Consider the following 55925-nt stretch of genomic DNA (forward strand, 5'->3'; position numbering starts at 1 on the left):
TTGGTGAATTTCTCCACCGCTGCCTTGTCGCCGCTGACCCAGCGGGCTGAGGTGAACTGGCTCGCCTCGAACCGCACCGGCAGGCCGTATTCCATCTCGATCCGGCTGGCCAGAACTTCGAACTGCAGCTGGCCCACGACGCCGACGATGAAACCGGAGCCGATCGAGGGTTTGAAGACCTTGGCGGCACCTTCCTCGGCAAACTGCATCAGCGCCTTTTCCAGGTGCTTGGCCTTCATCGGGTCGCCCGCTCGCACACCCTGCAGCAGTTCCGGGGCAAAGGATGGGATGCCGGTCACCCGGATCGCCTCGCCCTCGGTCAAGGTGTCGCCGATGCGCAGCTGGCCGTGGTTTGGGATGCCGATGATGTCACCGGCCCAGGCTTCCTCCGCCAGCTCCCGGTCGGACGCCAGAAACAGCACCGGGTTGGATACTGCCATCGGTTTCTTGGTGCGCACGTGCGTCAGCTTCATGCCGCGTTTGAAGTGGCCGGAGGCCATCCGCACAAAGGCCACCCGGTCGCGGTGCTTGGGGTCCATGTTTGCCTGAACCTTGAAAACAAACCCCGAGACTTTCTTTTCCTCCGGGCTGACTTGGCGGGGTTCAGCGGACTGCGGCTGCGGCTCGGGGCCGTATGCGCCAATGCCGTCCATCAGTTCCTTGACGCCGAAGGAGTTGATGGCGGAGCCGAACCAGATCGGGGTCATATGCCCCTCAAGCACCGATTGCGGGTCCAGGGCGGGCAGCAGTTCGCGCGCCATCTCGACCTCTTCCAGCAGCTTGTCCAGCAGATGCGCCGGCACATATTCGGCCAGCTTGGGGTCGTCCAGGCCCTCAATCGCAATGCTTTCCGCCACCTTGTTGCGGTCGGCGCGGTCCATCAGCTCCAGCCGGTCGCGCAGCATGTCATAGCAGCCGATGAAATCGCGGCCCACGCCGATGGGCCAGCTGGCGGGCGTCACGTCGATCGCCAGCATCTCCTGGATCTCGTCGATGATCTCAAAGGTGTCGCGGCTTTCGCGGTCCATCTTGTTACAGAAAGTCAGGATCGGCAGGTCGCGCAGGCGGCAGACCTCAAACAGCTTCTGCGTCTGGCTTTCCACACCCTTGGCGCCGTCGATGACCATCACCGCCGCATCCACCGCCGTCAGCGTGCGGTAGGTGTCCTCGGAGAAGTCCGAGTGGCCGGGCGTGTCCACCAGGTTGAAGCGGAAACCGCTGAAGTCAAAGGACATTGCGGACGCCGAGACAGAGATCCCGCGATCCTTCTCCATCTGCATGAAGTCCGACCGCGTGCGCCGCGCCTCACCCTTGGCCCGCACCTGGCCGGCCATCTGAATAGCACCGCCATAGAGCAGGAACTTTTCAGTCAGCGTGGTCTTGCCGGCGTCCGGGTGCGAGATGATCGCAAAGGTCCGGCGCCGCGCAATTTCGGCGGGCAGTTCGGGGCGGTTTGCAGCGGTGTCCAACATGCGGGTGGCTGTATCCACAAACCGCGTCAGAGGCAAGGAAAACGGAGGCTGGAGGGCGCGCTGGACCAGCATTCCGCAAAGACATCGAATGTTTTGCCTATAATTCGCTAACGCTTTTCCTGTAACACTTGCGCCGCACCTGTGTGTTACAGGATTTCAATGGCCCACCCGTTTCAGGAACGATACGTGCAGCAGGATGAATTCTCAGATCATTTTGGCGTTCTCGACGCAGTCGAAATCGCGGTGATCGTTCTGAAGGTGGGCGACGACGGCCTGCCGCGCTACGTCGCCATGAACACCAGGTCGCGGGAGTTCACCAAGTTCCAGCGCAGTGATTATGCAGGCAAGACTGCGCTTGAACTCTATGGCGGGGCAACCGGCCGCCGTGCCTTGAACCACCATCTGGCGGTCATCAGCAGCGGCAAGGAAGCCACCTACGATATTGTCCTTCCTACCCAGAACAGGGAAAAATACCTCAGCACCACGCTTCGCCCCGTGTTCAATGAAGAGGGGCGGCTGACCTATCTCGTCGGGTCTTCGACTGACGTCACGACGGAACGGGAACGCGATGAGGCGCTGGAACTGACCCGGATGGCGCTGGACAAGGCCGAGGAGGCCAGCCAGGCCAAGGAACGGTTTCTAGCCAACATGAGCCACGAGATCAGGACGCCGATGAACGGCATCATCGGCATGTGCGAGCTGCTCAAGGAGACGGATCTGGACGAACAGCAGCAGCTGTTTGCCGACACGATTTTCAACTCCGCAAACGCCCTGCTGACAGTCATCAACGATGTGCTCGATTTCTCCAAAATCCAGGCCGACAAGATCTCCCTGCACGATGCGCCGTTTTCACTGCGGGACGTGGTTCAGGACGTGGGCACTCTTCTGTGGGCCAGGGCTGCCTACAAGGGGATCGACCTTCGCACCGAATATCCCGAAGATGTGCCGCATGAGTTTGTGGGCGATGCGAGCAAGATCCGCCAGATCCTGATGAACCTGCTGGGAAACGCGATCAAGTTCACCGAAGACGGCCATGTTACCGTTAGCGCCGCCTATGACCCCCGGGCAGCCAAATTGCCCCTGCGCATTCAGGTCTCGGATTCCGGTATCGGGATCGAGCCCTCGCAAATGAAATGGATCTTCTCCGCCTTTGAGCAGGTCGACCGGCAGGCGGTCCGTGTGATCGAGGGCACCGGTCTGGGACTGGCCATCACCCGTGCCCTGGTGGAGCGGATGGGGGGCACGGTCACGGCCTCTTCGGTGCCCGGCGAAGGGTCGGTGTTCACAGTTGGCCTGGATCTGCCGCAGGCGCGAGAAGCTGCGCCGGACGGCCCGGACATGGCACCGTTTCAGGACAGCAGGCGGGCGCTGAACGCTCCGCCCGGGATGGCGGTCCCGGAGCTGCCGCCGGAGGCGCTGAATGGCATGCGCATCCTGGTGGCGGAAGACAACAGGACCAACCAGCTGCTGGTCCGCAAGATGCTGAAATCCACCGGCGCCGATTTGCGGTTTGCGGCTAATGGCTTGATGGCGCAGGAGGTTTTCACCGCCGAAGGCGCCGATCTGATCCTGATGGACCTGTCGATGCCGGTTCTGGGCGGGCTGGACGCCACCCGCCGGATCCGTGCGCATGAACGGGAGGCAGGGCTGCCGGAATGCCCGATCATCGCCCTGACCGCCAATGCCCAGCCCAGCGATGTCGAGGCCTGCCTGGCCGCCGGGATGAATGATTTTCTGGCCAAGCCCTTCCGCAAGAATGAGCTGCTGGCCAGGATCCTGCGGCAGGGAAAGTAAGCCCCAGAAGCCGGGGGTGCCAGGCGTGCACCCCCTGTGCACCCTCTGTGCACCCCCTGGTGCCGGACGGCGGGGCCAGGGGCGTGCCCGGAGGTGTTGCGCGGGCACCGTACGCACCGCTGGCGCGGAATTAACCGGACTGGGGCAGGGTGGTGCAAAGCGCGGGAGTGCCGCCGCGCACCGCAACCGCCGCCGCCAAGGGAGAGAACGATGCCCAGCAAGCGATACTACGACAATGAAATGCAGCTGGAGCTGGACGCGCTGCAGCAGGACCTGCGCCGCGACTGGCTGGATAAGAGCCTGCCCCGCGAATGGGACGGCATGGACAGCTGGGAACGGATCGACAAGCCGAAGACCCGTGTCACAATCCGGCTGGACGCGGACATGGTGAAATGGTTCCGCAAGCTGGGCCCGAACTACAGCCGCCGGATCAACTCTGTGCTGCGAACCTACTGGATGGCGCTCATGGCGGGCTACATCCAGGCTCATGACAAGGACAACACGATCCTGCGCCTGAGCCTGCAAGCACGCTACATCGCCATGGGCCGGAACGCGGACGGGACGGAGAAGAGGTGAGGAGGAAGGGGGGGCTGCGTTTGGCAAACCTCCCATTGTGAATTTTGCCTTCCGGTTGGGAAGCAACGTTCCACACCGATCAAGGCATTCGGCCGCTGAGAGCCCATTCCGGCTAATGCTGCGGAGGCTTTAGGCGGCCGCTTTGGGGACATGTTTGGCGGCTGCGGCTGAACGTGCAGCCCCGAAGAAGTGCCGTGAGCTGGAGCTGAAACCGTGCCTGCCAGAAGCAGACACGCTGCAGTGGCCGCAAGAAATCCGCGTGTTACTCAATCCCGCCGGTCAAATCCTGCGCAAGCATCAGCGCATTGCCGTCGGGGTCGTAGAACGTCGCGGTTTTGACCATGCCCTCGACGACATCCGTCTCGCCGTCAAATCTGACTTTGGCCTGCTCCAGTTTCTGCCGGGCTGAATCCAGATCAGCGATCCCAAAGACTGGCACGCAGTTGCCGGGTGCTGGTTTGGTGTGCTCGCCAAGGCCAATGACGACACCGGGCGTGTTCGTCCGAATCTCGGACCAGCCCGCCTCATCGGCATGATAGAGCAGCTCAAATCCCAGCATGGCTTCGTACCACTTCGCGCTCGCATGGCGATCCCTGACCGACATTGCGATGGTGATGGTTTGATCGACTGCGACAAGTGACATGGGCTTTCCTTATGACTTTAAATATACTAACTATACTTTATGGACATTGAGGCGTTTGTCAATATCACATCAAAGGCTTGGGCGCTGCCCATACTCTCGTGCCTGCATTCGGGCGTCGCCGGACGGCAAGCGCCCCTGTTGGCTGCGACCGGTGCAGGCAGAACCGCCTTCGCCCAAAGCATGGATCACCTGATTGAAATTGGATTGATTGAACGAAATCCTGGGTATGGTCATCCGCTGCGCCCGGAGTTCCGCCTTACACAGTTGGGGATTGCAGCGGCGGCCATTGCCCATAAGATCCGCGATGTTTCGGCAGAGGAAGATCAACCGTTGCTGCGCCGGTCGTGGACATTGCCGATCCTGACATCGCTCCACACACCAAGCCATTTCAGCGAGATCAAGCGAAACCTGCCGGCGATAACAGACCGGGCGTTGTCGCAATCATTGAAATCCATGGAGGCAAGAAGCTGGGTGTGCCGCAGCGTAGATGGCGCCGCCCGCCCGCCGAGGTCTATCTATTATGCGGTGAACACTGGTGGCCTGATCAGCCAGGTCATTGCACCTGAAATTAGCTTCGCTTAGAAAAATCGGCCGTTAGCCGGAAGATGACGAAAGTCTGGAAAGCCCCGCTTTTCCCAAATTGATTTTCCGCAGCCTTTGTCTGGATGGCTGCAAAACCCTTGTCTTGCAGACCACGGGAATGAGGACGGATGCCGCATCGGTTTCGGCTGGTCCGGGCTGGCTGTGCCTGCGAGCGGGGGGGGGGGGCATTGGGGCTGCTGGCGGCGGATTGGGCGTGTTCCGCCGCTTTGCGGCGCTGGAGCGCGCTGTCTGTTCAGGTGCGGTTTCAGGCGCGATGCGGCCCTGCGGCCGCGCCGGGGTCAGGCGCTGGCGCAGAGCGGCGGGGTGCAGACCTCCCACATGTCCTGCAGCGCGCTCAGCACTTTTTTGGTGCCCGCGGAGGAGCTCGGCTTGACGATGTAGCCGCTGACGTTGCGGTGGTAGGCGCGGGCAATGTCCTTGGGGTTGTCCGAGGTGGTGAACATGAAGACGATGTTGCCGGAAATCTCTTCCTTGGCGCGCAACGCATCGAGGAACTCATGCCCGTTCATGCGCGGCATGTTGATGTCCAGCAGAATGAAGAAAGGGCGCGGCAGATCCCGCGCGCGTTCGGTGGTGAGGATGTCAAGCGCTTCCAGGCCGTCGCAGGCCCGCACGATCCTGGCTGCCGGGGAATGCTTTTTCAGCGTGCGCTCCAGAATGAGAGCGTCCACGTCATTGTCCTCAACCAAAAGGATATTCATTCAGTCTTCTCCACGTCAGGCGGCCTTGTCTTGATGCCGGGCGGCGGCGGCCCCCTGGCCGGGCCAGCTAAACCGGAAATCGGCGCCTTGTCCAACCTCTGATTGCAGGGTCACCTTAAATCCGTGGCGTTCCACCGATTTCTTGACGATGGCCAGGCCAATCCCGGTGCTTTCCGGCTGGCCAGCGCGCCGCAGGGTCTGAAAGACGTCGAAGACCCGGCGGTGGTGCTCCGGCGCGATGCCGTTGCCGTTGTCGCGGACTGAGACATCGTAGCGGCCGTCCGCCTCCACCACGCTGACGGTTATTCTCAGGCGCTCCGGCTCGGGATGGTATTTGACCGCATTGCCGGCCAGATTCTCCAGCACCCGGACAAAGTTGAATGTGTCCGCAGCAATATGCGTCACATTCCCGCACAGCTCCAGCTGGCTGGCGGACAGGCCGAGGTCGGAGCGGAGCGTGTCCATCACGTCCGGCAGGCTGATCACCTTGTCCTCGACCGCATGGTTGCCGGTGCGTGCGTATTCCATCACCCCCTGGGTCAGGTCATTCATCCGGCGCACCCGTTCCGCGATCCGCTGCAGGTTGGCGGCCACTTCCGGGTCCGCCTCAGCTGAGTTGAAGTAGCCCTCAAGATCCTCCTGGATCATTTCCGTCAGCGAGCCGATGCCGCGCACCGGCGTCTTGAGGTCATGGGAGGTGATATAGACGAACTGTTCCAGCTCCTCGTTGGCTTTTTCGAGCTTTGCGGTTTCTGCCTTGAGGTCTGCCGTGACCCTGTCTGCGTAGGCGCGGGCGCGCTGATTGGAGCGGGCCATGAAGAACAGAAGCGAAATGACCAGCGCCTCGATCACCAGGCCGCCGATGAGAATGAGTGTCGGCTGCGAGTAGGAATGCGCCTGCCGGAAGCCCAGGCTGGTGCGGAAATCAATGGTCCAGTTGCGCCCGTAGATGTCCAGCTGGACGGTCTCTGCAAACTTGGGGGAGGGGTCGAACTGGGGGTCCGCCGGATCATGCTCGTCATAGATCATTTCGCCGCTGTCGCTGATGCTGAAACGCACATTCCGGAGCTCCTTGGACAGCAGGCCTGCCATCAGCTTGCGGACCACAAACGGCGCGTAGACCATGCCGTCCAGGTGCCGCTTGCCATCGGTCTGTGCACCGTTGCGGCCATCCGAGTAAAAAGGCGCGTAGAACAGGAAACCGGGGGTGCTGTTTTCATCCTGCACCAGCACGATCGGGCCGGTGATCCGGGCCTCGCCGGATGCGCTGCTGGCCAGGGCGGCCTCGCGGCGGTTGGTTTCGTGGGCAACGTCCAGGCCAACGGCGGCAGCGTTCAGCTGTTCGGGTTCGATGAAGGAGATCGGCAGGCGGATGCTGTTATCATGCGCCGGGTAGACCGAAAAATCCGGCCGTTCACCGCGCCGGGCCTGCATGTAGGCGCCGAACTGGCCGGGCTCGACATGGTGGATGATGCCGATGCCGTTGATGCCGGGGTAGCGTTTGTCCAGCCGGAGGGTCTGCGCAAATTCCTTCCACTGCTGGTAGGTCATGTCGCCGCCATGGGACTGGACGGCTGAAACACCGGCCCACAAAGCATCCTCATATTTTGCCATCCGTGCGGAAATCAGGCCGGTGGCCTGATCGCGGGCTTCCTTGAAAGCGTTTTCGATGCGGTTTTCCGTCTGCGCATTGGCATAGTACCAGGCGCCGAAGGTCATCATCAGCGACAGGGCAATCACCAGGGCATGGATCAGGGACAGGTGGCTGTCTTTAATGAAGCGGCGCCAGCTTTCCAGTTTGGACAATGTATTCGGCATGGAAATCACAACCCTTTGCGCGTTCGCTTCATTCTGCTTTTAATGGACTTAACAATACATAAACATTCCCTGTGGTTGTGATTGTTTTTTAGGGAAGCAGAGGCAAATTTGAACTGGCCTGCAGGGGAAATGCGGCAGCTGCCCGCATTTAAGAGCGGCTGGCATGGCCGTGCGCCTGCTGTGCTGGAAGCGCTCCCAAGCAGCGGGTTTGCCGGTCCGGCACCCGAAGCGCTGCTTCAGTTGCTGGCCACCTGCAGGCCGGCCGCGCGGCTGACGGCGCGGGCAAAGGCGTCCCCAGCCTGGGTCGGGGTCAGGTCATCGCGCAGCAGATTGATCTGCGGCGCACGGCCCTGCCAGGGGTAGGGGTTGGCGGCGAACCAGGCGTGGCGCTCGACAAAGGGCAGGCGCTCCATCATCGCAATTGCCTTGCGGGCAAAGGCGGCATTCTGCGCGTGGCTGGCAGCCGCCGGGCGGTTCCAGTCGATATGGGCGAACTCCGTCACCCAGACGGGGCGGCCGTATTCGCGGTGAACGGCACGCAGCCAGCGCTCAAACTCCTTCACGTTGCCATCCGTGGAATAATAGTGGACGGCCATGAAATCGACACGCAGACCCTTGGCTTCGGCCTGATCCATGAAGCGGCGCAGCCAGGAGCCGGGCCCCAGGGTGCCGTGCTGGGTGGTGGCCGGGCTGCCCAGGCGCAGCCCGTGGCGTTCCAGTTTCGGCCAAAGTTTTATGGCTTGCTGCACGCTCATCCCGGCCTGATGGCCGCCGGTGTGCCCGTCCGGCTCGTTAAAGCCCAGAAGCGCGGTGACCCTTTGGTCCGAGCGGATGCGCTTGTTCACGTCGCGGGCACCATGGATCATCGGCACAAATTCGACAGAGCGGCTTTGGCGGCCCTTGTGGTACATCTGATCCGGGCGCCAGTTGTAGTACCAGCCGAGGCCAGGGGTTTCCTCGATCCAGGCCAGGATGTTGTGGCTGGAGTTCTCCCACGCACCGACGCCTGCTTTCTGCGCCGCGGCCGGCCATGCCAATAGCATAAGCCCCAAGGTGAGGAAGATGTGCCTGATCATGCTGCTCTCTTATTATTGGCAGCAAGATAGCAGGATCTGGTGTGGGAGTCAGTCTGAAACCACTAAATACAGGTGCAATTGGCAGCAAATTGCCCGCATCCCTGCAACCGGTTGAGAGCAAAGGAAAACGGTTCGGCCTTCGGCCCGCAGCTTAGCGCAGGGAGGACCGTTTCAGCAGCCGCACCGCGTCGGGCCGGTCCAGCAGGGAGCGGCTCACGTCCAGCCCGTGGGCGCCGCGCTGGTGCGAGTCGGGCAGGGTGCCGGGGTGGGAGGCCCAGAAATCCTCGGGCAGCACCTGCCGGGTGACCGGGTCGAGGAAGGTGCTCTCAGCCGCAATGCCCTCGGCATAGATGATGTGGTGCTGGTCGAACAGGATCTGGAAGTAGTCGGTAAAGCCGCCGTCCAGCACCACCACACTGCTGCCGTTGACCAGATCGCGGGCGCGTACCAGCAGTTCCGGCGCGCCGGCGCCGATCTCGTCGCGGCGCTGGTAGACCATCAGCCGGTGGCCGGGGCTGACGATCAGGTCGTTTGAGTTGTTGAGGGCGCCTTTGCGGATCAGGATCGGGGCCATGTCGCCCACTGCCCGCAGGGTGGACTGGCCGACCCAGCGCACTTCCTGGATGCCGTCGTCGCGGGTCAGCACACGGTCGCCGGCGCGCATGTCCTCAATCGCGCGCTGTTCGCCGGTCGACAGCGTGATGCGGGTGCCGCGGGTAAAGGACACACAGGCCGATTGCGCCAGCTTGCGCCGGGCCGGCTCACGCTCTGCCTTGACCAAGGTATAGGGGGTTTGCACCTGCAGGGGCGCCAGCGGCACCAGGAAGATGGCGGCAATGTAGCCCTCGGCGTCTGCCTCCACCATCACCAGAATCTCGGTGTTGGGGCCGCGGTCGGGCATCAGGGTCAGCAGGCAATCCAGATGCAGCACCGCGCCCGGGGTGCCGATGGCGGTGCCGTCCGCAATGGTGAAGCTGCCGTCATGGTGGGCAGCGATGCCGAGGCGCTGCGGCGGGGCCGGGCTGTCGAGCAGGTAGATGTCATCGAGCACCAGATCCTCGAGCACGCCAAGCGGATCGCCCGCGTTGGCGCCGTATTCAACGCGGAAACGCTCGGCCGGGTAGGCCTGAACGGAGGAAAGGCTGGCGGTCACTGTCTGTCCCATCTGCGGGTCTGTCTTGGTCCATAATGCGGGCGCGCGCGGGGCGCTGTCCAACAGAAATGCCCGTGGAATGTGGCACAAAGGCGGTGGAACGGGGCTGTTTTTCCGGCAGCTTCACGATTGCGTCAGCCGCCGGGCGGGGCTGGTCTTTGCCAGCCACGCGGTGCAAGCTCCGGCAAACGGTGGAGAATCCGGAGGGAGATGAGCAATGGACTTGGGTATTTCGGGCAAGCGCGCGCTGGTCTGCGCCAGCAGCAAGGGGCTGGGCCTTGGCTGCGCCGAGGCGCTGGCGGAGGCGGGTGTGAACCTGGTGATGAACGCCCGCGGGGCTGAGGCGCTGGAGGCCTCGGCGCAGGCCATTCGCGATCAGTACGGGGTCGATGTGGTGACGGTGGCTGCGGATGTGGCGACGCCGGAGGGGCAGAAGCAGGTGCTGGATACGGCGGAGGGCGTCGATATCCTGGTGACCAACGCGGGCGGGCCGCCGCCGGGCATGTGGACCGACTGGGACCGCGAGGATTTCATCAAGGCGCTGGATGCCAACATGCTGGCGCCGATTGCGCTGATGAAGGCGCTGCTGCCCGGCATGATGGAGCGCGGCTGGGGCAGGGTGGTCAACATCACCTCGGTCTCTGTCAAATCGCCGGTGTCGGTGCTGGGGCTGTCAAACTCGGCCCGTGCGGGGCTGACGGGCTATGTCGCGGGCACCTCGCGGCAGGTGGCGGGCCACGGGGTTACCATCAACAACCTGCAGCCGGGCATCCATGCCACCGACCGCGCCGTGGCGCTGGACGGCGGCGCGGCCAAGGCGCAGGGGATCACCCCCGAAGAAGCGCAGAAGCAGCGGTTTGCCACCATTCCCGCAGGCCGTTACGGCACCCGTCAGGAATTCGGGGCCGCCTGTGCCTTCCTGTGTTCGCAGCACGCGGGTTTCATCGTCGGGCAGAACATCCTGCTGGACGGCGGCGCCACCAATACCACGATGTAAGGGGACAGGGCGCATGGATGGCGGGTTTTCCCTGAAAGACCAGTTGTTTAACCGGGAAAAGGTTCGCCATCTGGCGGGCCTGTTCGCGGCTGCGGACGGCGGGTTTGATGCCGAAGGCTTCGAGGCGCGGGTTATGGCCGATCTGCCGGCGCTGGAGCTGAAGCAGCGGATGGCGCTGATTGCAGATGTGCTGGCAGACCATCTGCCGGCGGATCTGCCCGACGCCGCGCCGGTTCTGTTGAAGGCGCTGCCGCCGCCGCTGGATCCGTCCAAGACCGACGATGATTTCGGCGACTTCATCTATGCGCCATTGGGGGAATATGTGGCCGCCAGGGGCATCGAGGCGCACCCGGAGCTGTCGCTGGACCTGCTGGAGGAAATCACCCAGCGATTCTCCATGGAATGGGCGATCCGCCCTTTCCTGAACCGGTGGCCGACGGAGGTGCTGGCGCGGATGGAGGTGTGGGCCAGCCACTCCAGCTATCACGTCCGCCGTCTGGTCAGCGAGGGCACCCGGCCGCGGCTGCCCTGGGGCGAAGCGGTGGGATTGCAGCTGGATGAGCCGCTGCCGCTGCTGGACCGCCTGCATTCCGATCCGACCCGCTATGTCACCCGCTCGATCGCCAACCATCTGAACGACGTCGCCAAGAAAGATCCGGATCTGGTGATGGACCGTTTGGAGGCGTGGCAGGCCGCCGGGGCGCAGTCGGCCAAGGAACTGGGCTGGATGACCTCCCACGCGCTGCGCGGATTGGTCAAGGCGGGCCACCCGAGGGCGATGAAGATGCTGGGCTATGATCCGGATCTGGAGCTGGGCGCCGAAATCGTGCTGAAATCGCAAAATGTAAGGATTGGTGACGCGCTGGAGTTCTCCGCGCAGCTGCAGGGGCAGGCGGGGTCGCCGGTTCTGGTCGATTATATCCTGCATTTCCAGCGGCCTGGCGGGAAGGTGTCCGCCAAGGTGTTCAAATTGAAGCAATCGAAAATTTCAAGTAAATTGTTGCAATTGGACAAGCGTCACAAGCTGAAGGGCAACGCCACGACCTTCAAACTGGTGCCGGGGCCGCACCGGATTGAGCTGATGGTGAACGGCAGAGTGCGGGCCGAGGCGGCGTTTGAGCTGCTGCCGGAGGGGTGAGATTTACACCAGCAACTGAATGTTCGTTCCGCCTGGCCGAAGGCCGGGCAGCGCCCGTCCCGCCCTCACCGGGGCGGGCGCTTTGCTTCCTGCCCCGGCGGGACGGGCGCTGCCCTCAGTGACTTGTCCGCACGTGCCATCACAGTTGCGTCAAGCCTCCCGCCGGCCCGATTGCCGGAGTGCCTGAGGGGCGCTATCCCGATGGTCCGGAACCATAAGGAAAGGCGCTCCCATGAAACATGAAAACGTGCAGGCGTATTACGGCGAGGTGCTGCAGGGCAGCGAGGATCTCCAGACCAACGCCTGCTGCACGCCGGACGACATGCCGGATCATGTGAAGGCGGTGCTTTCAAAGATTCACGATGAGGTGCTGACCCGCTACTACGGCTGCGGCCTGATCGCGCCGGAGGCGCTGGAGGGCGCGCGCATCCTTGATCTCGGCTGCGGTGCGGGCCGTGACGTCTATGCGCTATCGGCACTGGTGGGCGAACACGGCAGGGTCGTCGGCGTCGACATGACGCCTGCCCAGCTGGAGGTGGCGCGCCGCCATCAGGACTACCATGCTGAGGCATTTGGCTATGCCAAGTCCAACGTCGAGTTTCACCACGGGTTTATCGAGACGCTGGAGGAACTGGACCTGGAGCCCGGCTCCTTTGACATCATCGTCTCCAACTGCGTGATCAACCTGGCCACCGACAAGGGCGCGGTGCTGCGCGGGGCGCATCATCTGCTGAAAGAGGGCGGGGAGATGTATTTCTCCGACGTTTACGCCGACCGGCGGGTGCCGGAAGAGATGGCGCAGGATGAGGTGCTTTATGGCGAATGCCTGTCCGGGGCGCTCTATTGGAACGACTTCCTGACAATCGCGAAAGAGTCGGGCTTCAAGGACCCGCGGATGGTGACCTCACGCCTCCTGACCATTGAGAACCCGGTGCTGGAGAAGCGGGTGCAGCCGCTGAAGTTCCTGTCGGCCACTTACCGGCTGTTCAAGCTGTCCGCCTTGGAGCCGGCATGCGAGGATTACGGGCAAGCGGTGATCTACAAGGGCACCATTGATCATGCGCCGCACCGGTTCATGCTGGACGGCCACCATGTGATTGAAGCGGGCAAGGTGTTCCCGGTCTGCGGCAACACCTGGATGATGCTGCAGGACAGCCGCTTTGCCCCGCATTTCGAGTTCATCGGCGATTTTGAGACCCACTACGGGATCTTTGCCGGCTGCGGCGGCAGTTCGCCCTTCAACGGGCTGGAGCAGGACGGTGCGGCGTCGGGGTGCTGTTAACACGGTCAATTTGCCACTGAATCCAACCGCCCGGCGGTGCCGCCGGGCAGCGTCCGTCCGCCCCCACGGGCGGACGCTTCGCTTACCCGCCCTCGGACGGACGTTGCCCTCAGCGCGATTTCATGGCCGACCGCTGCTTTTCTGACCGCTTGCGGCCCTGCCGCTGGGTTGCTATCCCGTCGAGACCCCAAGCGTTTTTATCGGAAACAGCCCGAGGCCTCATGAACACTGCCCCCGCCGGCATCAGCCGAACGATCGCCCCGCCGCGGCTGGAAATCCGCAACCTCCGGCGCTTCTTCGAAGGGCGCGCGGTGGTCGACGATGTCTCGCTGCAGATCCAGGCGGGGCAGGTGACCTGCCTGCTGGGTCCCTCGGGCTGCGGCAAATCCACCACCCTGCGGATGATCGCGGGCGTGGAGATGCAGGACAGCGGCGAGATCTATGTCGATGGCAAGCTGATCTGCGACACCGTGTTCAGGGTGCCCCCCGAACGGCGCGAGATCGGGCTGATGTTCCAGGACTTCGCCCTGTTCCCGCACCTGAGCGTCGCCGACAACGTGGGCTTTGGCCTGAAGGGCAGCAAGGACGAGAAACGCGCACGGGTCGAGGAGCTTTTGAACCGGGTCTCGCTCAAGCGCTTCATCGACGGCTACCCGCACCAGCTGTCGGGCGGCGAGCAGCAGCGGGTGGCGCTGGCCCGGGCGATTGCGCCGCGCCCGCGCATCATGCTGATGGATGAGCCGTTCTCCGGCCTCGACAACCGGCTGCGCGACGGCATCCGCGATGAGACGCTGAGCCTCTTGAAAGAAGAAGACACCGCCGTTCTGCTGGTCACCCATGAGCCGGAAGAGGCGATGCGGATGGCCGATGAGATCGCGCTGATGCGCGGCGGCCGGATCGTGCAGCAGGGCGCGCCCTACAACGTCTATACCCACCCGGCGGACAAGGCCGCGGTCTCCTTCTTCAGTGACGTGAACGTGCTGAAGGCGGAGGTGAACGGCGCGCTGGCCAAGACGGCCTTTGGCGAGTTCCTGGCGCCCGGCGTGGCGGATGGCACCGCGGTGGAAATCGTGTTCCGCCCGCAGCATCTGCGCATCGACTTCGACCGCGGCGGCCAGGGGCCGCTGCCGACCCCCAGCGACGGGGTGCCGGCCCGCGCAACTGTTGAGCGGGCGCGTTTCCTGGGCAGCGAGAGCCTGGTGGAGTTCCGGATGGATTTCGACGGCTCGGTGCTCAAGGCGACGGTGCCCAACGTGTTCCTGCCGGAAGCGGGCCGCGTGATGTGGCTGACAGTGCGCCGCAACCGCTGTTTTGTCTTTCCTGCCTGAGCGTTAGCGGGCATTCTGCAACTGAGGAATCCGGAGGTGCAGATGCAGGGCAGCTATCAGATCCGGGCGTTGACGCTCGCGGAAATCCAGACCGCTGTGGACTGGGCCGCGCGTGAGGGCTGGAACCCGGGCCACCGGGATACGGCCTGCTTTGCGAGCGTTGATCCGAAAGGCTTCTGGGGCGGGTTCCTGGACGGGAAGATGATCGCCTGCATCTCGGTGGTGAACTACGGCGCGGCGTTTGCCTTCCTCGGCTTTTACATCGTGGCGCCGGAATTTCGCGGGCAGGGCTTCGGCTATGCGCTTTGGCAGCGGGCGCTGGAACACGCCGGGAGCCGGGTTGTCGGCCTCGACGGGGTGGTGGACCAGCAGGACAACTACCGCCGCTCGGGATTTGAACTGGCGTACCGCAACATCCGCTTTGGCGGGGTGCCGTCGGCCGGGCTGGAGGTTTCCACCGAGTTCAATCTGCAACAGGTGACTGCCCCAACGGCGGAGCTGGAAGCGATGGATGCCCGCGTCTTTCCGGCGCCGCGCCGGGGGTTCTGGCAGCAGTGGCTGGGGGCAGAGGGCCATCATTCCTTTGCCGCTTACAAGGATGACAAGCTGATTGGCTTCGGCACTCTGCGGCCCTGCGGCAGCGGCTGCAAGATCGGGCCGCTGGTTGCGGTCTCCCGCGTGGCTGCCGAGGCGGTTCTGGCGCGGCTGCTGCAGGACCTGCCTGCGGGACAGGAGGTGTTTGTGGATGTGCCGGAGCCCCATGCTGCGGCGGTTGACGTGGCGCGCTCGCTGGGGCTGGCGCCGGTGTTTGAAACCGCCCGGATGTACCGCGGGCCTGCTCCGCAGTTGGAGACGGACCTGATTTACGGGGTGACCTCGTTTGAACTGGGGTAGGGGGCGCTGACCCCGGCCCGCCGGGCCTCCCCCGGGATACTTTCAGCCAGATGAATGAAGGATCTCAGGAGCTGTAGGGATCATAGTCCTGCAGCCGCTTGCCGGGTTCGTCCACGAACAGCTCGGGCAGGGCGGAGGTGTCCTCGATGAGGTCGACGCGGAACACCCGGAAGTCTCCGCGCGTCTCGCACCAGGCGGTCAGGGTCCAGACCCGGCCCCAGTATTCCATGTGCAGCGGGCGGATCTTCCGCTCTGTCAGGGTGCCGTCGATGCGGCGGTAGGTCAGCTGCAGTTTCTGCCGCGCCTTGATGGCGGCGCGCAGCGTGGGCATATGGGCCAGGGCGCGGGCGGCGTCGGAGAAGGGGTAGACCGCGAATTTCCAGGCGTCGGCCTCGGCGATGGTCTGCTCCGGCAGCACCGCGTCGACCTTGGCGGCCAGCGACAGGGCGGCGGCCTTCAGGTCCGGGTCGGCGGCCTCAGCAACAATGGCCATGCCGAGGTTCAGCGCCTCCAGCTCCTCTGGCGTCAATGTCAGCGGCGGCAGGCTGATCTGCTCGCGCACCATGTAGCCGACGCCGCGCTCCCCCTCCACCGGCACGCCGGAGGCCACCAGCGTGTCCATGTCGCGGTAGATGGTGCGGGTGGAAACCTCCAGCCGTTCGGCGATGTCCTGCGCGCGGTGCAGTTTCCCGTCGCGCAGGATCTGGATGATTTCAAAAAGGCGGTCGGTGCGGCGCATGGGGCTAGCCTTTGCGCGGTGGCGTCAGGAGGTCAAGGGCTGCGCCCGGCCCGCAGGCGCAGCCTGTTGTGCTTAGGGCGCCATCTGCCACAGCACCTCTTCATGGCGCATGCTGGCGCTGTCCGGGGCAATGGCCGCCATCACCTCCGGCGTGAAGTCCTGCTGCATGAATTCCTGCGCCACTTTCTGCGCCGTCGCCATGTCCTTCCAGACCACATAGTCGGTCCAGCTGCCATCCTCGCCCTGGCTCAGCTGGCGGGTGACAAAACCGTCCTGCGCGCGCACGAAGCCCTCGGTGCGCTGCATCAGCGCGGTGAAATCGGCGGGACTCACGCCATCGGCCAGTTTGAAGGTCACGATTTCGGCGACATGTTTGCTCATCACGTTTCTCCTTTGTTCATGTGATGGGCTGGATTTACCGCCCTCCAACTGACATAAACCTGTCAGTTGGATGCGGGCGGCTGGCAAAAACTTCCGATTCCTGCACTTGCAGGCGCTTTCTGCGTGCGGAGTTGCTTTCGCTCAAAGCCGCGCCCGCGCTAAACCCGTAGCGAACAATTCTACCGGCGCCGCCAATCCGCGCCGGATCAAGTAAGGAGAGACTCACATGCTCAACAACATCGGCCTGCCTGGCCTGCTGCTCATCGCTGTCGTGGTGCTGGTCCTGTTCGGCCGCGGCAAGATTTCCTCGCTGATGGGTGAGGTCGGCAAGGGCATCACCTCGTTCAAGAAGGGCATCAACGAAGGCAGCAAGGAACTGGAGCAGGACGCCGCGGACGTGGCCAAAGACGTGACCCCCGAGTCCGAAAAAGACAAGGCCTAAGCGCGGATGTTCGATCTTGGGTGGACCGAACTGCTGGTCATCGGCGTTGTCGCGCTGATCGTCGTCGGCCCCAAGGACCTGCCGGTGCTGTTCCGCAACGTGGGGCGGTTTGTCGGCAAGGCCAAGGGGATGGCGCGCGAGTTCAGCCGGGCGATGCATGACGCGGCGGATGAGGCCGGGGTCAATGAGGTCGCCAAGGGGCTGAAGGCTGCGTCGAACCCGATGAGCACCGCCATGGACGGGGTCAAGCAGGCGGCGCAGGAGATGGCGACGTCGATCGACCCGACCAAATACGACCCCAACAGCGAGACCGGCAAGCTGGCGGCGGAACGCGCCGAGGATGCCAAGAAGATCCAGGCATCAACCGCCCGCGCCGCGGCGGAGCGCAAGGCGCGCGAGGCCGAGGAAGCGCTGGCCAAGGCGGAAGCCGCCGAGGCGGCGCTGAAGCCTGCGGCAGCGAAGGAAGAAGAGGCCAAGTCATGAGCAAGACGGATGAGATCGACGACTCAACCGCGCCGCTGATCGAGCATCTGGCCGAACTGCGCAACCGGCTGATCCACTCGGTCGCCGCCTTTATCGTCGGCATGGTGATCTGTTTCACCGTGGCAACGCCGGTGTTCAACTTCCTGACCGCACCGCTGTGCAAGGTGCTGGCCGAGGGCGGCCAGGACTGCGCGCTGATCTTCATCAGCCCGCAGGAAGGCTTCTTTGTCGCAATCAAAATCTCCTTCCTGGGCGGCTTCATCCTGGCGTTCCCCTATATTGGGTTCCAGATGTGGCGGTTCGTGGCGCCGGGGCTGTATAAGTCCGAGAAGGGGGCGTTCCTGCCCTTCCTGATCGCCTCGCCCTTCATGTTCCTCTTGGGCGCCAGCTTTGCCTTCTATGTGGTCACGCCGCTGGCCTATGACTTCTTCCTGGGGTTCCAGCAGTTCGGTTCCGGCGGCGAGGCGGTGGTTGGCGAGCAGGTCAATCAGGGCCTCAGCGTGGTGTTCCAGGGCTCCGCCCAGGAGTATCTGAACCTGACGATCAAGTTCATCGTGGCCTTTGGCCTGTGTTTCCAGCTGCCGGTTCTGCTGACGCTGATGGGCAAGGCCGGTCTGGTAAGCGCCGAGGGACTTGGCTCTGTCCGCAAATACGCGGTGGTGGCGATCCTGGTGCTGGCGGCGCTGGTGACGCCGCCGGATGTGATCACCCAGATCATCCTGTTTGTGGTGGTTTACGGGCTCTATGAGATCTCGATTTTCCTGGTCCGCCGGGTAGAGGCCAAGCGCGAGGCGAAGCTGCGCGCGGAGGGCTACTATGACGACGAGGAAATGGAGGCGCATCCGGATGAACCGGTGCCTGCCGAAGCCGAGGACGGCAAGGGCTGACGGGCCGGAGAGAGTTTGAAATGGAAAAGCGCGCCTGAGAGGGCGCGCTTTTTTTATAGGAAGTGCTGGTCTGCATTGAGCCCAAAATCACATATGCGGCGCATTGTTCGAAGGGCCGCTTTATGGGATAAGTCTCGACAGTCATCGGCTGCTGATACACTGGCTGAGCCTTCGGATTTTGCAGAAAGGCACGTTCTAGACCATTGGCACGAAGTGTTAGCAACCCGCCCAAAGTGAGCAAACCGAGACTTGGTGAGTTACCAACTCTTTGGTCAAAAATTGTCGGCATCAAATGCCCGGAATGTGGTCGCCCGCAGTCTCCAAGAAAGATGGGTTCAACCAACCCTTATCGCGGACACAATCGAACTGATTTTCATAAGTGCGGTGGGTGCGGCTCACTGCTCTATTTGACTGGCGAGCGGCGTCTCAGGAGGTTTTTCTTGCTGGATTCGCCGACATTTCTTGTAGTCGGCAACTTTGGATTTGCTCTTCTTAGAAATGTCGACGGATTGAACATATACCGTGAAGCTAGGGAAGCCTACGAACCAAACTTTGTAGGTTTTCTTCTGATCTGCGCTGCCATCTACATTAGTGTGAGTTTGCTGAGGCGATTTGAAATCGTCCGCATTGCGGCCTCACCAGATGTTGAGAACAAAGAAACGGATTCCAACTCCTGAACTATGCCGTACTGCAGGTCAACGAACCGCTGCAAACTGCTATCCCTCGTTCTGGTGTCGGAACGCATAACTGACATTCGCACAACCGCAGCGAATTCACACTTCGTCCCGCTCAATTGCCCTTCGCGGTTTCAGGCTATTCAGTCGATCTCCGTATAAGTGTAAGGCCAAGCCGCAGGAAGGACGTCCACATTCCCAACACTCTTTCGTGAAACCCCGCCCTCTGGCGTATCCATGCCCCGCCCCATGAGGCATCCTGCGGCCAGTCCTGGAATAAGGGAGGTTTCCATGAACAAGTTTCTTGCTGTCCTGACCTGCTCTGCGGCCTGCGCGCTGGCCTCTGCGTCCTACGCCGAAGATCCGCCGATGGGGTTCTTTGTTACATCCGTTGGCCTTGGCGACGGCGGCAATCTGGGCGGGCTGGAGGGGGCGGATGCCCATTGTGCCAGCCTGGCTGAGGCGGCGGGCTCCACTGGCCGGACCTGGCGCGCCTATCTCAGCACGCAGGAAGAGGGCAAACGCGGCATCTCCGCCCGCTCCCGTATCGGCACCGGCCCCTGGTACAACGCCAATGGCGAGCTGATCGCTGTGGATCTGGACCAGCTGCACATCATGCCCAATATCTATGCCCGCACCGCGGTGGATGAGAACGGCAACCGCATCAAGGGCCGCGGCGATGATCCGAATGAGCATGACATCCTGACCGGCACCCAGGAAGACGGCACCGCCTATTTCCCCTGGCAGGAGGGAGACAAGACCTGTTCGAACTGGACCTCTAACGGTGAAGGCTCAGCCACGGTCGGCCACCACGACCGCCACGGCGGCGGCAATACGTCGTGGAACGCGGCGCATAATTCGCGCGGCTGCAGCGCTGACGACCTGCGCGGGACCGGCGGCAACGGTTATTTCTACTGCTTCGCGGCGGATTGAGGCGGCAAGGCCGCGCTGACTTGAGAGCGCTGGAACCGCAAAGGCGCGCCGGATCCGGCGCGCCTTTCTATGCGGCGGCACCGCGCAGGAAAAAGACCTCTACCGGCGCGGAAACTCCGCGCACATTGTGGCGGCCGCAGCTGGCAAACAAATCGGGCGCAGCCGCGGCGACAGAGGCAGATGCCAGAACGGAATGCCCGGCGGATTTTGTTAGACCTTCGATCCGGCTCGCCAGGTTCACAGCAGCGCCGAGCACGGTGAAATCCAGCCTGCCGGGGCTGCCGATATTACCATAGCTGACGCGGCCCGCGTTTAAGCCGATACCGATTTCCAGCGGCGGTTTGCCTGCTTCCGTGCGGGAGGTGTTCACCGTGGCAAGCCCGGCGAGCGCCGTTTGCGCGGCCTGTGCGGCTTGACGGCACTGTTCCGCGTGGCTGCTTCCGTCAGCGGCGGGGAAGATCGACAGAATGCCGTCGCCCATGAACTTCAGCACGTCACCGCCTGCGTCCTCAACCGCCTGCACCACCACGTCGAAATAGGTGTTCAGGGCGTCGAACACGTCCTCTTCGCTGGCACTGTCCGAGAGGGCCGTGAAGCCGCGCAGATCGGTGAACATGACAACAGCGTCCAGCGCCGTGCGCTCGCCGCGCTTGATGGAACCATTCCAGACCGCGTCCGACGGCCCATCGCCGAGATAGGTCCGCAGCAGGCTGCGCGAGGACTTGCGCATGGTGACGGGTTCCAGGGCTGAGGAGAGGCCGGGCAGGGAGGCCTCGATCATTGCCAGGTTCTCCGCCGTGAAGCCGCTGTCAGCCTGAGTGACAAAGGTGCAGCCGTGCATAGACCCGTCGCCGTAATACAAGAGCGTGGCATAGTAGTCGGTGCCGCCAGCCTCCGCGAACTCATGATAGGAAATGTGGTCGGCCTCAGGGTCTAGGCCGCGCAGGCTTTTGTGCAGCGGGCGGCGATGAGCCAGAATGTACTCAAAGGAGCTGCCGACATAGCTGTCCGTCAGCATCACATCATGGGTGACGTCGTAGCTCTCCGTGCTGTCTGGCGTCCAGACAACGCCCCAGGCAATCAGCAGCGGGTTAGCGAAGCGCTGGCCGATGTTGACCCGCCACAGCGGCACCCCGGCCTCGATCAGCGTTGTGCAGAAGTGCGAGACAACCTTGACCGGATCGCCGCAACAGCGGCCTTCGGTCATCATCCAGCGGGAGAGAGCGTCCATGGCGTCCATAGGGACAGGGTATACTTAAGGCTCGCAGCAGAACAGGTGCTGGCTTCCCCTTGCCGCTTGCCCCTGAACATGCTTTGAAATCCGGCAAAGACGGCCCGATGACGAAGGGAGGCACCACATGGACCAGATCGCATTGACCCGCATTGCCGAGGCGCTGGAGCGGATGTCGCCCGCGCCGTTGGAAACCCCTGATTTCAACGCGGCCGCCGCCTTTGTCTGGCATGTGGAGCCGGAGCGGCTGGAGCCGGTGGAGACGGTGAACCGGGTTGATCTGAACCTGCTGATCGGCATCAACCGCTCCCGCGATACGCTCTTGGAGAACACACGCCGGTTTGCGCAAGGCTTTGCCGCCAACAACGCGTTGCTGTGGGGCGCGCGGGGGATGGGCAAGTCGAGCCTGGTGAAAGCCGTGCACGGGGCGCTGGCGGCGGACCACCCGCAGCTGAAACTGGTGGAGCTGCAGCGCGAGGATCTGCCTTCGGTCGCGCGGCTGCTGGGGCACCTGCGCGGCTCGGAGCACCGGTTCATCCTGTTCTGCGATGACTTGTCGTTCAGCCATGATGACCAGCACTACAAGAGCCTCAAGGCGGTGCTGGACGGCGGCATCGAGGGGCGGCCGGAAAACGTGGTGTTCTATGCCACCTCCAACCGCCGCCACCTGATGCCGCGGGACATGATCGAAAACGAGCGCTCCAGCGCCATCAACCCGTCGGAAGCGGTGGAGGAGAAGGTCTCGCTGTCGGACCGGTTCGGGTTGTGGCTGGGTTTCCACCCCTGCGATCAGGACGAATACCTGGCGATGATCGAAGGCTACTGCGCCGCCTATGGCGTCACCGTGGATGCAGAGGAGTTGCGTGCCGAGGCGGTTGAATGGCAGGCAACCCGCGGCGCGCGCTCGGGCCGGGTGGCCTGGCAGTTCTTCACCGATCTGGCCGGGCGGCACGGGGTGGCGCTGCATTGAGGCAGCGCAAGCCTGAAATCGGAAAAGCCCGGCAAAACAGCCGGGCTTTTGTTTGTTAACAATGTGTTGATGGCGTTAGTTCAGGTAGCTCAGCGGGTCGATGCTTTCGAACCCGTCACGCACTTCGAAATGCACATAGGCATCATCGCCGCCGCGCAGCGAGGCGATGCGCTGGCCGCGGACCACACTGTCACCTTTCTTGACGGTGATGTTGCCGACGTTCTGATAGACCGTCAGCAGCTTCTGGCTGTGGCGGATAACCACGATCGGCACATTGTTGGAATCCTTGGTGATCGCCGCCACCGTGCCGGCCTCGGCCGCGTTGACTGGCGCACCAGCGGCGGCCGCAATGTCGATGCCGTCATTGCGGCCCTTGGAATAGGTCTTGATGATCTTGCCCTGCACCGGATAGGCCATCGCCGCGCTGCTGCTGCGGGTCGGTTCAGGCAGTTCCGGCTTGGGCAGGGTTTCCGCGGCGGGCTTCACTGCGGCGGGCTCGACCTTTTCCTCCGGCAGCGGCTTGCTGGCGCTGGGCGGTACCGGAGTCTCCGATCCGGCGCCCGGCTCAGTCACCACCACGGGGGCTGCTGCAGCGGCAGGCGTCACCTCGGCGGCGGGCTGCTCTTTCAGGGGGATCAGCAGGTACTGGCCCTCACGCACTGCAAAATCGCTGCCGAGGCCGTTCCACTCCGCCAGCGACTTCACCGGCACCTGATAGAGCCGCGAAATGGTATAAGCGGTTTCGCCGCGCTTCACCTTGTGGCGCACCGGTTCCGGGCCGGCCTGCACCGCGGCGGGCTGCGGTTTGGGGGCGGGCTGGATTTCGGTGGTGGTCACCGAGCCTGCATTGGGGGAGGTCAGCGGCGCGGTGTCGATGGCCTGGCCTGCAAGGCTGGCGATATCGACCGAACCCGGCGTGGCATTTCCCGGCACGCTGCCCGGCGCGCGGCGCGGCAGCGCCAGAACCTCGCCCTGGCGCATCTTGTCGCCAGTCTCCATGCCGTTAAAGCGTGCAACCTCGTCGGCAGGCAGGCCGATGCGGGCAGCCACATCCCCCACAGTGTCGCCGCGCTGGGCGACGGCCACCTGGTAAGACGGGTAGGAGATCAGCCCGCGGGAGTCGGGCGCGGGGCGGTTCGCCGTGGCTGATTGCGCGGCACCTGCGGTGTTGAAAGCACCGATCTGGCCGCGCAGGTCGTAGTCCAGCGGGCTCTGGCAGGCCGCCAGTACACCGGCCAGCGGCAGCAGGGCCAGCATCCGGGCCCGGGGCAGTACCGTATGGGACAGGCCGCGGAACATGGTCCGGGCGGGGGGGATCCGGGTCATTTCGCTCTCCTCAAAACACGCATCCCCTTTTTCGCGGGGATTCTCTCGCGTCAATCACTATAGCCGATGCCATTTGCGGCTCGGCTGAAATCCGCCGCCAGTTTACGTGTCTTTCCCCAGGCCCTCAAGCAGCGGAACAAAGCGCACCGGGCGCAATTCGTCATACTCCAGCCCGTCCTCGGTCTTGCGCACCCGGATCAGGGTCTGGACGTGGTCAGACTGGCCCACCGGCAGCACCATGATGCCGCCCGTCTTGAGCTGCGCCAGAAGCGGTCCGGGCGGATCTTCGGCAGCCGCCGTCACGATGATGCGGTCAAAGGGCGCCTGTTCGCTGAGCCCGTGGCTGCCGTCGCCCACCAGCGAGGTCACATTGGCCAGCTGCAGCTGCTCAAACACCGCCCGCGCTTCGCGCACAAGCCGGGCGTGGCGGTCGATGGTATAGACCCGGCGCGCCAGTTTCGACAGGATTGCGGCCTGGTAGCCGGAACCGGTGCCGACCTCCAGCACGGTGTCGCGGGGGGAGATCTGCAGCGCCTGGGTCATCATGCCCACCACCGAGGGCTGCGAAATGGTCTGGCCGCAGGCAATCGGCAGCGGCACGTCCTCATAGGCGCGTTCCGAGAAGATGCCGCGCACGAAAAGCCCGCGGTCGATCTGTTCGATCGCCTCCAGCACCTTCTGGTCGGTCACCCCGCGCGAGCGCACGGAGTAGACGAACTGCATCTTGGTTTGCGCGTCGGGCCCGCTCATGCGCCGGGGCCCTCGATCGCTTTCAGCGCCTCCATAGCGTCCCGCGCGGTCAGATCGGCGCGCATCGGAGTGACGGAGATGTAGCCGTACAGGTTCACTGCCGCATCAGAGCCGGGTGCGGTCTCCACATGCTGGTTGCCGCCGCGGATCCACAGGTACCGCCGCCCGGTGGGCGACAGCTGCTCCTCGGCGGAGAAATGGGTACCAGGGCGGACCCCCTGCGGTGCGACGCGGGCGCCCTTCACGTCCGCGGCCGGCACCGGCGGGAAGTTGATGTTGTAAAACAGCCGGTAATCCTGATTGTCCTGCGGCTGGGCCGCCAGAATCTTTTTCACCAATGCAGCGCCATGCACGGCAGAGGCCTCAAACGGATTGTCCGTCTCGCGGTTGGCGGGGCCGTAATACTGCGACAGCGCCATCGCCGGGATACCCTGCAGCGCCGCTTCCATCGCGCCGCCCAAAGTGCCGGAATACAGCGCGTTTTCAGCGGAGTTGTTGCCGCGGTTCACGCCTGACAGCACCAGATCCGGCCTTGCCCCCTGCATCGCCACATGAATGCCCGCCAGCACGCAGTCGGCGGGCGAGCCTTCGGCGGCAAAGCGGCGCGCGCCCAGCTGGCTCAGCATGGTGGGGCGGGTATAGCTGATGCAATGGCCGACGCCGGACTGTTCAAACGCGGGCGCCACGGTCCAGACCTCGCCTTCGGGGCCTGCGACCTCATGGGCAATGGCGTCCAGAACCTTGAGCCCCTCGGCGCTGATGCCGTCGTCGTTGGTGATCAGAATGCGCATGAAAAGCCTGCCTGCCGTCTTCAACCGGGTTTTCGATTGAATAGGACCTGCATCCGAACGGAGCAAGGTTTTCGCAGGGAGAAGCCGGATCCGCGGCAAAGCGGGGCAGGGAGGCAACAGGCGGGATGGCCGGGCGGGGCTCGGCGGGCTCCTGCGCCCTTGGGCTGCATCAAAGATGCCGTGCAAAGCCTTGGGCCAAGCGCCGCGCGGGTGCGCGGCGCGGGCCGGTCTCGGAGGTCAGTCCGCCAGGATTTGCGGCAGCAGGCGTGCGGCTTCGTCCTGAATCGTGCTCAGCGCGTCGCGGTCTTCGCCCGGGTGGAAACGGGCGCGCAGGGCTGTGGCCATCGGCTGCGGCTCCAGGATCTTGACCTTGGGGCCGGTGCGCTCCGTCTCGGCCTGCCAGCTGCGGGCCAGCGCCATCTGCGCCGCCTTGGTGGCGCCGTAGGTGCCGTAGAACTTCTCGCCCGCCTTAGGGTCGTCAAAGAACACCGCACGGCCCGTCTGGCCCAGGAGCGGCGCCACATAGGGGATCAGTACCGAGGTGGCAGTCGCATTGATCGCCACCGCCTTGGTCCAGTCCTTAGCCGCCACGGAAGGCGCCGGGCACAGGGCGGTGGCATGGATCGCGGTGTGCAGCCACAGGTCCAGCTTGCCCCAGCGGTCATGAATGCCGCGGCAGAGCGTCGCCATCGCCTCCGGCACCGTGATGTCCATCGGCGCCAGGGTGGCAGAGCCGCCGGCCGCCTTGATGCGGTCGTCCAGTTCTTCCAGCGCGCCGGTGGTGCGGGCGACGGCAACAATGTGATGGGTGGGCGCAAGCGCCTCGGCCAGGGCATTGCCCAGGCCGCGCGATGCACCGGTGATGAGAGCGATTTTGTCTGTCATGGCCGCCTTCTTGGGCCGCCCGCGCGGGCAGGTCAAGAGGCGGAAGGCAACGCCAAGGATTTTCGAAAATCCTTGGCAAATTTCTTTGAAGAAATTTGCGCCGCAGCCCGGCGGCTCAGCTGCCCGGCATCACCAGGCGCCTGGTTTCGCCGCGCTGGTTCAGCACCAGGCCGTGGGCGTCGATGGCAATGATCTGGCCCTGCGACAGCTTGGTGCCGCGCTTGACTTCGCGGGTGCGGCCAGAGGGCAGGCGGATCAGCGCGCTCATGCTGTTTTCGGGTCCGTAAACGCCCAGCAGGCTCAGGTTGCTGCGGTTCACCGCATTGGGCTGGGTTGCCAGCCCCGCCACTTTGGCGGAGGTCTGCTCGTTCGCCATTTTGTCTGTCCTTCGTTGATCCGGATGGCATCTGGCGTGCCGGCGCAGGTGTTTCAAGCAGGCAAAACGGTCCTCGGCGGAAAGCTGCAGCCGGCTGAGAGGAGGACCGCCGATGACCCCGCGTCAGGCTGCTTGCAGCGGCCCCTTCGTCATGCCTCAGGCGTCATAAACCAGCGACGGCAGGTCGTGCCCGTAGGCATAGAGCAGCTCCAGCAGCTCCTCCAGCTCTGCGCCGTCCTTCTGCAGCGGGTAGAGCGGGTGGTTCTGTTCGGTGACCTTCAGTTCCGGGTACTGGCCACCGGGGCGCATTTCCAGCATGCAGCCCGCGGGCATCGGCATATCCGGCGGGATCGCATTGGCCAGCCAGGCCGGCCGGTCGCCCAGCTTGTCGGTCTCGCGCATCTCAAAAAGGTCGAGATAGGCGTCAAAGTCATCGCGGCTGATGCTGGCCCAGGTGCCCAGGATGAACTCCTCGCCCCTTGTGCCGGACAGCGGGATTGCCAGCACTGCGCGGACAAAGCGCAGATCGCCAAGGCGGCAGAAATCCTCGGTCAGGATATCGCCGCGGGTGGCGAGGACGGCAGAGTTGTCCTCCACCTCCAGATCCTCGGAACAGATGTCGGGCCGGTCGCAGCTGAGGCTGAGCAGCTGCGCAAACGTCGCGCCGCAGCAGCGGCACTGGCGCGGGGAGGTCAGCATGCGGGCAAGATGCGCGTCCAAGGGGCGGCCTTTCGTCAGGAGCATAGGAAAAGGCGCGGGCCGTCACGGCCAGCGCCTCCCCATGCAAAGTTCGGGGCCCTCATAGACGCATGCGGGCCAAAGTTCAAACCCCTGGTGGGGCAGGGCGCCCGCCTCAGCCGGTGGCCAGCTTGGAGGCGTTCCACGACGCGCCCGGTGCGGGCATGTCCTTGATCTTGGCACTGACCCGGCTGCTGCCTTCCAGCGCGTCCAGATATTCGTCGGTGACGCCGGTGATGTAGTTGCCGTCAAAGCAGGAGCAGTCAAAGCCCTGGATGTCCGGGTTGCCTTCCTGCGCCGCCCAGATCAGGTCCTCAAGCTTCTGGTAGAACAGCGCGTCCGCCCCCAGCTCCTCACGGATTTCCTCGATGCTGAGGCCGTTTGCGATCAGCTCATGCTTGGTTGGCATGTCGATGCCATAGACGTTCGGGTAAACCACCGGCGGCGAGGCGGAGGCGATATAGACCTTCTTGGCGCCGGCCTCGCGGCACATCTGCACGATCTTCTTGATGGTATTGCCGCGCACGATGGAATCGTCGATCAGCAGCACGTTGCGGTCCTTGAACTCCAGTGGGATCGCGTTCAGCTTGCGGCGCACCGATTTCTGCCGCTCCGCCTGGCCCGGCATGATGAAGGTGCGGCCGACGTAGCGGTTCTTCACCAGGCCCTCGCGGTAGCGGATGCCGGTGGAGTTGGCGACTTCCAGCGCCACGGGCCGTGCCGAATCAGGCACCGGAATGATGCTGTCGATTTCCAGCCCCGCTTCCTGGATCTGCTTGGCCAGCGCCTGGCCCATGCGCAGCTGGGTCTTGTAGACCGAGACGCCGTCCATCATCGAGTCCGGACGCGCCAGGTAGACATATTCAAAGATGCAGGGGGTCAGCTTGCCCTCGACCGCCTGGAAGGTGTGGAGGTTGCCATCGAGGTCGATCAGCACCGCCTCGCCGGCTTTCACGTCGCGGACCTTCTCAAAGCCGTTGATGCCGAACGCCACGTCCTCAGACGCGATGCAATAGTCGTCGCCGTCACCCTGCGCGGGGCGCTTGCCCAGCGACAGCGGCCGGATGCCATGCGGATCGCGGAAGGCCAGCATGCCGACACCGGCAATCATGCACAGCACCGAATAGGCACCCTGCACCCGCTCCATGGTCATCTTCACGCCGGCAAAGATGTTGCGGATCGGCTCGGCGTTGCCGTTGACCTTGATCGCATCGGCGACCTTGTCGGCCAGCACGTTCAGGAGGATTTCGGAATCGGAGGTGGTGCGCAGATGGCGGCTGTACTTGCCGGTCACCTTCTCGCGCTGCTCGGCGGTGTTGGTGATATTGCCGTTGTGGACCAGGTAGATGCCATAAGGCGCGTTCACGAAGAACGGCTGCGCCTCGGCGGCGCTGAGAGAGCCCGCAGTGGGGTAGCGCACATGGCCCATGCCGACCCGGCCGGTCAGGGTTTCCGCATCCGACGGCCCGAACACATCCTTGACCAGACCGTTTGCCTTGCGCTCGCGGAAGAACTCGCCGGTGTAGGTCACGATGCCCGAGGCGTCCTGGCCGCGGTGCTGCAGCATCAGAAGCCCGTCATATATCTCTGCAAAGACTTCTGTGTCCCGGCTTGCGATCCCCAAAATCCCGCACATTGGCTGGCTCCAATCCCGATTAGTCCGATGGCTGATGGAAGCGGCTTGGCCGGCAGTCTAGCGCATTTTTCCGCGCCCGCGCCATTCCGGAGACACCAAAGCAGCTTGCCGGCAAAACGTCCGGAGCCTGATGGCCGGTTGCAGCCCTGCTCCCCAGCGCCGCGCGCATCGGGTCAGGTCCACAAGGGCAGGCGGGCAGCGTCTGCAGCAGCGGCAAGGCGGTGTGGCTCCGAATCCGTTTCCTGTTCGCGCCCTCACATAGAGGCTTTCGCGGCTGCTGTCATCACAGGATCACAAATGGCGCGGCGGCTCGCCTTGAAGGCTGTTGCCAATGGGGAGTTGCGGCTGCCGGGTGAGCACAAGGCAATTCATCGCGCCGGATCAAAGGCGGGCGGCAACACGGCGGGAATACTGCTTGAATGGACCGGTTTCCCGAAGGACACTCAAGTCATGATTGCTTATGTCACAGTTGGCGCGGATGACATCGCGCGCGCGAAAGAGTTTTATTCGGCCATCCTGCCAGCCCTTGGCTACGCGCTGGAGGAGGGGCCTGCCGGGCTGAGCTACACGCTGCCAGCAAAGCCGGGCCGGCCCCCGGCCCAACCTGATTACTACGTCAAACCGCCCTTCGATGGGCGTCCGGCCTCAGCCGGCAACGGATCCATGGTCGCCTTTGAAGCCCGCAGTCAGAACCAGGTCCGCAAGCTTCACGCCGCCGCGCTTGCCGCTGGCGGCTCCGACGAGGGCCAGCCGGGCTTTCGCGCCTCCTATGGGCCTCGTTTCTATGTCGGCTATCTTCGCGACCCTCAAGGCAACAAGATCGCTTTGTTCTCCAGCAACCCGGACGAACCGGGACGGGACGGGTAGGGAAAATTCTTTCAAGTAGCATGTGCTGCGTGGACTAGACGGAGCATATGCGGCAGTTCCAGCCCCAATCCGAAACCAAAGAATAGGCCCGCACGATGGCGGGCCCGAGGGGGGGAGGAATATCGTTGGGTGTGATCAGGCCGCGAGGATGCGGTCCAGAAGGTTGTCCAGCGGGCTGGGCAGGCGGGCGTCAATCTCGCCCATGCCGGTCTGCGACAGCGCGCGGCCGTCATCGCTGGCCAGCACCTGGCGGGTCTCGGTCAGCGACAGCTGGTGGAAGGCGGAGTCCTCAGCGGCGTCACCGGCGGGCAGCAGCATGCCGCTTTCGGCCCAGACCAGCTCTTCTTCTGCGAATTCGAAATGGATGCGGCCCAGGCGTTCCGGCGCGGCTGCGGTAATACCCTTGTAGCCGGCCAGGGCGATCAGCTTGGCGACGACAACCGGCAGGCCGAACAGGCGTTCCGCGGTGTCCATCTCCAGCGCCACTTTCTGGTCCGAAGGCAGCATCAGGTCGGTGTCATTGCCCAGGGCGCCAGCCGGGATATGCATCAGGGTGGTCAGGCGCGGCACCGCGTGCTTCACCGCTTTCACTTCCTGGGCGCCGCCGTCAAAGGTGAACACCATGTCGCCAGGCTTGACGTCGCGGGCCTGCTTGAAGCCCTCTTCGGTCTCCACAAGCGTATCAGGCAGGAAGCCGCCGCTGCGGATGCGGGCGCGCTTGGGCGCCGGCTTCACGGACTGCGGCAGGGGATTGGTCAGCAGCAGAACATCAACCGGCAGGTAGTCGGCGAAATCTGTGGTGTGATCCAGCTGCATTTTGGTGTCCCTTCTGAGCGTCTTCGTCCCGGCGTTTTGCCGTTGAAGCCATGTGGCCCCCGAATTGGGACCAAATTGGGGCAGGCTTGCGTCGCATTTCGGGATGGCGCGATTTTTTGGGGACAAAACCCGCTTTTTCAGGGGTATTGTTAACCTTTTAACGGTGGGGGCTGAGGATTTATTAAGGTTTGACGCAATTTTTGAGACGCGCTCAAACGACCCCCGGCGCCCGATTCTCTTTGGTTAACAAAGTGTTAATGTGAATTTGCGGTGTTAACAGCTGAACCCGTCATCCTGTGGATAACTGTGTGAACGCATTGAAATTCAAGCAAAACGGGCGCCCCATGGACGCCCGTGCTTCTGCCTGAAGGTGGTAATCCCTTGGAATTACTGGCCGCAAGTACCGATCAGCGCTTCATATTGCTCGGTCACCCAGCCCAGAGCCTGCTCCGGATTGCGCTCCTCGATCTTGCCGGTCATGCGCGCGAACACCTCGGCAGAGCGGCTTTCGTCAACAATGGTAAAGGACTGCCCGGTCATCACCACGTCATAGAGGAAGAAGGCAATTGCGATCAGAAGAATGCCGCGCAGGACGCCAAAGAAGAAGCCAGCGCCCTGGTCCAACCCGCCAAGCGCCGACCGCTGCACCAGGGTGGAAAACAGCGGCGTGAAGAAGGAGACCACGATCAGCGCCAGTGCGAACACGGCGGCAAAGGCGGCGATGATCGACAATTCGCAGCTGTCGGCGATGAATTCGCCCACCACCGGGATCTCTGCCATCAGCGGCTCGACCTGCGGCGCAAAGATGAAGGCCAGCACACCCGCGGCGATCCAGCCGGCAATCGCCATCGCCTCGCGCACGAAGCCGCGCGAATAGGCCAGCAGCGCCGATACCACGATGACCAGGGCCACGACCCCGTCGATAATTGTGAAACCTTCCATGTCCCTCGCCCGTTTGCCTGCGATCTCAAATTTTTTGCATCTTTAACCGGCCCCGAAGAATTCGCCAACAAAACCTGCCAGATCGCCCGACTTTCGCAAGGAAAGGCCGTTCACGGACACGGTTTTGCTGCCGCCGGGGGCAATCGCCGCCGTGAAACCAAGTTTTTGCGCCTCTTTCAACCTGTTTTCGGTCTGCGGCGCCGGGCGAAGGGCGCCGGATAGCGAAATTTCTCCGAAAACCACCGTATCGGCGGGCAGGGCGACGTCTTCCCGCGCACTCAGCAGCGCTGCCGCCACCGCAAGGTCGGCGGCGGGTTCCGAGATCTTCATGCCGCCCGCCACGTTCAGATAGACGTCCAGCCCGGCAAAGGGGATGCCGCAGCGCGCCTCCAGTACCGCCAGGATCATCGCCAGCCGCGATGAATCCCAGCCGACCACTGCACGGCGCGGCTGCGAATGCGGCGAGGGCGCAATCAGCGCCTGCATCTCGACCAGAACGGGCCGGGTTCCTTCGATCCCCGCAAAGACCACCGACCCGGGCGAGGGCTCGCCGCGTTCCGAAAGGAACAGGGCAGAGGGGTTGATCACCTCGCTGAGACCGCTGCCGGTCATCTCGAAGACGCCGATTTCATCCGCCGGGCCAAAGCGGTTCTTGACCGCCCGCAGGATGCGGAACTGATGGCCGCGCTCACCCTCGAAATACAGCACCGTGTCGACCATATGCTCGACCACCCGGGGGCCTGCGATCTGGCCCTCCTTGGTGACATGGCCAACCATGATAATGGAAATCCCGTGCCGCTTGGCAAAGGTTGTCAGCTCATGCGCGGCGGCGCGCACCTGGCTGACCGAACCCGGCGCGCTGTCCACATGATCCGCCCACATGGTCTGGATGGAATCGATAATGGCCAGCTGCGGCCTTTCCGCTTCCAGCGTGGTGAGGATGTCGCGCAGGTTGGTTTCCGCCGCCAGCTGCACCGGCGCATCCGCCAGCCCCAGCCGCTGCGCCCGCATCCGCACCTGGGCAGAGGCCTCCTCGCCGCTGACATAGACGGTTTTGACGCCGGCCTGGGCAAACCGCGCCGCGGCCTGCAGCAACAGGGTGGATTTGCCGATGCCCGGATCGCCGCCCACCAGAATGGCCGAGGCCGCAACCAGCCCGCCGCCCAGCACCCGGTCCAGCTCACCGACGCCGCAGCAGGCGCGCGGCGGCGGGGTTTCCCGGGTGGACAGATCGGTCAGCTGGATGGTGCGGCCGCGCTTGACGCCCAGCGACTTCTTGGCGGGGCCGGAGGACAGTCCCTGATCCTCGCTGATGGTGTTCCACTCGCCGCAGCCCTCGCAGCGGCCCGACCATTTCGAAAAACTGGCCCCGCAGGCGGAGCAGGAGAAAGATGTTTTTGCCATGCTCTGACCAGTGGCAGATGTTTCCCTTTTGTTCAAGAGGTGACGCGCGTGGCTCTGGCAGGATGCGAGGCGCAGCCTCGCGCTCCGGGGTATTTGCAACCAGAAAGAAGCGGTTTCTTTCTGGCCCAGTATACACCGCGGGCAGCGCCCTTAGCGGCGCGTCAATCGGCACGCCGCGGCGGCTGGATCGGCACCACGCTGCCGCCTTCGGGATCCGATCCGTCGGGCTGCCCCTGCAATTGCGCCGACAGTTCCGGCAGCAGTTCGAACAGCTCGCCGCGCAGCCGGCCCAGATGCGACTTGGCGATGCTTTCCTCGATCTCCACGTCGCGGGTCCACTGGCGCAGCTCATGCATGATGATCTGGGCATCCTCCAGCCGCGCCTTGAAGGTTTCCAGCTCCTCCTGCCGCTGTTTCAGGAACATGCGGGCGCGGGCCACCTTGGCATCGGAATAGGTCTCTGCCAGTTCGCGGCTCACCTGGCTCATCTGCGCGGCTGTCTCCAGCACATCCGGCTCCAGCCCCTGCAGATCCGGGTGGTCGCGCAGAAACGCCAGCCGTTCCTTCACCGCGTCAAATTCGGAGGCCAGGGTGAACACCCCGGCACGGTCGCCCGCGTGGGCCAGCTGATAGGCCTGCTTGACGTCCTCCATATTCAGGGCAAAGCGCCGGTGCGAGTGCTCCAGCGCCAGGACCCGCCCGTTGGCGGGCAGAAAGAACACCAGCATCACCGCCAGTGCGGTCAGCGCGATCTGCGCCATCATGCCGGCCTGCGGGTGGATGTCCGCGCCGAGGCCCGCCTGCAGCGACAGCCAGGGCCATATGCCCAGAGCGGCCAGTACCGTGGCCGTCAGCGCCGCCGCGGCCCCCAGGCAGATCATCAGGAACGAAAGCCGCATCAAGGCGGTCTGTGCGGTGAACAGGATGGATTGAATGCCGGCCATTGGCCCCCTCCAGCAGATACACGTGCAGACGCGGGGCCGGCGGGGCAGGGGGAATGCCCGGTCAGGGCGCAGCGTGCCGGTCCCATCGAAATGGTTTCACTTATCCGGCTTTATGAAATGGTGCGGTTTGCCGCCGGATCAAGCGCTTACCCGGCTTGCTGCCCCTTGGCGGCACGCTCTGTCAGCAGCCCCAGCACGATCGAGGCCAGGATACAGGCGGTGAACATGTAAAGCCCCCAGGCGGTCTCGATGGTCGCCAGGCCAATGCCCTTGGCCAGGGTGATGTAAAGCGCGATCAGGAAGATATCGGCCATCGCCAGCTTGCCCAGCACGTGCAGCACCTTCTGCACCCGCGCGTCCATCAGCTGCCACTGCACCAGCGCGGTGCCGATAGTCTTGAGGTAGGGGGCGAAGATCGCAAAGAAGGTGACGATCAGCGCCAGCACCGCGTCGCTGCCCCAAAGGCTTTGCAGGCCGGTGATCACCGAGATCTCGCTGAGGCCGAAAATGGGCAGCAGCCCCGCCCGCATCAGGGGCGCAAACCAGGCGACAGGGTAGAGGATCAGGAGCGACAGGGTGAGAAGGCGGAGAGTCATGGCGGCTCGTTTTGGATGGTCTGCCAAGACGTGGGCTTTTTCCCGTTGGATTGAAAGGGGGAAAACGGAGGCGGCTTACACCGGCTGGGACGCGTGCGGCCCGGCCAGCGCACGTCCGCCCTCATGGGCGGGCGCAGGCCTGATGTGGAAGCGAGCATATGAACAAAAGGGGAGTTGCTCAGGGTGCCTCTTTGTCTTCGTCCTCTGGTTTGGGCAGCTTTTTTACTTCTTCAGGTGCAGGAAGTGCGTCTGGATCGTTGCTGCCTGATCTCGCCAGTTGTGCGACTTCGCGCATTCGGTCAACCAGGGGCTTCACATCGTTTCCAAATTTACCTGCTGCCTCACCGACTTCTGCCACACCTCCGAGAACTACATCCAAAATGCCGAGACCAGATCTTACTTGCGCTTCTATCGCGGTAAGGCGCTTTGCAATTCGGTTCTTGGTCTTATCGTCTAGCTCTGGTGTCGAATTGTTAAGTTCCCGCATTTCGCTGCACAGTGACAACATTCTCGACTTGTCGTCTTGTTCAAGTTCGAAAGTCTGCAGAACATCCTTAGCAACGTTCTCACGTTTGTTCCTGATACGTTGCGCATCACCAACTCCTAAGAGTTTTTGGAGGTGAAAAGACCGTGTTGTTATTGCTCGCGAGGAGGACAGCTTCGACGTGCATTCGTCAAAGATATCGTTGAGATCGTCGTCAAACATGAAGCTGTAAGCTTGCAGAGCAGTCAGTCTCCGGACAGATAATTCCCCCGTCGCTAGCTGTTCTACACTGGCTTCAAATTCATTAAGCAAGTCGTCGTTCAATACTCTGCTCCTAGTAAATCACCGCACCGCCTCGATCGGCCCCTCCGCGCGGCCGTGGATGAATTGCTCCATATAGGGATCGCCGGAGGCATCCATCTGGCTCACCGGCCCGGTCCACTGGATCACCCCGCCGTGCAGCATCGCCACGTTGTCGGCAATGGCGCGGACAGAGGTCATATCGTGGGTGATGGTCATGGCCGTTGCACCCATCTCCACCACGATCTCTCGGATCAGGTCGTTGATGACGCCCGACATGATCGGGTCGAGGCCGGTGGTCGGCTCATCGAAAAAGATGATCTCCGGCTCTGCCGCAATTGCGCGGGCGAGGCCCACGCGTTTCTGCATGCCGCCCGACAGCTCCGATGGGAAGAGGTCGGCCACTGCGGCGCGCAGACCCACCCGGCGCAGCTTCTCGATGGCGATCTCGCGGGCTTCCTCCTGCGGGCGCTTCAGCGCACCGCGCAACAGGCGGAAGGCGACGTTCTGCCAGACCGGCAAGCTGTCAAACAGCGCGCCGCCCTGAAACAGCATGCCGAAGCGCGCCAGGAACTTGTCGCGGTCGCCCGATCCGGCGGGCTTGCCATCGACATAAATCTGGCCCGAGTCCGGCTGGATCAGCCCCAGGATGCTCTTCAGCGCCACCGATTTGCCGGTGCCGGAGCCGCCGATGATCACCATCGAGGTGCCCTTGGCAATCTCCAGGTTCATGCCGTTCAGCACGCGGTTGTCGCCAAAGGCCTTGTGGACGTTTTCCATGCGGATCATAGCGAGAAGAACACCCCTGTGAGGACAAAGTTGGCGGCCAGGATCAGGACGGCAGCGGATTCCACCGACCCCTTGGTGGCGCGGCCCACGCCTTGGGCGCCGCGGCCTGACTGCATGCCGTAATAGCAGCCCATCATCGCCGCGATGGTGCCAAAGGCGGCGCCCTTGACCAGCGAGGAGATGATGTCGAGCGCTTCCAGGAAGTCGACCGTGTTCTTGAGGTAGGCCGCCGGGTTGAAGCCGAGGTTCTGCACCGCCACGGTGTAGCCGCCCATGATGCCGATGATGTCGCCGACACCGACCAGCACCGGCACCGTGATCAGCGCGGCCAGCACACGGGGGGCCACAAGGTATTTCATCGGATGGGTGGAGAGCGTCACCAGCGCGTCAATCTGCTCGGTCACCTTCATAGTGGCGATCTCGGCGGCGATGGAGGAGGTCACCCGTGCTGCGATCATCAGCCCGACCAGTACTGGGCCAAGCTCGCGCACCATGCCGATGGCGACGATCTGCGGCACCACGGCCTCAGCATTGAAACGGGCGCCGCCCGCGTAAATCTGCAGCGCCAGCGCGCCGCCGGTGAAAATCGCGGTCAGGCCCACAACCGGCAGTGACAGCCAGCCGACGTTCAAGAGCGCCTGAAAGAACTCGCGCGGGTAATAGGGCGGGCGGATCATGTGGCTGAAGGCCGAAAGCGCAAACAGTGCCGCGCGGCCAACCGCCGACATCCCGGCCAAAGCGGTGCGGCCCAGCCGGGCCAGGAGTGCTATTGGATTCATCCCAGGTAAGTCCTCGCCGAACGGTGGCCGGAAGAGGTCAGGATCTCATAGCCGATGGTGCCCGCCGCATCGGCCAGCATGTCCACGGTCTGGCGCTCGTTCAGGATCGCCAGCATCTGGGGCACTTCACCCAGATCGGTGACATCCACGGTGATCAGATCCATCGAGACACGGCCGACAACGGGGCAGGGGGTCTCGCCTGCGTAGACCTGGATGCCGCCCTGGCCCATCGCCCGGTGCAAGCCATCGGCATAGCCGGCGGCAACTGTGGCGATGCGGCTGGGGCGCCGGGCGACCCAGGCATTGCCGTAGCCGGCGCTTTCGCCCACTTCCATATCGCGCACCTGAATGACCGGCAGGTCCAGCTGAACCACCGGCACCGCGTCGGTGAACGGCAGCCCGCCATAAAGCCCGACTCCGGGGCGGCAGAGGTCAAAGTGATAGTCCTTGCCGAGCAGCATACCGCCGGTGGCGGCCAGCGAGCGCGGCACCTCCAGCCCGTCGGTCATCTCGCGGAAGGCTTTGAGCTGCTGCGCGTTCATCTCGTGCGAAGGCTCATCGGCGCAGGCCAGATGCGACATCAACAGCACCGGGCTCTGGCCCAGGGCGATCTCTGCCACCGCAGCCCATTCGCCATGCTCCATCCCCAGCCGGTTCATGCCGCTGTCCAGCTGCACGCCAAAGGGATGGCCCGGCAGCGTCTCGAAATGGCGCAGCATCTGATCCAGCGAGTTCAGCATCGGCGTCAGCTGGAAATCTTTGAGCAGCTTCGCATCGCCCTCCATGTGGCCAGAGAACACCGAGATGCCGGGGCCAGGCCCCAGCGCACGGCGCAGCGCGCCGCCTTCCTCGGCTGCCGCCACAAAGAAGTTGCGGGCGCCCGCCTTGGCCAGCGCCTTGCCCACCCGGCCTGCATCCAGGCCGTACCCGTTCGCCTTCACCACGGCTGCGGTCTCGCAGCCCGTCAGCGCATCCAGATTCCGCCAGTTGGTGACCAGCGCATCCAGGTTGATTGTCAGTTTTGCCGTGCTCATGCGGTGTTCATGACATGGGAGGGGCGCACGTCAAGGGGGAAAACCGCAGGAAAGCGGCGAACCGGCAGCTGCATGCCGCAATCGCCGGATCACACGGCTGTGCGCCGCGGATTTCAGGCAGGCATCTGCTGGGTGGCGCAATGGATACCGCCGCCCAGCTCTGCCAGCAGATCGGTGTCCAGCATCACCAGCTCACGCCCGGGATAATGGCGGCGCAGCGCCTCCGCGGCCAGTGCATCGGTGCGTTTGTCGCCGCTTTCAGGCGCGATCAGCCCGCCGTTGCAGACGTAATAGTTCACGTAACTGCACTGGCTGTTCACGTCCCTGATCCGCCCGGCCTCGGGCCAGGGCAGGGTGTCCACCTGAAGGCCCGCCTCCTGCAAGCGCTGCTGCAACTGCCGGGCCGAGGCATCAAAGGGATCATCCGGCACAGGTGCCTCTGCCAGCATCATCAGCACGCGGCCCCCGCCGGAAAAGCGGGCCAGTCCGTCGATGTGGTCATCGGTCACATCCTGGCCCTTGACGCCCTTGCCCCAGATCATCCGGTCGGCGCCATAGGCGGCCAGCAGCGCCCGTTCGATCTGATCGCGGCTCAGACCGGGATTGCGGTTCTTGTTCACCCAGCTGCTTTCGTTCGCCATCAACAGGCCATGGCCGTCCGCCTCCGCCCCGCCGGCCTCGCCCCTGATGCCGCTGTCAAACAGCGGCAAGCCCAGCCGTTCCGCCACCCGTGCAGCGATGCGTTCGTCATTGGGCAGATGGTAGCGGCCCCAGCCGTTGAAATTCAGCTGCCGCAAAGAGAGCTGCCCGCGCCCGTCGCGCGCGAACAGCGGCCCGGAGTCGCGGCACCACAGATCATCCGCAGGGATGTCCCAAAGCTCGACCTTGCCGGACAGCTTGCGCCGGGCGCGGGCGTGTTCCCCCGGCGCGGCCAGCATCACCACCGGCTCAAACGCCGCCACCGTGTTGGCAATCCGCGCAATCTGGTTTTGCACCTGCTTGCGGTAGCGCCCGGTGCCATAGACCTCAGTCGTCACCGGCCATTGCATGAAGGTCAGCTGATGCGGTGCCTCCTCGGGCGGCACCCGGAACCCGTCCTGTGCCATGCCCGGACCTCCCGCAATGGACAGCGCGCCGGCGCCCGCGGCACCGGCCATTGAACCGGCCAGAAACCGGCGGCGGTTAATAGCCGCCGTCCTCATGCCCCTGCTGCCAGGCCTTGGCGAGGTTGCCGAAGCGGGTGAACTGCGCCTCAAACGACAGCTCCACCGTGCCGATAGGACCGTGACGCTGCTTGCCGACGATGACCTCGGCCTTGGCGTGCAGCCGCTCCATCGCCTGCTTCCACTCTTCCATCTTTTCCAGCTCGTGGTCGCCGGGCTTTTCCCGTTCCTTGTAGTATTCCTCGCGGAACACGAACATCACCACGTCGGCGTCCTGTTCGATCGAGCCGGATTCCCGCAGGTCCGACAGCTGCGGGCGTTTGTCTTCGCGGTTTTCCACCTGACGCGACAGCTGCGACAGCGCGATCACCGGGATGTTCAATTCCTTGGCAATCGCCTTCATCCCCATCGAGATTTCGGCAATTTCGTTCACCCGGTTGTCCGACATGCCGCGGCAGAGCTGCAGATAGTCGATCACCAGAAGGTCCAGCCCGTGGGTCCGCTTCAGGCGGCGGGCGCGCGCGGCCAGCTGCGAGATCGGGATCGCGGGCGTGTCATCAATGAACAGCGGGCAGCTTTCCAGATCCTTTGCCGCCTGCACGAAGCGGCGGAATTCGCTTTCGGTCATGTCGCCCTGGCGGATCTTGTGCGAGGAAATCTCTGACGCTTCCGCCAGAATACGCCCCGCCAGCTGCTCGGCGCTCATCTCGAGGCTGAAGAACCCCACCACGCCGCCGTCCAGCGCGCCTTCCGATCCGTCGGGTTTCACCCCGCGTTTATAGGCCTTGGCAACGTTGAAGGCGATGTTGGTCGCCAGCGACGTTTTCCCCATAGAGGGGCGGCCTGCGAGGATAAGAAGGTCCGAGGGATGCAGGCCGCCAAGTTGCTTATCGAGGTCCATCAGGCCCGTCGAGATGCCGGCCATTCCGCCACCCCGCTGATACGCCTCGTTGGTCACATTGACCGCTTCTGTGACGGCCTTCAGGAATGACTTGAAACCACTTTCCGTCTGGCCCTGCTCTGCCAGCTGGTAAAGCGACTGCTCTGCCTCAACGATCTGCTCTTTAGGTTCTGATGCCACGTCAACGCGGCGCGCCTTTTCTGCAATCGACTGACCCAGGGCAATCAGCTCGCGCCGGATCGCCAGGTCGTAAATCATCTGCGCGTAATCCCGCACCGCAAAGGCAGAGATCGACGCGCCCGCGAGCTTGGCCAGATAGGCCGGCCCGCCCAGTTCCTTCAGCCCCTCGTGGTCCTCCAGAAACGCTTTCAGCGTCACTGGCGAAGCCAGCGCGTTCTTGGAGATCCGCGCCGCCGCAACCTCATAGATGCGGGCATGGACCGGGTCATAGAAGTGCGACGAGTCGATGATCAGTGCGATCTTGTCGTAGACCTCGTTGTTGGTCAGGATCGCGCCCAAGAGCTGCTGTTCCGCCTCCACCGAATGCGGCAGCTCGTTGTCCGGCATCGCCTGGTCCGCTTGCGCGGGGGCCGGCAGATGCTCCGGCATCGGGGCGGGGGGCGGCATATCGCCGTCGAAAGGGGTAATCTCGTTCATCACTGCTCTCGTCACTCGGCCCGCTTATACGGTGCCGCGCGGGGTTCTCCTATCTGGGAATCTCTGTGGATTCCCTGTGGATAAAGCCGCAGGGTTTGTGGGCCGTTTACCATAAAAGGCCAGTAAGCCTGTCCTATCCAGGCTACATGATGCGGTGCTGCCTGGGAAGGCCCCAAGATCTGCGCTTCAACCTGCGCGGGAAGCGATTCGTGCCGGGCTTGTCCACAGCCCGGCCTGTAACGCTTTCCCTCGCGTAAGGCGATTGTCCGCCTGTACGGCATCCGGCCTCGGAATGCAGGGCAAACTGCCCGCCCACCGAAGCCGTTGATCTGCTTTACGCTTTATGGGCTTCCTGCCAGGCGCGCGGGTCTTTCAAGAACTTCTCCACTTCGGCCAGCGTCTCCTCGCTGAAGCTCTTCTGCGCCTTGGCTTCGGCCAGAACATCCCACCAGGTGCACAGGTAGTGCAGTTCAACACCGTGGTCGCCCAGGCGTTTGGTGGTTTCGGGGAAGATGTCGTAATAGAAAATCACCGCGGTATGGCCGCAGGAGGCGCCGGTTTCGCGGATCGCATCGACAAAGGACAGTTTGGAACCGCCGTCGGTGGTCATGTCCTCCACCAGCAGCACGCGCTGATCCTCGGTCATCACCCCTTCGATGCGGGCATTGCGGCCGTAGCCCTTGGGCTTTTTGCGGACATAGGTCATCGGCAGCGCCATGCGCTCGGCCACCAGCGCGCCAAAGGGGATGCCGGCGGTTTCGCCGCCCGCAATATTGTCAAACGCCTCGAACCCTGCGTTGCGCATCACGGTCACGGTGAGGAAATCCATCAGCGTGGTGCGGATGCGCGGAAAGGAGATCAGCTTGCGGCAGTCAATGTAGCTGGGCGAGGGCAGGCCGGAGGCCAGCGTGTAAGGCTCATCCGTATTGAAGTTCACCGCGCCGATTTCCAGCAGCATCCGGGCTGACAGGCGAGCGATTTCTTCACGGGAGGGGTATGAGGTGGGGATCATGGTCGGGTCCTTTCAGGCGCCAGGAAAATTCGAATTTTCCTAGCAAATTTCTTCGAAGAAATTTACGGCTCAGCCGCCGGCGGTCCAATAGACCGGGAAGCCCGGATCAAACACCGTAACCGGCCCGTCGCCGCTCTCGATTTTCTCCGGGAAAGCCACCGGCGCCTCACCCTTGGTCAGCGTCAGCGTCTCGCCGCTCACCGGCAGGCCATAGAACGCCGGACCGTTTTCCGAGGCAAAGCCCGCCAGCTTGTCCAGCGCGCCCTCTTCCTCGAACACATGCGCCAAGAGGGACATGGTGTTGGTGGCGGTGAAACAGCCGGCACAGCCGCAGGCGCTTTCCTTGTTGGGGTCGGTGTGCGGCGCCGAGTCGGTGCCGAGGAAATAGCGTTTGTCGCCCGAGGTCGCAGCGGCCCGCAGCGCCAAACGGTGCTCCTCGCGCTTGGCCACCGGCAGACAGTAGTAATGCGGCTTGATGCCGCCCACCAGGATGTGGTTGCGGTTGATGATCAGGTGGTGCGTGGTGATCGTCGCGCCCAGGTCCTTGTCCTGGCTTGCCACGTAATCAGCAGCGTTCTTGGTGGTGATATGCTCCATCACCACGCGCAGGCCGGGGGTGGAGGTGCGGATCGGGTCCAGCACCCGGTCGATGAACACCGCCTCGCGGTCGAAGATGTCGATGTCGTGGTCGGTCACCTCGCCGTGGGTGCACAGCGGCAGGCCGATCTCGGCCATCTTCTCCAGCACCGCGCGGACGTTGTCGAAATTGGTCACGCCGGAGGCCGAATTGGTGGTGGCGCCCGCCGGGTACAGCTTCACCGCTTTGACCAGACCGCTGGCGTGGGCCGCGGCGACATCCGCCGGGTCGGTGTCCTCGGTCAGGTACAGCGTCATCAGCGGCTCAAACGCCATTCCCTCCGGCAGTGCCGCCAGAATGCGGTCGCGGTAGGCCGCGGCCTGCGCCCCGGTCACCACCGGCGGCACCAGATTCGGCATGATGATCGCGCGGCCGAAATGGCGGGCGGTTTCGGGCAGCACGGCCTGCAGCATGGCGCCGTCGCGCAGGTGCAGGTGCCAGTCATCGGGGCGGGGGATGGTCAGCGTCTGGGTCATGCGCGTGCGTTAGCACATGGCGGCGGGGAAACAAAGCGGCTGAATGCGCCCGCCCGCCGCCCGCTCAGCGTTTTTCCGGGATCCTGAATTCACCGCTCTCGGCGCGCTTCTTCATCTCTTCCAGGCGGCGGCGGAACCGCGGTGCCCGCATCCGCTCCGTCACATTGCGGCACAGCAGCGCCATCAGCACCCCGCGGTCCTCCCGCTCCAGCCGCCCCAGGAGGTTGCGCAGGAAGAAGGAGTTGTTGCGGCGGCTTCTGAACAGCTTGTAGAAAGCGGCGCCCGTCAGCTTGCCGCTGCCCGCCAGCGACAGGATGTGATAAAGCATCTCCATCTCGATCAGCCGGGTCTGCACCGCGCCGCCCATATTGGTGGCCCGCAGCCGGGTCACGTTCTTGCGGGCAAACAGCGCCCCATGCATCGCGTCCAGCCGCTCATATGGGTCATAGATCACAAAGGCCTGGCCCGCCGCATCCAGCATGTCCGGCGCATAGCCGTAGCGGTCGGTGAAGGACAGCCGCCGGTTCTCGGTGAAACGGTCGTCCCATTCGGTCATCCGCGGATCCAGCGTCGCCTGCGGCTGAACCGCCACCACGGTGGCACCGGGCGAAGCCACCGAATAGGCCGCCGCCGCATAGCCGCAGGGGCCTGCGCCGTAGAAGATCACATTGTCGAATTCATCAAAGAACCCGTCGTCGATCAGCTGGTCGAAAAAGCCGTAAATGCGCCCCTCGCGGAACCAGGTGTCGCCGTCAGAGACCACGCACATATGCGACCAGCCCAGGTTCTTCACCAGATCAAAGCCCAAGGGCTGCGCCTGATCCGACAGGTTGTGGATGCCCTGCATGGTCTCAAACGTCACCAGAAGGGTGTTGCCCTGGTCGATGAAGGTGGCGAAATGCTTGTCGCCCAGCGGCTGATACATGCCATGCTCTTCCGCCAGCGCCGCCATCCGGGCCTTCCATTGCGGCGGTTTCAGACCGGAGAGGTCCTCATCCAGATTTTCGAGTCCGTCCTGCATTACAGCCACCTTTGATACCCCCGGTACGCCTAACGGCGGATTTGTTAATTTACGGTTAGGTGACAAATAAGGCTAAAATTGGAAAAACTAGGGCCGCTTTGCTGTCTGGGACCGGGCTATCGGCGGGCATCTGCCCGCTTGCCTGGCCCGTAACTGCGCCCTCAATCCTGCAGTTTTCCGCTTTCCGCCGCCAGCCCCAGCATCGCAAAGCGGCGCATCTCCGCGCCCTCCGCCGCCGTCAGCACCCGCGCAGGCGGTGTCATCAGCAGGCGGGCAAACAGCGCCCGGTTTTCCTCCGCCAGCATCAGTTCCTTGAACCGGGCCTTGCGCCAGGCCACCGCAGCGCCGTGCAACCGGGCCAGGTCCGCGTCTGCCATCAGCTCCGCCTGCAGTGCCGCGCGTGCGGGCGCACAACGGGCTATCGAGCGGTCTTCACAGGCCGCATAGTTGCGCTCCACCCAGTAATCCATGCCCAGCCGCGCCTGCCGGTTCACCCGGCCGCGGTCCGCCTTCAGCACATAACTCTCCATCGCACCCAAAGGGTAATGGTTCAGCTGCGCCAGGCGGTAATTCGGCTGGCCGTAATCGGAAAACAGCCGCTTGGTCTTGAAGTCCCCGCCCAGCTCGCGCCCTTCGCAATCGAACCAGCGATAGCGCTCCAGCCGCGCCTTGTCGCGGATGCTGCGGGGCCGGTGCACACCGCATTTCCCATAAGTGCCGTTGTTGCGGTACAGCGTCTTGAACATCACCGCCCGCCAGGGCCAGTGGATCACCTCGGGTGCGCAGCACGTGAACTGCTCCGTCACCGGTCGGTCCTCGAACTGCACCACACCGCCATTGCCGAACAGCCGCCACGTGAGGGTGATGGCATCCGCATCCGGCAGCGCCGCCAGCAGGTCCGCCACCGTGCCATCGCCGGTCTTGATGCAGGGAAACTCGTCAATATCCGCGACCAGCACCCAATCCGCGGCTTTCATCAGCGGATGCTTGTCGGCCACCTTCAGCGCGGTGAATTGAATACCCTCGCTGCCATATGGCCCGTCGTTGCGCACATGCGCCAGCTGACCCATTGCCTCCAGACGGTCCAGCATGTGATCCGTGCCGTCCTGGCAATCGTTGGAAAACACCAGGAAATCGGTGAAGCCGGCGGCGCGGTAATGGGCAAGCCATTCCAGCAGAAACGCACCCTCGTTGCGCACGCAAAGGACCGCCAGCACCCGCATCGTCACACCCGCCCGCAGCGCAGCGCTGCCGGTTGAAACCGCATGTAGGGGGTCTTGCTCATGCCTCAGCCTTCTTTGCTTTGCCGCCAGTCTTACCCGAAGGCGGCAGCGATACAAACCTTTGCGTGCCACTGCAGGGCCGCAGCGTCGCGGCCAGCCGCCGCTTGACCGATGCGCCCGCCCATGGCCTGTTGGGCGGGGTTAGGGGAGGCTCCGCATGCAGGCACAATCCATCGAACAGGTGCAAGAGCTGCTGTCGCAGCAGGGCTACGTCTGCGGCCGGGCGCTGGCCACCGTTGTGTTCCTGTCGCTGAAACTGGGCCGCCCGCTGTTCCTGGAGGGTGAGGCCGGCACCGGCAAGACCGAGATCGCCAAGGCGCTGGCCGCCAGCCTCGGCCGCCGTCTGATCCGCCTGCAATGCTACGAAGGTCTGGATGCCGCCAGCGCCGTCTATGAATGGAACTTCGCCGCCCAGATGGTCGCCATCCGCACCGCCGAGGCCGCTGGCAGCGCCGACCGCGCCGCGCTTCAGAATGAGTTGTTCTCCGCCGACTACCTGATCGAACGCCCGCTGTTGCAGGCGATGCGCCCGGACGAACACGGCGCCCCCGTCCTGCTGATCGACGAGCTGGACCGCACTGACGAACCGTTCGAGGCTTTCCTTCTGGAGGCGCTCAGCGACTTTCAGGTTACTATCCCGGAACTCGGCACCATCCAGGCGCCGGAGCCGCCGATTGTCATCCTCACCTCAAACCGCACGCGCGAGGTGCATGACGCCCTCAAACGCCGCTGCCTCTACCATTGGGTCGACTACCCCGATTTCCAGCGCGAGCTTGACATCCTGTACGCCCGCGCGCCCCAGGCCAGCGAACAGCTCAGCCGCGAGATCGTCGCCTTCGTGCAGTCCTTGCGCACCGAGGATCTGTTCAAGAAACCGGGCGTTGCGGAAACCATCGACTGGGCCAACTGCCTCTTGGCACTCGATGTCATCGCCCTCAGCCCCGAGGTGATCGCCGACACCCTTGGCGCGATTCTGAAATACCAGGACGACATCACCCGCCTGCACGGTTCCGAGGCCAAGCGCATCCTCGACCAGGCCAAGGCCAGCCTGGACGCGGCCTGATGCTTCATCTTTCTGGAAATACTCCGGGGGTATGGGGGCAGCGCCCCCATGAGCGCTAGTGCCTGACTACCCGCCGCTCACCCTGCCGGACGACCCCAAGCTGCTCCGCAACATCACCCATTTTGCCCGCGCTCTGCGCAAGGCAGGGCTGCCCATCGGCCCGGGCCGGGTGCTGGATGCGGTGCGCGCGGTGGCGGCTGCGGGCTTTACCAGCCGGCAGGACTTCTACTGGGCCTTGCACGCCTGTTTCGTCACCAAGCCGGAACAGCGGGTGGTGTTTGCCCAGGTCTTCCGCCTGTTCTGGCGTGATCCGCGGTATCTGGAGCAGATGATGGCCGCGATGCTGCCCGCGATCCGCGGCGTGCAGGAGGAGCGCCCCGCCAAGCCCGCCGAGAAACGCGCGGCAGAGGCACTGCTGGACGGCATGCTGGAGCAGCCGGAGGTTCCGGAAGCGGAGCCGGAAGGAACGGAGATCGAGATCGACGCCTCCCGCACCATGTCGGCGGAGGAACGCCTCAGGACGCTGGACTTCGAACAGATGAGCACGGCAGAGATTGCCGCGGCCAAGCGCATTCTGGCGCAGCTGAAATTGCCGGTGACGCCGATCCAGTCCCGCCGCCTGATGGCCGCGCCGCGCGGGCAGCGGGCCGACTGGCGCCGCACCTTACGCAATGCGGCGCGTCAGGGCGGCGATCTGCAGCAGATCGCCCGCGCCAAGCGCCGCATCCGCTGGCCCAATCTGGTGGTGCTCTGCGACATCTCCGGCTCGATGAGCCAGTACAGCCGCATCATCCTGCATTTCCTGCACGCCGCGGCAAATGCAAAGGGGCAGGGCTGGGCACGGGTACACGGCTTCACCTTCGGCACCCGCCTGACCAACATCACCCGGCATCTGCAGCAGCGCGATGTGGACGCGGCGCTGGCCGCAGCGGGGGCAGAGGCGCAGGACTGGGAGGGCGGCACCCGGATCGGCGACTGCCTGCACGCCTTCAACCGCGACTGGTCGCGGCGCGTCATGGGGCAGGGCGCAGTGGTGCTGCTGATCACCGACGGGCTGGACCGCGGCGACCCCGAGGGCCTTTCACGCGAAATGCAGCGCCTGCAGCTGTCGTCGCGCCGCCTGATCTGGCTGAACCCTTTGCTGCGCTGGGACGGCTTTGCCCCCAAGGCGCAGGGCATCCGTGCGATGCTGCCCTACACGGACAGCTTCCGCGCCGGCCATTCCATCGCTTCGCTGCAGGACCTGGCACAGGTGATTTCCAGCCCGTCGGACGCGGGCGAGAAGGCACGGCTGATGGCGCTGCTCTGAGACGCATGCCGCTTGAAACCAGCGCCGTAAGCGCCGATGTTTGAACGCAAACCCACCCGACACCGGAAGGCCCGCCGATGCAGATCATGACCCCCTTTGAGCACGCCCCGGAAACCGCGCTGGACTGGCACCGTTCCGGCACCGGCGCTGCGCTGGCCACCGTGGTGCAGACCTGGGGCTCCGCCCCGCGCCGCACCGGGTCGCAGCTGGTTGTGTCCGGGGAGGGGCAGATCGAGGGCTCGGTCTCCGGCGGCTGCGTCGAAGGCGCGGTGGTGGGCGAGGCGCTGGAGGCGCTGCAGGACGGCCAGCACCGGCTCTTGGAATTCGGCGTCAGCGACGAGGACGCCTTTGCCGTCGGCCTCGCCTGCGGCGGCACCATCAAGGTGCTGGTGGAGCCGGTGGGCTCTGCCCTGCCGGTGGAAATTCTGGAGGAGCTGGTGGCGGCCCGCGCCAGCCGCACCCCTGTTGCCTATGAGGTGAACCTCGCCACCGGCGCCCGCCATCTCACCCGCACAGAATACCCGGACCGCATGCGCATGGACCGCTCCGGGCTGGAAGACGACGGCGAGACCTTCGTGGCGGTCCACAACCCGCCCCTGCGGCTGGTGGCAGTGGGCGCAGTCCACATCACCCAGGCGCTGGTGCCGATGGCGCGGATTGCAGGTTATGATCCGGTTATCATCGACCCCCGCGCGGCCTTCGCTTCTCCTGAGCGTTTCCCCGGCGAAACCCTGATGGACGACTGGCCGGATGAGGCGGTCGCAAAGCTGGGGCTGGATACCCGCACCGCGCTGGTGCTCCTGACCCACGACCCGAAACTGGACGACTCGGCGCTGGAGGCAGCTCTCAGCGCTGATGTGTTCTATATCGGTGCGCTGGGCAGCAAGAAGACCCATGCCGCCCGTGTGGCGCGGATGCAGGAGGCCGGGTTCAATGAAGACCAGATCAACCGCATTCATGGCCCCATCGGCCTCGACATCGGCGCCGCCAGCCCGGCGGAAATTGCCGTTTCGATCCTGTCGGAAATGACCGCCGTCCTGCGCGGCAAGCAGCCATGAGGTTTGGCCCGGTCCCCTTGGATGACGCGCAGGGCGCCATCCTCGCGCATTCCCTGCAGGGCGCCAGCGGCAAGATCGCCAAGGGCACGGTGCTGAGCGCAGACGACCTCGCGGACCTTTCTGCCGCGGGCCATGACACGCTGACCGTTGCCCGGCTCGACCCTGCCGACCTGCACGAGGATGCGGCAGCAGAGGCGCTGGCAAACGCACTGGTGCCGGACCCGTCCGCGCAGGGCATCCGGATTTCCGGCGCCGGCACCGGACGGGTGAACCTCTATGCCACCGGCGCCGGGCTGGTGCGGCTGGACCGGGACAGGCTGGCGGCGGTGAACGCGGTCGATCCGATGATCACCGTCGCCACCGTGCCGGACTATCACCGGGCCGATGCGCGCGGCATGCTGGCCACGATCAAGATCATTTCTTATGGCGTGCCGGCCGATGCCATCCGCCGTGCCAGCGAGGGGGCAGGGGATGCGATCCGGGTGCTGCCGCCGGTCCTCTCTTCCGCCACGCTGATCGAAACGGCAGTCACGGAAGACACCCCCCCGGACAAGGGCCGTGCCGCGATGGCGGGGCGGCTGCACCGGCTGGGGATCACCCTGTCGCCGCGGGTGGTGGTGCCGCACCGCGAGGCGGAACTGGCTGAGGCCATTGCTAACGCGCCGGGGCAGCTGCTGCTGATCCTCACCGGCTCCGCCACCTCCGACCCTCACGACGTCGCGCCGCAGGGGCTGAGGCAGGCAGGCGGCACGGTGACTCGTTTCGGCATGCCCGTGGACCCCGGCAACCTGCTGTTCCTGGGCAAGCACCAGGACAGGGTGGTGATCGGCCTGCCCGGCTGCGCCCGCTCTCCGGCCCTCAATGGCGCCGACTGGGTGCTGGAGCGGGTGATCTGCGGTCTGCCTGTCAGCTCCGCCGATATTGCCGCCATGGGCGTCGGCGGGCTGCTCAAGGAAATTCCCACCCGCCCGATGCCGCGCCGCGATGCAGAAGGCTGAATGCGGCGCTGCAGCGCGGGATTTGTGACGCAAGGTCACAACCATGGGTAAGCGGCTCTGACGCGAATTTGCGCTGCATCCCCGCCGGAAAACACTTCGCGGAAGGCTGGCGGCGTGCTTAACTCCCCCCAGCCAGACAAAAACAAGCTAAAGGGAGGGTACTATGGCCAAGGTCTCCATGACCGTGAACGGCAAGGCTGCCAGCGGCGACGTTGAAGGGCGCACGCTGCTGTCATCATTCCTGCGCGAGCAGCTGGGGCTCACGGGCACCCACGTGGGCTGCGACACCAGCCAGTGCGGCGCCTGCGTGGTGCATGTGGATGGCAAGGCGGTGAAAGCCTGCACCATGCTGGCGCAAGAGGCCGAAGGCGCCGAGGTTGCCACCATCGAAGGGCAGGCCAATGCCGACGGCTCTTTGAACACGATCCAGCAGGCGTTCCAGGACCATCACGGCCTGCAATGCGGTTTCTGCACGCCGGGCATGGTGATGTCGGCAGCAGCGCTCCTGAAGGACAACCCCAAGCCCACAGAGGCGGAGATCCGCGACTACTTGGAAGGCAACCTGTGCCGCTGCACCGGCTACCATAATATCGTCAAGGCGATCATGGCGGCCTCGGGACAGGATGTATCCAGCATAGCGGCGGAATAACCGGACGACCCCAGGCCGGCATCCGGCCTGAGCTGAACAAGGAGTGACTGACAAAGAGGTGCGCCACGGCAGCACCCTCCAGGGAGGAAGACCAGACATGCCCAAGGATAACGGCATCGGCGCCAGCCCCAAGCGGCGCGAGGACGTGCGGTTCCTGACAGGAGCCGGAAACTATACCGACGACATTAACGTGAACGGCCAGGCCCATGTGCATTTCCTGCGCGCCGATGTGGCCCATGCGACCATCAATTCCATCGACACATCCGCGGCTGAGGCGATGCCCGGCGTGGTGAAGATCTTCACCGGCGCCGATTTCGCCGAGGTGGGCGGCATCCCCTGCGGCTGGGGCGTGACCGACCGCCACGGCAACCCGCAGCAGGAGCCGCGCCACCCGATCATCGCGCATGATACGATCCGCCACGTGGGCGAGATCGTCGCTGCCGTGGTTGCGGACACGCTGGAACAGGCCCGCGATGCGGTGGAAGCGATTGAGCTAAGCCTCAGCGACAAGCCCGCGGTGGTCAACATGGGGGCCGCTCTGGCAGACAGCAGCCCAAAAGTGCATGAGGATCTGACCTCAAACCTCTGTTATGACTGGGTGTTCGGCAATCCCGACGACGACGCGGTGCAGGCGGCCTTTGACAGCGCCGCCCATGTGACAACGCTGGAGCTTGTCAACAACCGCCTGGTCGCCAACCCGATGGAGCCGCGCGTGGCCATCGGCGATTACAGCCGCGCCACGGATGAGCACACGCTCTATACCACCAGCCAGAACCCGCATGTGATCCGCCTGCTGATGTGCGCCTTTGTGCTGGGCCTGCCGGAGCACAAGGTGCGGGTGATCGCGCCGGATGTGGGCGGCGGCTTCGGCTCCAAGATCTTCCACTACGCCGAGGAAGCCTTCTGCACCTTCGCCGCCAAGGCCTGCGGCCGGGCAGTGAAATGGACCTCGACCCGGGCAGAGGCGTTCATCTCCGACGCCCATGGCCGCGACCATGTGACGAAGATTGAGCTGGCGCTGGATGCAGACAACAACTTCACCGCGCTGCGCACCAACACGATGGCCAATATGGGCGCGTATCTCTCGACCTTCTCCACCTCGGTGCCCAGCTACCTGCATGGCACCCTGATGGCCGGAAACTACAAGACGCCCATCGTGCAGGTGAACGTGAAAACGGTCTTCACAAACACGGTGCCGGTGGATGCCTACCGCGGTGCCGGCCGGCCGGAGGCGACTTATCAGCTGGAGCGGGTGATCGACAAGGCCGCGCGCGAGCTGGGCGCCGACCCGATTGCCCTGCGCCGCCAGAACTTTATCACCGAGTTCCCCTATGAAACCCCGGTGGCGCTGACCTACGACACCGGCGATTACGCGGCGACGATGGACAAGCTGGAGCAGGTCGCCGATGTGGCAGGCTTCGCCGCCCGCCGCGCCGAAAGCGAGAAAAACGGCAAGCTGCGCGGCTTTGGCATCAACTGCTATATTGAGGCCTGCGGCATCGCACCGTCCAACATCGTCGGCATGCTGGGCGCCCGGGCGGGGCTGTATGACGCGGCGACGGTGCGGGTGAACGCCACCGGCTCCATCAGCGTGATGGTCGGCGCGCATTCCCACGGGCAGGGGCATGAAACCTCCTTCCCGCAAGTAGTCGCCGACATGATCGGCATTGATGAGAGCATGGTCGATATCGTGCATGGCGACACCGGCCGGGTGCCGTTCGGCATGGGCACCTACGGCTCGCGCTCCATTGCGGTTTGCGGCTCGGCCATGGTGCGGGCGACCGAGAAGATCATCAGTAAGGCCAAGAAGATTGCCGCCCATCTGATGGAGGCCTCGGACGCCGATATCGAGCTGAAGGACGGCCAGTTCACCGTTGCGGGCACCGACAAGTCGGTGGCCTGGGGCGATGTCTGCCTGACCGCCTATGTCCCTCACAACTACCCGCTGGAGGAGCTGGAACCGGGGCTGGAGGAGACCGCGTTCTATGACCCGGCGAACTTCACCTATCCGGCTGGCGCCTATGCCTGCGAGGTGGAGGTGGACCCCGACACCGGCAAGGTCAGCATCGAACGGTTCGCGGCGGCGGACGATTTCGGCAATATTATCAACCCGATGATCGTTGACGGTCAGGTCCATGGCGGGCTGGGGCAGGGCATTGGCCAGGCGCTGCTGGAGAACGCCGCCTATGACGAGGACGGCCAGCTCTTGTCGGCCTCCTTCATGGACTACGCGATGCCCCGGGCCGATGACGTGCCGTTCTACCAGGTGGACCATTCCTGCCAGACCCCCTGCACCCATAACCCATTGGGCGTGAAGGGCTGCGGTGAGGCCGGCGCCATCGGCTCGCCGCCGGCGGTGGTCAATGCGGTGATCGACGCGCTGCAGTCGGGCGGCAAGAACGTGGCCCACATTGACATGCCGCTGTCGCCTGCGCGGGTCTGGGCGGCGATGAACGGGTAAGGGCTCATGGGGGCGCTGCCCCCATACCCCCGGAGTATTTTCGGAAAGATGAAAGCCGGCGGGCCGGTTTTCAGAAAGGATACGAAATGTATGAATTCGAATTCGAGAAGCCCTCAACCGTTGCTGAAGCGGTTGCCGCGCTGGCGGATGAGGACGCGCAGGCGCTGGGCGGCGGGCAGACGCTGATCCCGACGCTGAAACAGCGGCTGGCGATGCCGTCGAAACTGGTCTCCCTCAGCGGCATTCCGCAGCTGAAGGAGCTGAGTGACAATGGCGGCATGCTGACCATTGGCGGCGCAGTCACCCATGCAGAAGTGGCCGCTGCCGCGGCGGACAGCTATCCGGCGCTGGCGGAACTGGCCAGCCATATTGGGGACCCGGCGGTCAGGAACCGCGGCACCATCGGCGGTTCGCTGGCCAACAACGACCCGGCGGCCTGTTATCCGGCGGCGGCGCTGGGCAGCGGTGCGACCATCGTCACCAACGCCCGCGAGATCACTGCCGATGACTATTTCCGCGGCCTGTTCGAGACTGCGCTGGAAGAAGGCGAGATCATCACCGCAGTGCGATTCCCGGTGCCGGAAAAGGCCAATTACCAGAAGTTCCTGCAGCCCGCATCGCGGTTTGCCCTGGTGGGCGTCTTTGCGGCGAAATATGCGGCGGGCGTGCGGGTGGCTGTCACCGGAGCGTCAGAGGAGGGCGTGTTCCGCTGGCATGAGGCCGAGGCGGCGCTGGATGCCAATTTCGCACCGGACGCGCTGGACGGGCTGAGTGTGGATGCCGGCGGCATGATCGGTGATCTGCATGGCACCAAGGAATACCGCGCCCATCTGGTTGGGGTGATGGCAAAACGCGCGGTGGCCGCAGCGGGCTGAACCGCCGCAAGCTAAAGACATGCGCAGGCGCCGGTTACCGGTGCCTGTTCCCGTGTCAGTGCTTCAGATAGCCGGACATTTCTTCCAGCAGGTTCTGAGTCTTGCCGGACAGTTCGCGGATCTCGGTGGCAATGACGGCAAAGCCCTTGCCCATTTCGCCGATCCGCGCCGCCTCGATCGAGGCGTTGAAGGAGATGAACTTGATGTTCTTGCCAACCCCTTCGGCAGTGGCGATGGTCGCGCGCATCTGTGCGTCACGCTCTTCCTCGCGCTGCTGCTGCGCCTCGCGCAGGGTCTGCACCATGTCCTTGAGAAAGTCCGAGACCGCCGGTTCCAGCCGGTAAAGGCAAAGGGCGGCCAGATCCGGCACATTGCGAACGTGCGCCAGTACGGCGCCGTCAGCCTGGCCGGCCGCACTGTGGAGCGGTTCCAGCAACTCCAGGCAGGACTGGCGCTTGCCCTCAAGCTCCGCCGGGAGGGTATAGGCGCAGTCCGCCAGCAGGGCATCCAGCCCGCCGCCGAGCATATCGCAAGCGGCGCAGATACGCCGCACCGACAGGTCCAGCACATCCTCTGCATTGGAGCTGTCCGCACCCTCCGGCGCCTGCGCCAGCGCCAGCAGCGACAGCGCGGCAATCCGGCTGGGGCCAATGGCCATGAAGGCGGTGTTCTGAACGTCGGTCAAGCTGGTCATGCGTCTGCCTTCACTGGAGATGGCACCTGTATAGCGGGCAGGCGTTAAGGCAGCGCTAACCGAAGCAGACAAAAAAAGCCCCGCAGGCGGCGGCCTGCGGGGCTGTGCCTGGCACCAGCGGTGCACCGGCTTATTTCTTGGCGAGCGGCCCGATCAGCATGATCATCTGGCGGCCTTCCATCTTGGGGAAGTTCTCGACCTTGCCGATCTCCTTGGTGTCCTCGGCAACCCGCTCCAGAAGCTCGCGGCCAAGATTCTGGTGCGCCATTTCGCGGCCGCGGAAACGCAGGGTGACTTTAACCTTGTCGCCGTTCTCCAGGAACTTCACGACATTGCGCATCTTCACATCGTAGTCATGGGTATCCGTGTTGGGACGGAACTTGACCTCTTTGACCTCGATGATCTTCTGCTTCTTGCGGGCTTCGCTCTCGCGCTTCTGCTGTTCGTATTTGAACTTGCCAAAGTCCATGATCTTGCACACGGGCGGATTGGCGTTGGGCGAGATTTCAACCAGATCAAGTCCGGCCTCTGCCGCCATGTCCATGGCTTTTGCCGGGTGCACAACCCCGACGTTTTCGCCATCGGCGCCGATCAGGCGGATTTCGGGGGCGCGGATTTTTTCGTTGACGCGCGGGCCGGTGTCTCGTTGCGGCGGCGCGTTATGAGGTCTGCGGGCTATGACTGCGATCCTTCTGTCATTGCAAAAAGTGCGGGAACGCTACTGCCCCCGCGTCTGTGATTCAAGCGTTATGGGCGGTATGGCGGCAGGAAAGCCGCATTTCAAGGCCGCATGTTGCAAAAGGCCCGGAAAACAGAAGCGAAACTGGTCTGCAGCGCAGGTGAAGCGGGCGGCGCAACCGTCTGAAAAACCGCAATTGCGGCGGGGTTCCGCCAGTTTGGCGCGGCCGGGCGGCGCGGCGCCGCCCGTGATGCATATGTGCCAAACTTCCCCCTTGAGCTGTGCCCCGTGCATTGCCATCTGGCAGGCAGATGCCGCGCGTGGCGCGGCCCGGCCCTGGACGGGCCGGCAGGAGTGAGGAGAGACCTATGAAACAGTTGTTGATCGTGCTGGGCCTGGGTGCCGCAGCGGTGGTTGCCTATCTGCTGGTGAGCGGCCAGGACGCGCAGGAGCCCGCCCCGGCTGAAGCACCCGCGGTGCAGGAAGAGCAAAGCAGCACCGATCCGGTAACTTCGGAAGAACCGGCGGCAGCGGCAGAAGACGCCGCCCAGGACGCGGCTGAGGCAGTGGAAGAAGCCGTCGAGTCTGGCGCCGAGGCAGCAGGCGACGCGGTTGAAGCGGCGCAGGATGCGGTGAACGAGGCCGCCAGCGCGGTGACGGAAACCGTCGGCGATGCGCTGGACAGCGCGTCCGATGCGGCTGGCGAGGCCACCGGCACCGCAGCGGATGCGGCGGCCACAGCGGTTGACAGCGCTGCCGAAACTGCAACAGGCGCGGCAGACAGCGCGGCGGACGCGGCTGCAGATGCTGCTGAGGCGGCACAGGACACTGCCACCGGGGCGTTGGACAGCGCAAACACTGCCGCTGAGGAACTGCTGAACCAGTCCGGCGCTGGCGAAACCGGTGCGGCTGACACCACGGCAACCGGCAGCGACTGATAGCCTCCGCCAAGGCGGGAAAAAACAGGCGGCTGGGGAACCCCGGCCGCCTTTTTTGATTGTCCGGTTGAACCGCGCCGCGGCGGCCGCCGGTCAGTGCGGCCGCGCCTGCGCCTGCTGGGCAAGGCGCGCCATATGCTCCAGCGGTGCTTGGGCTGCGGGCTGTTCAGAGGGCGATTGAGGCACCAGGAACGTCAGGAAGCTCTCCCAGCCGCCGCTGGCGCCGCCTTGCTTGCGGGCGCGCTGGATCTGCAGCTGCGCCACCGCGATCAGGTCCAGCGCCTTGCCGCCGTCGTAGTCCTTGCCGGTGAGGCCGGCCAGATGGCTGCGGAAACGGTCGCCCATCGAATTCAAAAGCAGCATCGGCGCGGTCATCGGC

General features: G+C 64.1%; 57 protein-coding genes (2 of these 57 only partly in view). 23 read left to right on the plus strand and 34 right to left on the minus strand.

All coding sequences use genetic code 11. The features are described from left to right. Positions 1-1472: the 5' portion of a peptide chain release factor 3 gene (locus RA25_RS04965; RefSeq protein WP_039171189.1), read on the minus strand. The gene continues 136 nt to the left of window position 1, outside the view; only the first 1472 of its 1608 coding nucleotides appear in the window; it begins with the start codon at positions 1470-1472; the stop codon falls past the left edge of the window. A gap of 186 nt (positions 1473-1658) precedes the next feature. On the opposite strand from RA25_RS04965, the gene RA25_RS04970 reads away from it, so the two are divergent. Together RA25_RS04970 and RA25_RS22090 are read left to right on the plus strand one after the other, a co-directional pair. Then, a complete protein-coding gene (locus RA25_RS04970; RefSeq protein ID WP_039170582.1) occupies positions 1659-3266 on the plus strand; it encodes an ATP-binding protein in 1608 nt (535 codons plus the stop codon). Positions 3267-3476: 210 nt separating this feature from the next. Then, a complete protein-coding gene (locus RA25_RS22090) occupies positions 3477-3842 on the plus strand; it encodes a BrnA antitoxin family protein (RefSeq protein ID WP_052254164.1) in 366 nt (121 codons plus the stop codon). Positions 3843-4104: 262 nt separating this feature from the next. Here the strand turns inward: RA25_RS22090 and RA25_RS04980 are convergent, their stop codons facing one another. Further along, positions 4105-4485, minus strand: coding sequence for a VOC family protein (locus RA25_RS04980; protein ID WP_019295968.1), 381 nt, complete (start codon positions 4483-4485; stop codon positions 4105-4107). A gap of 39 nt (positions 4486-4524) precedes the next feature. Here RA25_RS04980 and RA25_RS04985 point away from each other — a divergent pair, with 39 nt between their 5' ends. Then, positions 4525-5067 (plus strand): winged helix-turn-helix transcriptional regulator, encoded by a 543-nt coding sequence (locus tag RA25_RS04985; protein ID WP_039170583.1) that lies wholly within the window; start codon positions 4525-4527, stop codon positions 5065-5067. A 299-nt stretch (positions 5068-5366) separates the two neighbouring features. Here the strand turns inward: RA25_RS04985 and RA25_RS04990 are convergent, their stop codons facing one another. The 4 genes from RA25_RS04990 to RA25_RS05005 form a co-directional block, all read right to left on the minus strand. Then, positions 5367-5789 (minus strand): response regulator, encoded by a 423-nt coding sequence (locus RA25_RS04990; protein WP_019295966.1) that lies wholly within the window; start codon positions 5787-5789, stop codon positions 5367-5369. 15 nt (positions 5790-5804) lie between these two features. Further along, positions 5805-7607 (minus strand): CHASE domain-containing protein, encoded by a 1803-nt coding sequence (locus RA25_RS04995; RefSeq protein WP_039170584.1) that lies wholly within the window; start codon positions 7605-7607, stop codon positions 5805-5807. 236 nt (positions 7608-7843) lie between these two features. Beyond that, positions 7844-8683, minus strand: coding sequence for a glycosyl hydrolase (locus RA25_RS05000; RefSeq protein WP_241477362.1), 840 nt, complete (start codon positions 8681-8683; stop codon positions 7844-7846). Between the two features lie 151 nt (positions 8684-8834). Continuing rightward, positions 8835-9848, minus strand: coding sequence for a Hint domain-containing protein (locus RA25_RS05005; RefSeq protein WP_039171190.1), 1014 nt, complete (start codon positions 9846-9848; stop codon positions 8835-8837). Positions 9849-10053: 205 nt separating this feature from the next. Between RA25_RS05005 and RA25_RS05010 the strand changes: the two genes are divergently transcribed. From RA25_RS05010 to RA25_RS05030, 5 genes are all read left to right on the plus strand, one after another. After that, positions 10054-10833: an SDR family oxidoreductase gene (locus RA25_RS05010; RefSeq protein WP_039145441.1), complete on the plus strand. Its 780-nt coding sequence runs from the start codon at positions 10054-10056 to the stop codon at positions 10831-10833. Positions 10834-10846: 13 nt separating this feature from the next. Next, positions 10847-11971, plus strand: a complete 1125-nt coding sequence (locus tag RA25_RS05015) for a hypothetical protein (RefSeq protein WP_039170585.1) — start codon at positions 10847-10849, stop codon at positions 11969-11971. A 232-nt stretch (positions 11972-12203) separates the two neighbouring features. Next, positions 12204-13253, plus strand: coding sequence for a methyltransferase domain-containing protein (locus RA25_RS05020; protein ID WP_039170586.1), 1050 nt, complete (start codon positions 12204-12206; stop codon positions 13251-13253). A gap of 221 nt (positions 13254-13474) precedes the next feature. Further along, on the plus strand, positions 13475-14581 hold the full coding sequence (locus RA25_RS05025; RefSeq protein ID WP_019295959.1) for an ABC transporter ATP-binding protein: 1107 nt from the start codon (positions 13475-13477) through the stop codon (positions 14579-14581). Positions 14582-14623: 42 nt separating this feature from the next. Continuing rightward, positions 14624-15475, plus strand: a complete 852-nt coding sequence (locus RA25_RS05030; protein ID WP_039170587.1) for a GNAT family N-acetyltransferase — start codon at positions 14624-14626, stop codon at positions 15473-15475. Positions 15476-15539: 64 nt separating this feature from the next. Here RA25_RS05030 and RA25_RS05035 read toward each other — a convergent pair whose 3' ends face one another. Together RA25_RS05035 and RA25_RS05040 are read right to left on the minus strand one after the other, a co-directional pair. Beyond that, on the minus strand, positions 15540-16214 hold the full coding sequence (locus RA25_RS05035; protein ID WP_039145450.1) for a helix-turn-helix transcriptional regulator: 675 nt from the start codon (positions 16212-16214) through the stop codon (positions 15540-15542). Between the two features lie 72 nt (positions 16215-16286). Beyond that, positions 16287-16595 (minus strand): hypothetical protein, encoded by a 309-nt coding sequence (locus tag RA25_RS05040; protein WP_039170588.1) that lies wholly within the window; start codon positions 16593-16595, stop codon positions 16287-16289. 226 nt (positions 16596-16821) lie between these two features. Here RA25_RS05040 and RA25_RS05045 point away from each other — a divergent pair, with 226 nt between their 5' ends. The 5 genes from RA25_RS05045 to RA25_RS05060 all read left to right on the plus strand — a co-directional run bounded on the left by RA25_RS05045 (position 16822) and on the right by RA25_RS05060 (position 20014). Continuing rightward, positions 16822-17037 carry a twin-arginine translocase TatA/TatE family subunit gene (locus RA25_RS05045; RefSeq protein WP_019295955.1) on the plus strand — a complete coding sequence of 72 codons (216 nt, stop codon included), beginning with the start codon at positions 16822-16824 and terminating at the stop codon, positions 17035-17037. Between the two features lie 6 nt (positions 17038-17043). Next, on the plus strand, positions 17044-17520 hold the full coding sequence (gene tatB, locus RA25_RS05050) for a Sec-independent protein translocase protein TatB (RefSeq protein WP_039145454.1): 477 nt from the start codon (positions 17044-17046) through the stop codon (positions 17518-17520). Beyond that, positions 17517-18407, plus strand: coding sequence for a twin-arginine translocase subunit TatC (tatC, locus tag RA25_RS05055; protein ID WP_039170589.1), 891 nt, complete (start codon positions 17517-17519; stop codon positions 18405-18407). The genes tatB and tatC overlap by 4 nt, the downstream gene beginning before the upstream one ends. A 233-nt stretch (positions 18408-18640) precedes the next feature. Then, positions 18641-19084 carry a hypothetical protein gene (locus tag RA25_RS22605; RefSeq protein ID WP_152612163.1) on the plus strand — a complete coding sequence of 148 codons (444 nt, stop codon included), beginning with the start codon at positions 18641-18643 and terminating at the stop codon, positions 19082-19084. A gap of 288 nt (positions 19085-19372) precedes the next feature. Continuing rightward, positions 19373-20014, plus strand: coding sequence for a hypothetical protein (locus RA25_RS05060; RefSeq protein ID WP_039170590.1), 642 nt, complete (start codon positions 19373-19375; stop codon positions 20012-20014). A gap of 67 nt (positions 20015-20081) precedes the next feature. Here the strand turns inward: RA25_RS05060 and RA25_RS05065 are convergent, their stop codons facing one another. Continuing rightward, positions 20082-21245: an adenylate/guanylate cyclase domain-containing protein gene (locus RA25_RS05065; protein ID WP_241477363.1), complete on the minus strand. Its 1164-nt coding sequence runs from the start codon at positions 21243-21245 to the stop codon at positions 20082-20084. 127 nt (positions 21246-21372) lie between these two features. Between RA25_RS05065 and RA25_RS05070 the strand changes: the two genes are divergently transcribed. Then, positions 21373-22215 carry an ATP-binding protein gene (locus RA25_RS05070; RefSeq protein WP_039170592.1) on the plus strand — a complete coding sequence of 281 codons (843 nt, stop codon included), beginning with the start codon at positions 21373-21375 and terminating at the stop codon, positions 22213-22215. Positions 22216-22290: 75 nt separating this feature from the next. Here the strand turns inward: RA25_RS05070 and RA25_RS05075 are convergent, their stop codons facing one another. The 7 genes from RA25_RS05075 to purF form a co-directional block, all read right to left on the minus strand. After that, the gene (locus tag RA25_RS05075; protein WP_019295949.1) at positions 22291-23541 is read right to left on the minus strand and encodes a M23 family metallopeptidase; all 1251 of its coding nucleotides are present in this window, start codon (positions 23539-23541) and stop codon (positions 22291-22293) included. A 102-nt stretch (positions 23542-23643) separates the two neighbouring features. Next, a complete protein-coding gene (locus RA25_RS05080) occupies positions 23644-24291 on the minus strand; it encodes a protein-L-isoaspartate(D-aspartate) O-methyltransferase (protein ID WP_019295948.1) in 648 nt (215 codons plus the stop codon). Then, entirely contained in the window at positions 24288-25082 is a 795-nt protein-coding gene (surE, locus tag RA25_RS05085; protein ID WP_039170593.1) for a 5'/3'-nucleotidase SurE, read from the minus strand. The genes RA25_RS05080 and surE overlap by 4 nt, the downstream gene beginning before the upstream one ends. Before the next feature lie 237 nt (positions 25083-25319). After that, positions 25320-25967 (minus strand): SDR family NAD(P)-dependent oxidoreductase, encoded by a 648-nt coding sequence (locus RA25_RS05090; RefSeq protein ID WP_039170594.1) that lies wholly within the window; start codon positions 25965-25967, stop codon positions 25320-25322. Positions 25968-26082: 115 nt separating this feature from the next. After that, on the minus strand, positions 26083-26343 hold the full coding sequence (locus tag RA25_RS05095; protein WP_019295945.1) for a hypothetical protein: 261 nt from the start codon (positions 26341-26343) through the stop codon (positions 26083-26085). Positions 26344-26499: 156 nt separating this feature from the next. Next, complete coding sequence (locus RA25_RS05100; RefSeq protein ID WP_019295944.1) at positions 26500-27087, minus strand: DUF2199 domain-containing protein; 588 nt, start codon at positions 27085-27087, stop codon at positions 26500-26502. Positions 27088-27196: 109 nt separating this feature from the next. Further along, positions 27197-28717 (minus strand): amidophosphoribosyltransferase, encoded by a 1521-nt coding sequence (purF, locus tag RA25_RS05105; protein WP_039170595.1) that lies wholly within the window; start codon positions 28715-28717, stop codon positions 27197-27199. A gap of 450 nt (positions 28718-29167) precedes the next feature. Here purF and RA25_RS05110 point away from each other — a divergent pair, with 450 nt between their 5' ends. Then, complete coding sequence (locus RA25_RS05110; RefSeq protein ID WP_039171194.1) at positions 29168-29584, plus strand: VOC family protein; 417 nt, start codon at positions 29168-29170, stop codon at positions 29582-29584. A 135-nt stretch (positions 29585-29719) separates the two neighbouring features. Here RA25_RS05110 and RA25_RS05115 read toward each other — a convergent pair whose 3' ends face one another. The 15 genes from RA25_RS05115 to RA25_RS05185 all read right to left on the minus strand — a co-directional run bounded on the left by RA25_RS05115 (position 29720) and on the right by RA25_RS05185 (position 44762). Next, positions 29720-30400, minus strand: a complete 681-nt coding sequence (locus tag RA25_RS05115; protein ID WP_019295941.1) for a Hint domain-containing protein — start codon at positions 30398-30400, stop codon at positions 29720-29722. Between the two features lie 387 nt (positions 30401-30787). Continuing rightward, positions 30788-31342 (minus strand): CvpA family protein, encoded by a 555-nt coding sequence (locus tag RA25_RS05120; protein ID WP_019295940.1) that lies wholly within the window; start codon positions 31340-31342, stop codon positions 30788-30790. Between the two features lie 42 nt (positions 31343-31384). After that, positions 31385-32746 (minus strand): DNA repair protein RadA, encoded by a 1362-nt coding sequence (gene radA / locus RA25_RS05125; RefSeq protein ID WP_039170596.1) that lies wholly within the window; start codon positions 32744-32746, stop codon positions 31385-31387. A gap of 161 nt (positions 32747-32907) precedes the next feature. Further along, the gene (locus RA25_RS05130; protein ID WP_019295938.1) at positions 32908-33690 is read right to left on the minus strand and encodes a hypothetical protein; all 783 of its coding nucleotides are present in this window, start codon (positions 33688-33690) and stop codon (positions 32908-32910) included. 146 nt (positions 33691-33836) lie between these two features. Then, positions 33837-34286 (minus strand): paraquat-inducible protein A, encoded by a 450-nt coding sequence (locus RA25_RS05135; RefSeq protein ID WP_039170597.1) that lies wholly within the window; start codon positions 34284-34286, stop codon positions 33837-33839. A gap of 178 nt (positions 34287-34464) precedes the next feature. Then, positions 34465-35094, minus strand: coding sequence for a hypothetical protein (locus RA25_RS05140; RefSeq protein ID WP_039170598.1), 630 nt, complete (start codon positions 35092-35094; stop codon positions 34465-34467). 18 nt (positions 35095-35112) lie between these two features. Beyond that, positions 35113-35859 (minus strand): ABC transporter ATP-binding protein, encoded by a 747-nt coding sequence (locus tag RA25_RS05145; protein WP_039170599.1) that lies wholly within the window; start codon positions 35857-35859, stop codon positions 35113-35115. After that, on the minus strand, positions 35856-36638 hold the full coding sequence (locus RA25_RS05150) for an MlaE family ABC transporter permease (RefSeq protein WP_019295934.1): 783 nt from the start codon (positions 36636-36638) through the stop codon (positions 35856-35858). The genes RA25_RS05145 and RA25_RS05150 overlap by 4 nt, the downstream gene beginning before the upstream one ends. Further along, positions 36635-37672 (minus strand): alanine racemase, encoded by a 1038-nt coding sequence (gene alr, locus RA25_RS05155; protein ID WP_039170600.1) that lies wholly within the window; start codon positions 37670-37672, stop codon positions 36635-36637. Before alr ends, RA25_RS05150 begins: the two co-directional genes overlap by 4 nt. A gap of 113 nt (positions 37673-37785) precedes the next feature. Further along, positions 37786-38778, minus strand: coding sequence for an agmatine deiminase family protein (locus RA25_RS05160; RefSeq protein ID WP_241477364.1), 993 nt, complete (start codon positions 38776-38778; stop codon positions 37786-37788). A 76-nt stretch (positions 38779-38854) separates the two neighbouring features. Continuing rightward, positions 38855-40393 (minus strand): replicative DNA helicase, encoded by a 1539-nt coding sequence (locus RA25_RS05165; protein ID WP_019295931.1) that lies wholly within the window; start codon positions 40391-40393, stop codon positions 38855-38857. A gap of 334 nt (positions 40394-40727) precedes the next feature. Further along, a complete protein-coding gene (locus RA25_RS05170) occupies positions 40728-41405 on the minus strand; it encodes an orotate phosphoribosyltransferase (RefSeq protein ID WP_019295930.1) in 678 nt (225 codons plus the stop codon). A gap of 69 nt (positions 41406-41474) precedes the next feature. Beyond that, the gene (gene pyrC, locus RA25_RS05175) at positions 41475-42518 is read right to left on the minus strand and encodes a dihydroorotase (RefSeq protein WP_039170601.1); all 1044 of its coding nucleotides are present in this window, start codon (positions 42516-42518) and stop codon (positions 41475-41477) included. A 64-nt stretch (positions 42519-42582) separates the two neighbouring features. Then, positions 42583-43539: a hypothetical protein gene (locus RA25_RS05180; RefSeq protein WP_039145475.1), complete on the minus strand. Its 957-nt coding sequence runs from the start codon at positions 43537-43539 to the stop codon at positions 42583-42585. A gap of 161 nt (positions 43540-43700) precedes the next feature. Then, positions 43701-44762: a glycosyltransferase family 2 protein gene (locus RA25_RS05185; protein ID WP_082023040.1), complete on the minus strand. Its 1062-nt coding sequence runs from the start codon at positions 44760-44762 to the stop codon at positions 43701-43703. A gap of 217 nt (positions 44763-44979) precedes the next feature. Here RA25_RS05185 and RA25_RS05190 point away from each other — a divergent pair, with 217 nt between their 5' ends. The 7 genes from RA25_RS05190 (at position 44980) to RA25_RS05220 (ending at position 53235) form a co-directional block, all read left to right on the plus strand. After that, the gene (locus RA25_RS05190) at positions 44980-45885 is read left to right on the plus strand and encodes an AAA family ATPase (protein ID WP_039170602.1); all 906 of its coding nucleotides are present in this window, start codon (positions 44980-44982) and stop codon (positions 45883-45885) included. A 58-nt stretch (positions 45886-45943) separates the two neighbouring features. Further along, entirely contained in the window at positions 45944-47194 is a 1251-nt protein-coding gene (locus RA25_RS05195) for a vWA domain-containing protein (protein ID WP_039170603.1), read from the plus strand. 86 nt (positions 47195-47280) lie between these two features. Further along, positions 47281-48252 carry an XdhC family protein gene (locus RA25_RS05200; RefSeq protein WP_039171201.1) on the plus strand — a complete coding sequence of 324 codons (972 nt, stop codon included), beginning with the start codon at positions 47281-47283 and terminating at the stop codon, positions 48250-48252. Beyond that, positions 48249-49250 carry a molybdopterin-binding protein gene (locus RA25_RS05205; RefSeq protein WP_039170604.1) on the plus strand — a complete coding sequence of 334 codons (1002 nt, stop codon included), beginning with the start codon at positions 48249-48251 and terminating at the stop codon, positions 49248-49250. The genes RA25_RS05200 and RA25_RS05205 overlap by 4 nt, the downstream gene beginning before the upstream one ends. Positions 49251-49413: 163 nt before the next feature. Then, complete coding sequence (locus tag RA25_RS05210) at positions 49414-49899, plus strand: (2Fe-2S)-binding protein (RefSeq protein ID WP_019295922.1); 486 nt, start codon at positions 49414-49416, stop codon at positions 49897-49899. 97 nt (positions 49900-49996) lie between these two features. After that, positions 49997-52360, plus strand: a complete 2364-nt coding sequence (locus RA25_RS05215) for a xanthine dehydrogenase family protein molybdopterin-binding subunit (protein ID WP_039170605.1) — start codon at positions 49997-49999, stop codon at positions 52358-52360. An 86-nt stretch (positions 52361-52446) separates the two neighbouring features. Continuing rightward, positions 52447-53235, plus strand: a complete 789-nt coding sequence (locus RA25_RS05220) for an FAD binding domain-containing protein (RefSeq protein ID WP_039145483.1) — start codon at positions 52447-52449, stop codon at positions 53233-53235. A 55-nt stretch (positions 53236-53290) separates the two neighbouring features. Here RA25_RS05220 and RA25_RS23405 read toward each other — a convergent pair whose 3' ends face one another. Both RA25_RS23405 and infC read right to left on the minus strand, forming a co-directional pair. Next, positions 53291-53929, minus strand: coding sequence for a methyl-accepting chemotaxis protein (locus RA25_RS23405; RefSeq protein ID WP_019295919.1), 639 nt, complete (start codon positions 53927-53929; stop codon positions 53291-53293). A gap of 130 nt (positions 53930-54059) precedes the next feature. After that, entirely contained in the window at positions 54060-54617 is a 558-nt protein-coding gene (gene infC / locus RA25_RS05230; protein ID WP_342586016.1) for a translation initiation factor IF-3, read from the minus strand. A gap of 359 nt (positions 54618-54976) precedes the next feature. Between infC and RA25_RS05235 the strand changes: the two genes are divergently transcribed. Continuing rightward, the gene (locus RA25_RS05235; protein WP_052254165.1) at positions 54977-55546 is read left to right on the plus strand and encodes a hypothetical protein; all 570 of its coding nucleotides are present in this window, start codon (positions 54977-54979) and stop codon (positions 55544-55546) included. Positions 55547-55639: 93 nt separating this feature from the next. Here RA25_RS05235 and RA25_RS05240 read toward each other — a convergent pair whose 3' ends face one another. Further along, positions 55640-55925, minus strand: the 3' portion of a protein-coding gene (locus RA25_RS05240) for a hypothetical protein (RefSeq protein WP_241477365.1). It continues 227 nt past the right edge of the window; only the last 286 of its 513 coding nucleotides appear in the window; its start codon lies off the right edge, out of view; it ends in the stop codon at positions 55640-55642.

The sequence above is a fragment of the Leisingera sp. ANG-S5 genome, assembly GCF_000813925.1.
Lineage (GTDB): Bacteria > Pseudomonadota > Alphaproteobacteria > Rhodobacterales > Rhodobacteraceae > Leisingera.

Coding starts and splice junctions, on each gene's coding strand:
- RA25_RS22090 (WP_052254164.1), top strand. CDS start 3,477: ATGCCCAGCAAGCGATACTACGACAATGAAATGCAGCTGGAGCTGGAC.
- RA25_RS04980 (WP_019295968.1), bottom strand. CDS start 4,485: ATGTCACTTGTCGCAGTCGATCAAACCATCACCATCGCAATGTCGGTC.
- RA25_RS04985 (WP_039170583.1), top strand. CDS start 4,525: ATGGACATTGAGGCGTTTGTCAATATCACATCAAAGGCTTGGGCGCTG.
- RA25_RS04990 (WP_019295966.1), bottom strand. CDS start 5,789: ATGAATATCCTTTTGGTTGAGGACAATGACGTGGACGCTCTCATTCTG.
- RA25_RS04995 (WP_039170584.1), bottom strand. CDS start 7,607: ATGCCGAATACATTGTCCAAACTGGAAAGCTGGCGCCGCTTCATTAAA.
- RA25_RS05000 (WP_241477362.1), bottom strand. CDS start 8,683: ATGATCAGGCACATCTTCCTCACCTTGGGGCTTATGCTATTGGCATGG.
- RA25_RS05005 (WP_039171190.1), bottom strand. CDS start 9,848: ATGGGACAGACAGTGACCGCCAGCCTTTCCTCCGTTCAGGCCTACCCG.
- RA25_RS05010 (WP_039145441.1), top strand. CDS start 10,054: ATGGACTTGGGTATTTCGGGCAAGCGCGCGCTGGTCTGCGCCAGCAGC.
- RA25_RS05015 (WP_039170585.1), top strand. CDS start 10,847: ATGGATGGCGGGTTTTCCCTGAAAGACCAGTTGTTTAACCGGGAAAAG.
- RA25_RS05020 (WP_039170586.1), top strand. CDS start 12,204: ATGAAACATGAAAACGTGCAGGCGTATTACGGCGAGGTGCTGCAGGGC.
- RA25_RS05025 (WP_019295959.1), top strand. CDS start 13,475: ATGAACACTGCCCCCGCCGGCATCAGCCGAACGATCGCCCCGCCGCGG.
- RA25_RS05030 (WP_039170587.1), top strand. CDS start 14,624: ATGCAGGGCAGCTATCAGATCCGGGCGTTGACGCTCGCGGAAATCCAG.
- RA25_RS05035 (WP_039145450.1), bottom strand. CDS start 16,214: ATGCGCCGCACCGACCGCCTTTTTGAAATCATCCAGATCCTGCGCGAC.
- RA25_RS05040 (WP_039170588.1), bottom strand. CDS start 16,595: ATGAGCAAACATGTCGCCGAAATCGTGACCTTCAAACTGGCCGATGGC.
- RA25_RS05045 (WP_019295955.1), top strand. CDS start 16,822: ATGCTCAACAACATCGGCCTGCCTGGCCTGCTGCTCATCGCTGTCGTG.
- tatB (WP_039145454.1), top strand. CDS start 17,044: ATGTTCGATCTTGGGTGGACCGAACTGCTGGTCATCGGCGTTGTCGCG.
- tatC (WP_039170589.1), top strand. CDS start 17,517: ATGAGCAAGACGGATGAGATCGACGACTCAACCGCGCCGCTGATCGAG.
- RA25_RS05060 (WP_039170590.1), top strand. CDS start 19,373: ATGAACAAGTTTCTTGCTGTCCTGACCTGCTCTGCGGCCTGCGCGCTG.
- RA25_RS05065 (WP_241477363.1), bottom strand. CDS start 21,245: ATGGACGCTCTCTCCCGCTGGATGATGACCGAAGGCCGCTGTTGCGGC.
- RA25_RS05070 (WP_039170592.1), top strand. CDS start 21,373: ATGGACCAGATCGCATTGACCCGCATTGCCGAGGCGCTGGAGCGGATG.
- RA25_RS05075 (WP_019295949.1), bottom strand. CDS start 23,541: ATGACCCGGATCCCCCCCGCCCGGACCATGTTCCGCGGCCTGTCCCAT.
- RA25_RS05080 (WP_019295948.1), bottom strand. CDS start 24,291: ATGAGCGGGCCCGACGCGCAAACCAAGATGCAGTTCGTCTACTCCGTG.
- surE (WP_039170593.1), bottom strand. CDS start 25,082: ATGCGCATTCTGATCACCAACGACGACGGCATCAGCGCCGAGGGGCTC.
- RA25_RS05090 (WP_039170594.1), bottom strand. CDS start 25,967: ATGACAGACAAAATCGCTCTCATCACCGGTGCATCGCGCGGCCTGGGC.
- RA25_RS05095 (WP_019295945.1), bottom strand. CDS start 26,343: ATGGCGAACGAGCAGACCTCCGCCAAAGTGGCGGGGCTGGCAACCCAG.
- RA25_RS05100 (WP_019295944.1), bottom strand. CDS start 27,087: ATGCTCCTGACGAAAGGCCGCCCCTTGGACGCGCATCTTGCCCGCATG.
- purF (WP_039170595.1), bottom strand. CDS start 28,717: ATGTGCGGGATTTTGGGGATCGCAAGCCGGGACACAGAAGTCTTTGCA.
- RA25_RS05110 (WP_039171194.1), top strand. CDS start 29,168: ATGATTGCTTATGTCACAGTTGGCGCGGATGACATCGCGCGCGCGAAA.
- RA25_RS05115 (WP_019295941.1), bottom strand. CDS start 30,400: ATGCAGCTGGATCACACCACAGATTTCGCCGACTACCTGCCGGTTGAT.
- RA25_RS05120 (WP_019295940.1), bottom strand. CDS start 31,342: ATGGAAGGTTTCACAATTATCGACGGGGTCGTGGCCCTGGTCATCGTG.
- radA (WP_039170596.1), bottom strand. CDS start 32,746: ATGGCAAAAACATCTTTCTCCTGCTCCGCCTGCGGGGCCAGTTTTTCG.
- RA25_RS05130 (WP_019295938.1), bottom strand. CDS start 33,690: ATGGCCGGCATTCAATCCATCCTGTTCACCGCACAGACCGCCTTGATG.
- RA25_RS05135 (WP_039170597.1), bottom strand. CDS start 34,286: ATGACTCTCCGCCTTCTCACCCTGTCGCTCCTGATCCTCTACCCTGTC.
- RA25_RS05145 (WP_039170599.1), bottom strand. CDS start 35,859: ATGATCCGCATGGAAAACGTCCACAAGGCCTTTGGCGACAACCGCGTG.
- RA25_RS05150 (WP_019295934.1), bottom strand. CDS start 36,638: ATGAATCCAATAGCACTCCTGGCCCGGCTGGGCCGCACCGCTTTGGCC.
- alr (WP_039170600.1), bottom strand. CDS start 37,672: ATGAGCACGGCAAAACTGACAATCAACCTGGATGCGCTGGTCACCAAC.
- RA25_RS05160 (WP_241477364.1), bottom strand. CDS start 38,778: ATGGCACAGGACGGGTTCCGGGTGCCGCCCGAGGAGGCACCGCATCAG.
- RA25_RS05165 (WP_019295931.1), bottom strand. CDS start 40,393: ATGAACGAGATTACCCCTTTCGACGGCGATATGCCGCCCCCCGCCCCG.
- RA25_RS05170 (WP_019295930.1), bottom strand. CDS start 41,405: ATGATCCCCACCTCATACCCCTCCCGTGAAGAAATCGCTCGCCTGTCA.
- pyrC (WP_039170601.1), bottom strand. CDS start 42,518: ATGACCCAGACGCTGACCATCCCCCGCCCCGATGACTGGCACCTGCAC.
- RA25_RS05180 (WP_039145475.1), bottom strand. CDS start 43,539: ATGCAGGACGGACTCGAAAATCTGGATGAGGACCTCTCCGGTCTGAAA.
- RA25_RS05185 (WP_082023040.1), bottom strand. CDS start 44,762: ATGCGGGTGCTGGCGGTCCTTTGCGTGCGCAACGAGGGTGCGTTTCTG.
- RA25_RS05190 (WP_039170602.1), top strand. CDS start 44,980: ATGCAGGCACAATCCATCGAACAGGTGCAAGAGCTGCTGTCGCAGCAG.
- RA25_RS05200 (WP_039171201.1), top strand. CDS start 47,281: ATGACCCCCTTTGAGCACGCCCCGGAAACCGCGCTGGACTGGCACCGT.
- RA25_RS05205 (WP_039170604.1), top strand. CDS start 48,249: ATGAGGTTTGGCCCGGTCCCCTTGGATGACGCGCAGGGCGCCATCCTC.
- RA25_RS05210 (WP_019295922.1), top strand. CDS start 49,414: ATGGCCAAGGTCTCCATGACCGTGAACGGCAAGGCTGCCAGCGGCGAC.
- RA25_RS05215 (WP_039170605.1), top strand. CDS start 49,997: ATGCCCAAGGATAACGGCATCGGCGCCAGCCCCAAGCGGCGCGAGGAC.
- RA25_RS05220 (WP_039145483.1), top strand. CDS start 52,447: ATGTATGAATTCGAATTCGAGAAGCCCTCAACCGTTGCTGAAGCGGTT.
- RA25_RS23405 (WP_019295919.1), bottom strand. CDS start 53,929: ATGACCAGCTTGACCGACGTTCAGAACACCGCCTTCATGGCCATTGGC.
- RA25_RS05235 (WP_052254165.1), top strand. CDS start 54,977: ATGAAACAGTTGTTGATCGTGCTGGGCCTGGGTGCCGCAGCGGTGGTT.